Here is a 56,088-nt window from a genome sequence, read left to right as displayed (position 1 = left end):
CCCACACGGTCGCGCTGCTGAGCGGATAGGCGTTGCCGTCGGCCGCGGTGCCCTGGTGGGTGACACCGATGGTGAAGGTGGCCGACTGCCCCTCCTGCACGGCGGCGCTGGCGGCGCCGTTCACGCGCTTGTCGAGCCCGAGCGGCACGGTGGGGGCCAGCGAGAGGTCGACCTCGTCGCGCGCCGCGCGCACCGTTCCCTCGCTGCTCACGTAGCGGAGCTTGGCGAGATTTCCGGTGATGTCGATGTCGTCGCCGGCACCGGGAACCGCCGTGACCCTGGCGAGGATGTCGATGACGGAGACCCCGCCCCCGGGCACGTAGCGCGAGCCGTCCGGGTTGGGGGTGCCGAGCAGCCACCGCGCGCCCGTGGTGACGCGCTCGGCGTCGGCGGTGTTGCCGGGACCCTCCGCCCACGCGACGAACTCCGTTCCCGGCGGGAGGAAGTCGGCCAGGATCGGGTTGCGGGTGGAGGCGCCGCTGGTGAAGTCGATCCGGATGCGGAAGCAGGCGAGGTCGCCGAGCTGCAGACGCGGGCCGTCGCTCGCGACGTACTCCCCCGCGGGTGCCGTCGCGCACGTCACGCCGCCCACGCCGCCCGCGCCGGTGATCGCCTGCCGGTCGGGGTTGCTCCACACCGTCTTCGACATCGACAGGTCGGAGGTGGCCAGCGAGGCCGAGGAGCCGTTGCTCGACTCGACGTCGCCCGTGTCGACGGTGTTGCCGGCGGCGGGGCTGGTGGTCCCCTCCACCTCCACCTCGTTCGTGACGACGTCACCGGTCGAGGTGGGCGACCCGTCCTGGTAGGCCGCCCGCATGTAGGCGGTGTAGACGATCGCGGTATCGGCATCCGCCGCCAGCGTGCCGCCGGGAACGGCGAAGGTCACGACGAACGTGCCGTCGGCGTTGGCGACGACGTTCGTCATCGTCCCTCCGACGACCGTGTCGGCAGTGCTCCCGGGCGCTGGGCACTCCGCGGGCCACGCTCCCGTGGTGGGGACACCGGCCGGCACGACGGGGCACAGTCCGTCGGACAGGGCGTCGGTGACGACGACGTCGCCGGTGGTGACGTACTGGCTGGTGCGGAGGGCGAGGGTGAATCTCGTCGTGCCGCCGGCGGTGAACTCACCGGCGGCGACGGACTTCACCACACCGACGTCGAGCAGTCGCACCGTCGCGTCGGCTGTCGCCGTGACCTCGGCGGACCCGCCCTCGACGACGGAGCCGCCGTAGGTTCCGGTGACCTGCGCCGTGTTCTCGATGCTCGTGCCGGTGGGGCCGGGGCGCGTGGGCGCGCCGTCGGCGACGCCGTCAGGCGCGGTGATCTCCTGCAGTCCGACGAACGCCCGGTATTCCAGTCGGACGGTGGTTTCGGCGGGGATGGCGCCGAGATCCCATGTGAGGCGGGTGAAGGTCTCGCCGTCGATCTCGACGATCTCCGAGGTGCACGCGACGTCGCCCAGCGCACAGTCGGTCACCTGGAACTGCGCCGGCACGAGGTCGGTGACGACCGCACCCTGTGTGCCGGCTTCGTCGGCGGTGACCACGGTGAGCTCGTAGCGGGTGGCGTTGGCCGGCCCGCGGTAGACCTCGGCTTCGGCCTCGAGGTTGCGCTTCGTCAGCCGGATGGCGCTGATCGTCAGCGTCTCCGTGTCGTCGCCGCCGTGCGTCGCGCGCGTGACGACGGGCGGCGTTCCGTCGGTGGGGATCGTCACCACCGGAACGATCCGCTCGTTCGTGTTCGCATAGACGCCCACGTCGACCGTGAAGCTCGCGCCGACCGGGTAGAGGGCGTTGTCGGCGACGAGGTCGAAGGAGAGAGTCAGGTCCGCACCCACCGGCAGGTCGGCGACGTTCGCCCACTGCAGCAGCTGGGCCGTCACCGTCGGCTCGGCCGGGTCAGGAATGTAGGTGCGGATGAGCGGGTCGCCGACGGCGTTCGGAGCCCCGGGCAGCGACGAGCCGGGCACATAGGTGACGCCGACGGGCAGGATCGCGACCGCGGTGGCGTTGTACAGCTCCACGCCGGCGACGTTGGACGCGTCGATGCTGACCTGGCCGTTGCCCGAGGCGAGCACATTGGATGCTCCGGCCGACACGTCGATGCCGGTGAAGCCGCCGCCGTCCGACGCGACAGGCGGTGCCGCGACCGCCGTCAGCGGAAGGGCCACGGCCATGCCGACGGCGAGCACCGCCACGGTCGCAGCCGCGGTCAGCCGGCGGAATCGGCCGGCACGGGTATCACGGGCTGCTGCGGGGTGGTGCGTCATCTGCGTCCTGTTTCGTCGCCGAACGTGCCGAGGCTTGCCGACGAAGGCCCACGGCGCGCGCGAGCGAGCGCCGTCCGGCCTTCATCGGGCAGCCGCGGGCGAGCGCAGCCGAGTATGTCCACTGCCGCGCGGCTGGGACGCGCAGCATCCGTCACTCGGAGAGCACAGTCGGGACATCAGATTTCGGGTCCCCCGACCTGCATTCCCCCGAATGCAGAGCACTTCCAGGAAGTGCACAGTGCTCCTTACCGTACTGAATATTGGTGATCGCGCCAACAAAAACCCTCCGCGCTCCCTCAGTTTTTGCACAGCTCCGTGCCCGCACGACCGTCACAGCCCGGTGGTACGTTCACGACGTGCCCCGTGACCCCACTCCACCCGCCGACGACACCCGCCTCGGGATCGCGCTCAGCGGTGGCGGCGCGTTCGGCGCGGCGCACGTCGGGGTGCTGCAGGTGCTCGAGGAACGCGGCATCCGTCCCCACGTCGTGACGGGCACCAGCTCCGGCGCGCTCGTGGGCTGCGCCTTCGCCGCCGGCCTCGACGGTGCCGAGATCGAGCAGATCGCGCGCCGCTTCCGGTGGAGCCGCATCGCGGCCTGGACCTTCCAGCCGAGGTGGGGACTCCTCGATACGCGCGTCGTCACCGACGCCATCCACCGGCTGCTCGGCGAGGATCCCCGCATCGAAGACCTCCCCCGTCGGTTCGGCGCGGTCGCGACCGATCTGCGGACGCGCCAGGCCGTCACGATCGACCACGGTCCGCTGAGTGCGGCCCTGCGGGCGTCGATCGCCGTGCCGGGCCTGCTCCCGCCGGTGCGCCTCGGCGGCCGGCTGCTGGCCGACGGCGGGATGGTCGACAACGTGCCGCACTCGGCCGCCCGAAAGCTCGGCGCCGATCGCGTGATCGTCGTGCACCTGCACGCGAAGTGGGAGAACGTGCGGATGATGCGCACGAGCACGAAGATCTCCGAGCTCATCGCCGACCCGTCGACGGTGCTGATCCAGCCCGAGATGGAGCGCATGGCGCAATGGTCCATGCGGGACGTCCCCCGTCTCATCGCCGAAGGCCGTCGCGCGGCGACCGCGGCCCTCGGCACAATGGGCGCGCGGCTCGACGCGACGCACCCCGCTCCCCTCACGAAAGGCGACCGGTGAAACTCCTCCTCACATCCGGCGGCATCACCAACGCATCGATCCGCGAGGCACTCGTCGAGCTGCTCGGCAAGCCCATCGAGGAGTCCGACGCGCTCTTCGTCCCGACGGCGCAGTGGGGTCAGCCCGCGTGCTCGCCGCAGTCGGTCTGGAGGTCGACGGCGGCGGCCTGGCCCGGCGAGCAGAGCCTCGTCGGCCTCGGCTGGAAATCGGTCGGCGTCCTCGAGCTCACCGCGCTGGAGAGCATCGGCGAAGACCGCTGGGTTCCGTGGGTCCGCGACGCCGACGTACTGCTGGTCGACGGCGGCGAAGCCGTCTACCTCGCGCGATGGATGCGGCGATCCGGCCTGGCCGCGCTGCTCCCGTCGCTCCCCGACACGGTGTGGGTGGGCGTCAGCGCCGGCAGCATGGTGATGACTCCGCGCATCGGTCCGGAGTTCGTCGACCAGGAGCCCGGGGGCACCGACGAGACGCTCGGCGTCGTCGACTTCTCGATCTTCCCCCACCTCGACTACCCCGGGTGGACGTCGAACACGACGGAGGCCGCGCACCGCTGGGCGGCGAAGATCGGGCACCCGGCCTACGCCATCGACGAGCAGACGGCGATCGCCGTGGTGGACGGCAGCATCCGCGTCATCTCCGAGGGCACGTGGGAGCTCCTCAACGCCGAAGCATGACGCCCGGGGCATGAGTCCGGCGAGGCACCGGCAGAAAGGGTGAAGCGGTCCGGGAATCAGGGGGTGATCCGGACCGCTTCCCCTACCAGATCCGTCGCGCTGAAGAGTCGGGCGAGCGGGGGGCCGGCAGGTGTGAGGCTCTGGGGAAGCCTCGAGCAACACCGTATATGCGACAGAATGCACAACCCGTGCACGACACGACCAGCCTTTTTCGGCGTGGCGGGAACCCGCCACGCCGATTCCCGCCACCACGGACCACGGGATCGAGAGGTGCGGGAGCCCGGTGTGCGCAGCGAACGCCTCGACCAGGGTCAGCCGGGGAGGACCGCGTCGCCGACCCTCACGACGGCCGCGTCAGGCGATGCGGCGAGGTCGGGAACGAGCCACACGCCGAACCACGTCTTCCCGTCCCACCGCCGGTGCTTCGCGAGGGTCCGTATCGGCTCTTTGCCGCGGGCGAGCGTGTCGGGGTCGATCGTCGTCATGACGCACCGGTCGCACACGCCGCTCACGCGGAAGCGCACGGCGCCGAGCGTCACGAAGGGCCAGGCGTCCTCGGCGAACGGGTCATCGGGGTCGCCGTCGATGCTCACGTTCGGGCGGAAGCGCAGGATGTCGAGCTCGGCCGTCTCGTCGTCCGTCCAGCGGTTCAGCTGGGCCATCGACGACTCGCTCACCAGCAGCAGTGGGCCCACGTCCGCCAGCGACACGCGATCACCCGGCAGCCCGCCGTGCGCGGGGTTGACCGTGCGCACCCGCGGGTCGCTCTGCCACACCAGGCGCGCCGGACGGCCGATCCGCGCGCTCACCCAGTCGTCGGCGTCGGCACCGGCCGGCAGAGCCGAGCCCTGCCGGGAGTGACCGACCGAGACGGGCGCGGCATCCCTCGGCTCGCGGATGCGCAGCGCACCGCCGGCGCGGTCGCCGAGCATCAGCGCACCGTCGTCGCCGATCACCGCCGTCAGACCCAGCAGCGCGTTGGCCTCGCGGGCGGTGATGGGCTCCCCGTCGGGATCGACGACGCCCCAGCGACGGTCGCCGGCGAGCCCCCACGGCTGGACGGTCGCGGCGTCGACGTCGAACCCGGCCAACGACTTCACCGGATACGTGCGAACCCTGGTCACCTGCACGCGAGAACGCTACCGCCCGGATGTGCGCGGCATCCGCCCCTCGCCGCGAAGCGCGCGGTTCTCCGGAGATCTGCGGTTCTCCGGATCGCACAGCCCGATCTGGCCCGCGAAACCGCCGATCTCCTCAGAACTGCCGAGCGGATGCCGGGGCTCGGCCCTGCACAGACGGACTCCCAGAGGCTCAGGCGATGCGCGAGCCGCCGAGCATGCGGATGCCGCGGGTCAGAGCCCTTCGGCGATCTCCTTGATCGCCGCCAGGCGGCGGTCCCACTCGACGCCGACGGCATCGAGTCGGCGCGCGGTCGCACTCAACTGGGCACCGATGATGCGATAGCGCACCTCGCGGCCGACGCGCACGGACTCGACGAGTCCCACCTCCTGCAGCACGGCGAGGTGCTTCGCGATGGCCTGGCGCGTGACCGGGAGCCGCCCGGCGAGGGCGGACGCCGACGCGTCGCCCTCCCCGAGCGCAGCCAGGATGCTCCACCGGGTCTCGTCGCCGAGTGCGGCGAACACCGGAACCAGCGTCGCTGTCGTCACGAGCCGCTCTCGAGCAGGGCGACGAGCTTGTCGAGCTCGCCGTTCCAACCATCACGGTGGTCGACGAGGTTCGCCGCGGGGTCGGACGTGTTCTCGAAGCCCGTCTCGACGACCGTCAGCTCGGTGCCGCCTTCGACCTCGACGAGCGTGAAGGTGAAGACGGTCGAGCGGGCGTCGTCGAGTGTGTCGGGGACCACGCCGCTGGCGTCGTCGTTGCCCCATCGGTACGAGACGAGCCGCAGTTCGTCGATCGCCTCGATGCGGACCGGGATCGGGTCGCGATCGGGCCAGGTCAGGGTTCCGAGGGCACCGGCGTGCGTGCCCTCGAACGCTGCCTGCCCGAACCACCTCGAGATGTGCGCGGGTTCGGTGACCGCCTGCCACACCTTGTGCACCGGAGCGGCGATGCGGATCGTTCGCCGCACGGTGAAGGCGGAGTCGTCGACGACCGAGGACGGGTTGACTGTCATGCTCACGATGATCGTTCCTCTCTCCGCAGACATGCAACCTGTGTGTTGCACTTTATCTGCACCGCAAGGATGACACGAGTGGCGAAGAATAGCAACCCTATGGTTGCACTTCTGAGGTCGTCACGCGATGCGAGTGCCCGGAGGCAACCGGCGAGCCGGGGTGTTCGTGCGCGACCACGCCCACCACAGCAGTCCCGCCGCGAGGAGGAGCTGCAGGCTCAGGCCGACGAACCAGCTCGGGGTCGACTGCGCGATGATCTCCTCGGGCGTGGGCTGCTGATCCTCCAACGACTCGGGACTGCACTCGTCCCACGTCACCTCGGCCGCCGGCGGCTGCTGGGCAGCGCGGACGCCCAGCTTGATCTGCCCGAAGAGGTCGACCGGGTATCCGCTCGAGTCGAACGTCGTCGGGGTCGCGTCGGCGAGAATCACGAACGGATTCGCCGCGAGGACCCACCAGACGCGATCGAACCGCACCACCTCGTTCGTGTACGTGGTCCATTCGCCGCACTCCGGCGTCGGATCCTGCACGCACGGGTAGTCATCGGTCGGCGTCTCACCGGGCATGCACGGGAACTCGCCGTCCTCGTACGACTCCCAGTCGATCGACCGGTTGTTGTACGTCTGTTCGGTGCGCATGGTGGCTCCGACGAGCGCGAACGCGATCGGCGTGCCGATCACGAGCGCCGCGACCACGAGGTACGTCGTCGCGACCGAGAACAGCGGCCGCGCGATGATGCCGCTCAGCGCGACGCCGATGGCGGCGATGATGCCGACCTCGACGATCAGCACGAGCAGCGAGACCGCGATGGTCGCGGCATCCGCTCCCCCGGACAGGGTCGCGATCACGAGGAACGGGATCGAGACCGCGACGAACGCGAGGCCGGTGATCCACGCCGCGAGGAACTTGCCGACGAGGATGTCGGCGGTCGTCGCGAGCGTCACCTGCACCGGCGCGAGCGTCGCGGCGTCGCGATCGCCGTTGATCGAGTTGCCGCTGAGGGTCGGCGAGACCAGGACGACGAGCAGCAGGGTGATGTAGACGATCGTCGAGAAAATCGCCGATCCCTGCTCCCGCGACGACCAGCTGAAGGCCATGAACGACAGCGCCGTCACGATCACGAGCAGGAGCGCGAAGACACCGAGCAGGACGTACCAGGCGACGCTGCGCGTGCGCTGCGTCAATTCGAGGCGGACGATGGTGCCGAGGCGCTGAGCGTTCACGGGGCGACCTCCTCGTCGGCGTCGGGACGGTCGGCGGATGCCTCGGGAAGAGTCGTCGGCGGCAGGGCACCCGGCGGAGCGGCGTCCGGAGGAGCCGCGGGAGGCACCCCCTTGCCGAGATCGAGGAACGTGTGCTCGAGGCTGCCCTGCGCGGCCGCGAACTCCGCCACCGCGAGACCCGCGCTCACCAGCGCGTGCAGCGCACGCGCCGCCGCCTCGTCGGACTCGAAGTCGACGATGACGTCGCGACGGTCGACGCGGGCGACGGAGCCGAGGGCTTCTGCGATCTGCGGGGCGGCGGCGGATGCCTCGGCCCCGGCGATCCGCACGCGCCACGGGCGGGCCCGGCGTGCGGCCGCTTCCACACGGCGGGTGTCGACGGTCTCGCCCTCGAGCAGGAAGACCGCATCGTCGACGACCTCTTCGAGCTCGCTCAGGATGTGGCTCGACACGAGCACCGTGCGCCCTTCTGCCGCGAAGCGCCGCAGCAGCACCCGCAGATCGATGCGGGCCTGCGGGTCCAGACCGGACGCGGGCTCGTCGAGCAGCAGCACGCGCGGCTCGTGGACGAGTGCGCGGGCGAGGCCGAGACGCTGCTTCTGCCCGCGGGAGAGCACCTTCGCGGCTGAGTCGGCGAGCCCGGTCAGCCCCACCTCGGCGAGCAGGGCCTCGGCGCGTGCGGCGGCGACGGGCTTCGGCATCCCGTACAGCTGCCCCGTCACGACGAGCGTCTCGCGCGAGGTCAGCGATCCCCACGCGCCCAGCGCGTCGGGCATCCAGCCGATGAGCGCCCGCGCGGCGTGCGGGTCGGTGACGGGGTCGACGCCCTCGATCCGGATCGAGCCGGCGTCGGGCGCGAGGAGCGATGCGAGCATGAGGAGAAGAGTGGTCTTGCCCGAGCCGTTGGGTCCGACGAGCCCCGTCACACGGCCGGCGTGCGCCTGCAGCGTCACGCTGCGCACCGCCTGGATCTCACCGAACGAGCGACGGACTCCTTGCGCGACGATGCCGGGGGAAGTCATGGGACTCACCATCTCATACCGCTCTCGCGGGATCGTCAGGAACCGAAGAACGCCACGCCGAGGTCGGGATGGTCGACGAAGACGCCGTCGATTCCGGCATCCCTGATCACGGCCCACTCCGCCTGCCAGTCACCGAAGGCGGCCGGCTCGCCCCGCCGACGGAACTGCCCGATGAGGAAGCTGTTCTCGGGCCGGCACGTCCAGGTGAACACGCGAAGACCCCGTTCGTGCGCGTCCGCGACGACCGTCGAGCTGCCGAGGCGGCCCAGCTTGTCGGGTGCCAGGATCATGCGCTTGTCGACGCTGATGCCGTCGACACGACCGACGAGTCCGTCGAGCCCCTTCGGCGCGGCGGTCTGCTTGTAGGTGAGCGCCGCCCTGCCCTGCTGCGACAGGAGATCGAAAGGGCGGCCGGCGGCTTCGAGCAGATAGATGTAGGACGCTCGGATGCCGCGCTCCTGCAGCCGGAAGAGCACCGTGGACTCGAACGACTCGATGGTGAGCGGAAGGGCACCCGCGGCCCACCCGGCCGCGCGCAGCTCGGCGTCCACGAGCTCGGCGATGTCCCACCCGAGCGAGGCGAAGTAGGTGGCGTGCTTGATCTCGAGCACCACGCCGATCTCACGTCCCTGCGCGAGCGAGGCGTCGCGCACGAGGTCGAGGACGTCGCGCAGTCGCAGCACCGGCTGCAGGTCGTCGAACGTCGCGCTCGACGGGCGCAGCGCGGGCAGCCGTTCGCGGCATCCGAGCGTCGACAGCTCGTCCCACGTGAAGTCCTCGGTGAACCAGCCGGTCAGCTCGGCGCCGTCGACGGTCTTCGTGGTGCGGCGGTCCTTGTACTCCAGGCGGTCCGCGATGTCGGTCGTGCCCGAGATCTCGTTCTCGTGGCGCACCACGAGCACGCCGTCCGACGACACGACGATGTCGGGCTCCACGCCGTCGACGCCGAGCTCGAGGGCGAGGTCGTACGACGATCGCGAGTGCTCGGGGCGATACCCCGGGGCGCCGCGATGACCGATCACGAGCGGGGTCCGGCGCGGCATCGTTCCAGGGTACCCGCGGCGCTGCGACCCGGCCGGACGCGGCATCCGCTCAAAGCCGTCTCACAGCCCGCAGACTCCATCGACTTCGCGACGTCGGATAATGTTGATCAACAGCACCGTGCTGTGCAACCCGTGACTTGGAGTGTGAGAGCAGTGGCCCTCGACAACCCCGCGTTCAACAACCCGGCCTTCCAGGATTCGAAGGCCGCCAAGACCTACCCCGGTCGCCCCGGACTCCAGCCCCCCGCAGCGCAGACGCAGACCGCCTCGGCGCAGCACGCCGGAGTGGATGCCGCAGCCCAGGCTCAGCTCGAGGGAATGTACGCTGCCCCGTCGGCCGGCGCCATCGAGACCGACCGCATGACGATCGAGGACACGATCTGGAAGACGGTCGGACTCTTCGCCGTCCTCCTCGTGACCGCCGTCGCCGGCTGGGTCTGGACCATGTCCCCCGTCGCCGAGACCGGCCAGCCCACGCTGATGCCGTGGATCATCGGCCTGATGGGCGGCTTCGTGCTCTCGCTCGTCGTGATCTTCACCTCGCGCAAGAAGATCCGCCCGGCGCTCATCTTCGGCTACGCCGCCTTCGAGGGACTGTTCGTCGGCGGGATCTCGGCGTTCTTCGAGATCCAGTGGGAGGGCATCGTCCTGCAGGCGACGCTCGGCACCCTGTCGGTCGTCGGTGTGACGCTCGCCCTGTTCGCGAGCGGCAAGATCCGCGCCTCGAAGAAGGCCACCAAGGTCTTCATGATCGCGATGGTCGGCTACCTGGTCTTCTCGCTGCTGAACCTCGTCCTCGTGTGGACCGGTGTGAACTCCGACCCCTGGGGCCTGCTCGGCACCTCGATCGGCATCGGCGGCTTCAGCATCCCGCTGGGCCTCATCATCGGCGTCCTCGTCGTCATCATGGCCGCGTACTCGCTCGTGCTGGACTTCGATTCGATCCAGCAGGGTGTGCGCAACGGCGCTCCCCGTCAGTACGGCTGGCTCGGCGGCTTCGGCATCATGGTGACCGTCGTCTGGCTCTACATCGAGATCCTGCGCATCATCGCGATCGTCCGCGGCAGCAACTAGCCGCAGCGTCTTCTCGAACGGCCGTCCGGTTCTCCGGGCGGCCGTTTCGCATGCCCGGCACCACCGACACTCGAGTCGCCAAGACACGCCGGTGGCACGCGTCGGATGCCGGCCTGTCTTGGCAACTCGCCGACATCGAACGGCCGCGGCGGCCGTTCTGCTCTGAGCGGAACGGGGCGCCGGCTCGGCATCCGCGTTCTATCGTGACCGCATGGCCGAGATCATCCCGCTGCCGACGAAGCCCGCGCCGCGCTCGCCCCGCTCGCCGCGTGAGCCCGAACCGCTGTGGCGCGATGCGCTCGGCGACCAGCTGCGCCGCCTGCGGCACGAGCGCGGCGAGCGCCTGGCCGACACCGCCGAGCGGGCAGGCGTGTCGCCGCAGTATCTGTCCGAGATCGAGCGCGGACTCAAGGAGCCCTCGAGCGAGATGATCGCCGCCGTCGCCGGGGCGCTCGACGTCACCCTCGTCGAGCTGACCGCCGCCGTCGCCGACGAGCTGCGCGACCACGCCGCCGCCCGCGCCGCCGCGCACGCCGTCGTCGGCACTCGCGCGGCATACTCCCTCGCCGCCTGACCCGGGTTCGGGGCGGCATTCGTCCGTCGGGGCGGACGATATGCGCCCCAACGGACGAGATCCGCCCCACGCTCGACCTCTGGCCCGGCGCCCGGCCTCTGGCGCGGCCCGGGCCTGGCCCGCGTCGGCGGGCGGCGCTAGCGTGGGGCGGGTGAGCCCAGCCCGCAAGGAAGTCTTCCTCGACGTCGAGGGGCACGAGGTGCGGGTGTCGAGCCCCGACAAGATCGTCTTCCCGCAGCCGGGCATCACCAAGCTCGAGATCGTGCAGTACTACCTCGCCGTCGCCGAGGGCGCGCTGCGCGGGGCGGGCGGTCGGCCGATGGTGCTGAAGCGCTTCGTGAAGGGCATCGATCAGGAGGCGTTCTTCCAGAAGCGCGTGCCCGAGAACCATCCCGAGTTCGTCGACACCGCGACGCTCCAGTACGCACGCGGCACGTCCGCCGAAGAGGCGGTGATCCGGGATGCCGCAGGCCTGGCGTGGGTCGTGAACCTGGGGTGCCTCGACCTCAACCCGCACCCGGTGCGGGCCGAGGACCTCGACCACCCCGACGAGCTGCGCATCGACCTCGACCCCATGCCCGGCGTGGACTGGTCGCAGATCGTCGACGTCGCGATGGTGGCCCGGGAGGTGCTCGACGACGTCGGACTCGTGGGCTGGCCCAAGACGAGCGGTTCGCGCGGCCTGCACATCCTCGTGCGCATCGCACCGGAGTGGGACTACAAGCAGGTGCGCCTCGCGGCCGAGACCCTCGCCCGCGAAGTCGAGAACCGCGCACCGGGGCTCGCCACGGCCCGGTGGTGGAAGGAGGAGCGCGGCGAGAGCGTGTTCGTCGACTTCAACCAGAACGCGAAGGATCGCACGGTGGCATCTGCCTACTCGATCCGCCCACTGCCCGACGCGCGCGTCTCGACGCCGATGGAGTGGGACGAGGTCGGCGTCCGCCGGCCCGAGGAGTTCACGATCGCGTCGGTGAGGGAGCGCTTCGCCGCGATCGGCGACCCCCACCGCGGCATCGACGAGGCGGTCGGCAGCCTCGAGGGGCTGCTCGCCCTGGCCGAGCAGCTCGGCCCCGCCGAGAAGCCGCCGCGCGCCGGCGACGGCGAGGGCCGCCGGCAGTCCACGATGCCGCTCATCGAGATCGCGCGCACCAAGACCAAGCCGGAAGCGCTCGACGCACTCGAGGAGTGGCAGGCGAAGCATCCGTCCACCTCGGGCCTGCTCCACCCCGCCGACGTCCTCGTCGACGGCATGCGCGGATCGAGCTCGCTCTGGTATCGCGTGCGCGTCAACCTGCAGCACGTGCCCGAGTCCGAGCGCCCCGAGCAGGAGGCGCTGATCGCCGACTACGACCCCTGGGCCGGCAGGGTGTGGCCGGGTCGACCAGACGCGGGTTAGCGCGTCGCCGCGAGCCGAGCGAGCCCGTACTCGAAGGCTTCGTCCACGTCGCCGCCGAGGCGGAACGCGCCGGAGAGCTCCATGTTGACGAACCCGGTCGCCCAGGCGGTGAGCAGCCGCGCCTCCTCGAGCGCCCGCGCCTCGCCCACCGCTGCGCGGGCGCCGCGCAGCACGGGTTCACTGGCGCGCCGGAGGGCCTCGTCGCTCCCCGAGATCGAATACATGAGCCGGAAGGCCTCGGGGTTCGCGTGGGCGAAGGCGCGGTAGGCGCGCGCCAGCGCCGGGAGAGAGCCATCGGATGCTGCGAGCCGGCCACCCAGGTCGTCCACACCGGACTCTGCGACGAGGCGAAGGAGCGCATCGCGGTCGCGCACGCGCTTGTAGAGCGAAGGAGCACGCACGCCCACCCGCTCGGCGACGGCCTGCATGGTGACCCTGGAGGGGCCGCCGAGTTCGAGCAGCTGCCTGCCCGCCTCGACGATCGCGGCCAGGGATGTGCGGTCGGGTGTCGGCATCCGATCCTCCTTCATGGCTATTGACGTAAGCTATGATAGCTATGTACCATAGCCTACACGCAAGCTCGGAGGAATCTCATGCGACTCGGCCCACATCTTCACCGCATCGGCAATGACGTCGTCGCCGCCTACCTCGTGGTCACGCCGGAGGGGGTCACCCTGATCGACGCCGGGCTGCCCGGACACTGGGACGACCTGCAGACGGAGCTCGCCGCGATCGATCGCACCCCGGCCGACGTGAAGGGGCTGGTGCTGACCCACGGCGACAGCGACCACATCGGGTTCGCCGAGCGACTGCGTCGCGAGCACGGGGTTCCCGTCTACGTCCACACCGCCGATGCCGACCGCGCCCGCGGCGGCGACAAGCCGAAGACGTCGATGGGACCGATGCGCCTCGGACCGACGTTCGGCTTCTTCACCTATGCCCTGCGCAAGCGCGGCTGGCGCACCGAGTACCTCACCGAGGTGATCGAGGTCGGCGACGGCGACGTGCTCGACCTACCCGGCGCCCCACGCGTGATCGCGCTTCCCGGCCACTCCCCGGGAAGCATCGCGGTGCACGTCCCGGCCGCCGAGGCCGTGTTCGTCGGCGATGCCCTGACGACGCGGCACGTCCTCACCGGGGCGACCGGCCTGCAGCCGGCGCCGTTCACCGACGAGCCCGACCGCGCACTCGACTCGCTCGACCGCCTCGCCGGACTCGGTGCGACCTGGGTGCTGCCCGGTCACGGCGCGCCGTGGCAGGGCTCACCGGACGACGTCGCCGCCGCCGTCCGCGCCGCGCGGCCCTGACCGGCGGGGCTCCCCGCCTCACCCCCCCTGCCTCACCCGCGCGCGGCGTGCGCAACGTCGGCATTCCGCCCATGACGCGCCCAGACACGTGTCATCCCGCGCCCGGATCGGCCTCATCGCCGACGTTGTGCACGGCCGCCGCCGTCCGCGCCGCGCGGCCCTGACCGCCTCGGGCGGCCCGGCCGGTCCGCTCACCGCTCCTCGAGCACGCGGTCCGCGAGGCCGTACGCGACCGCGTCGACGGCGGTGAAGACGCGGTCGCGGTCGGTGTCGGACCGCAGCCGCGCGGCATCCTTCCCCGTGTGCCGCGCGAGGATCGCCTCGACGTCCCCGCGCACGCGGACCAGCTCGTCGGCCTGCAGGATGAGATCCGGAATCGCTCCCCTGCCCTGCCCGGCCGGCTGATGAAGCACCACACGAGCGTGCGGCAGCACCGCGCGCTTGCCGGCCGCGCCCGCCGCGAGCATCACCGCACCGACGCCGATCGCCTGACCGACGACGGTGGTCGCGACATCCGGCCGCACGTGCTGCATGGTGTCGTACACCGCGAGCATCGCGGCCGGGTCGCCGCCCTCGCAGTTGATGTACAGCTGGATGTCGCGCTCGGGACTGTCGGCATCGAGGTGGAGCAGCTGGGCGATCAGCGCGTTCGCGACACCCGCGTCGATGCCGGTGCCGAGGTACACCACGCGCTCTGACAGCAGGTGCGAGTAGACGTCCATGACGCGGTCGCCGCGGGGATGCTGCGCCACGACGTTCGGGATCGTGTACGAGCTCATGCCGCCACCTCCGCCGGGCCGAGACCGAGACCTGCGGGCCGGCGGCGCCGCGACACGACCTGCGCGAAGTCGTCGACGATGCCGTCGATGAATCCGTAGTCCAGCGCCTCAGCGGCCGTGTACCAGCGGTCGTGCAGCGAGTCCTCGAAGATGCGATCGAGGTCCTGCCCGGTGTCTTCAGAGATGAGCCCGAGCACCGTGTCGCGCATGTGGCGCAGGTCGTCGGCCTGCACCTCGACGTCGACGGTCGACCCCCCGATGCCCGACGATCCCTGGTGCATGAGGATCCTCGCGTGCGGGAGCGCCCGGCGCTTCCCGCGCGTGCCGGCGGAGAGCAGGAACTGCCCGGCGCTGCAGGCGAGCCCCAGCGCGAGGGTCGCGACATCGTTCGGGATCAGCCGCATGATGTCGCGGATCGCGAGCATCGACGGCACCGAACCACCGGGCGAGTGGATCCACAGTGCGATATCGGATGCCTCGTCCTCGGCGGCCAGCGCGAGCAGCTGCGTCGCGATGAGGGTGCCGTTGTCGTCGTCGAGCGGACCGTCCAGCACGAGCACGCGCTGATGGAACAGCTCGCGTCGCGCCTCGGCCCCGAACTGGGGGATCCTGCCTTCTTCAGCCATGGCCCCAGCCTGCGCGCGGCGGCGGGGCGCGGCATCCGATTCCGCCGTGGGCGGCTCCGCCCTCGGCGGATCGAGGGGGTCAGACCCGGCGCGACGGGGCGGCGAGCACGTCGGCCACGGCCTGGGCGAGGGCCTCCGTGACTCGGTCGGGATCGACCCGCCGTGCCATCTGCGCGGCCTCGCGCGACAGGCGAGCGTGCTCCTCGGGGTCGGCGATCACCCGCACGATCGCGGCGGCGAGGGCGGTCTCGTCGCCGTCGGGCACGAGCACCCCGCCGCCGTTCGCGAGATGGTCGCGTGGACCGTAGGGCACGTCGTACGCGACGACGGGGGTCCCGCGCACCATCGCCTCGACGATCGCGAGCGCCTGACCCTCGAACGCCGAGGTCGTGAGGAAGGCGGATGCCGCATCCAGCACGCGCTCGGGCTCTCCGGTGATCCCGCGCAGCACGACGTGAGCGGTCAGCCCGAGCTCCTCGATGAGCGCCTGCAGCGCGTCGTGCTCGGCGCCGCCGCCGTAGATGTCGAGCGTCGCGTGCGGGACGGCCTCGAGCACGCCGCGGAACGCGCGGATCGCGTGGTCCACGCGCTTGCCCGGTGCGAGCCGGTTGAGCATGACGACGCGGCCCGGCACGCGCTCGGACCCGGGGACGACGGTGGAGGCCGCGGGCACGCCGGCCGGGATCACGAGGTGCACGCCCTCCTCGCCGAAGCGCTGGATGACGTCGGATCGCTGCGCCTCGCTCAGCCAGAGCACGGCATCGAATCGCTCGGCGAGCGTGAACCAGCGGGTCCAGAGCGGGTTGAGCGGCGCGTCGGGCGTGTGCGGCGGCTCGAGGTGGATCGTGTGGATGGAGTGGATCAGCCGCACCCCGGGATCGCTCCACCCGGCGATGAGCTCGCCGAGCTGCCGGGATTCGCAGATCACGACGACGGGCGTGTCGCCGGATGCTGCGCGCAGCTGCGCCACGACGTCGGCGAGCCACGCACGGTACAGGGCGCCGAACCCGGCGACGACTCCCGCGACGGCGCCGTCCCGCCCGTACACGGCGACGGGTGCGGAGGTGATGTGCCAGTCGGGGTCGCCGTGGATCACCGGCAGCCCCACGATCGGACGCCCTTCGGCGTCGTCGACGCGCCGGTACTCGAGCGCCGGGTCGGGCCCGCCGGTCTCCGCGGCCTCGAGCAGCCACGCGGCCGCGCCGCCGGAGGGAGCGGATGCCTCGTCGAAGAGATTCCGCATGCGGTCGGGGCCGACGATCAGCTCTCGCTCGTCGAAGGCGCGGCGGTGGCGCGCATGGTCGGCCGGCGTCCCGGGGTCGAACGTGAGGATGAGCGGGCCGCGTCCGCCGTCGACACCCGCCGCCGCCATCTGGCGCGCCCGCGACAGGATGGCCATCGCGTACCCGCCGTCGTGGTCGGGGATCAGCCTGCTCGACAGGATCAGGTACGAGGCATCCGGAAACGTCGTCACACCCGGCTCACTCCCACTCGATGGTGCCCGGCGGCTTCGAGGTCACATCGAGCACGACGCGGTTCACCTCGCGCACCTCGTTCGTGATGCGATTCGAGATGCGGGCGAGCACGTCGTAGGGCAGGCGGGTCCAGTCGGCGGTCATCGCGTCTTCGGACGACACCGGGCGCAGCACGATCGGGTGGCCGTAGGTGCGGCCGTCGCCCTGCACGCCGACGGAGCGCACGTCAGCCAGCAGCACCACCGGGCACTGCCAGATCTCGCCGTCGAGCCCGGCGCGCGTCAGCTCCTCGCGGGCGATCGCGTCGGCGTCACGCAGAATCTCGAGGCGGTCAGCGGTGACTTCGCCCACGATCCGGATGCCGAGACCGGGGCCCGGAAACGGCTGGCGGCCCACGATCACCTCCGGAAGGCCGAGCTCGCGGCCGATCGCGCGGACCTCGTCCTTGAAGAGGGTGCGCAGCGGCTCGACGAGCTCGAACTGCAGGTCTTCGGGGAGACCGCCGACGTTGTGGTGCGACTTGATGTTCGCCGTGCCCGTGCCGCCGCCGGACTCGACGACGTCCGGATAGAGCGTGCCCTGCACGAGGAAGCGGATCGGCTCTCCGTCGGCGGCTGCCTCTGCCACGAGCGCCTTCTCGGCGGCCTCGAACGAGCGGATGAATTCGCGGCCGATGATCTTGCGCTTCTGCTCGGGATCACTCACTCCCGCCAGCGCGTTCAGGAACTGCTCGCGCGCGTCGATGGTGACCAGGCGCACACCGGTCGAGGCGACGTAGTCCTGTTCGACCTGCTCCCGTTCGTCCTTTCGCAGCAGACCGTGGTCGACGAAGATGCAGACGAGCTGGTCGCCGACCGCCTCGTGCACGATCGCCGCGGCGACGGCCGAATCGACGCCGCCCGACAGCCCGCAGATCACGCGGCCGGTGCCCACCTGCTCGCGGATGCGCTCCACCTGCTCGGCGATGACGTTGCCGCTGTTCCAGTCGGCCGGGAGCCCCGCCGCCTTGTGCAGGAAGTTCTCGATGACCTGCTGGCCGTGGTCGGAGTGCTTCACCTCGGGATGCCACTGCACCCCGTAGAACCGCTTCTCGTCGCTGCCGAACGCCGCGACCTTCGTCGCCGACGTCGACGCGAGCACATCGAAGCCCTCGGGGGCGCGCGAGACCTGGTCGCCGTGGCTCATCCACACGTTCTGATCGGCCGGCTGGCCGCCGAGCAGAACCCCGCCGTCGCCTGTGACCGCGGCATCCGTCGCTCCGTATTCGCGCAAGCCGGTGTTGGCCACCTCGCCACCGAGCGCCTGGGCCATGACCTGGAAGCCGTAGCAGATGCCGAGCGTCGGGATCCCGAGGTCGAAGACGCCGGTGTCGAGTGCCGGCGCGCCCTCCTCGTACACCGACGACGGCCCGCCGGACAGGATGATGCCCACCGGATTCTTGGCCGCGATGTCGGCCGCCGAAGCGGTGTGGGGCACGATCTCGCTGTACACGCCCGCCTCGCGCACGCGACGCGCGATCAGCTGCGCGTACTGCGCGCCGAAATCGACGACGAGGACGGGACGCTGGGAGGTTTCGGTCTGCTCGGTCAACGCTTGTTCTCCGTGGGGATCGCGTGGGTGAGGGTCGAGTGGCCGGCCTGCGAGTGCAGCTCGGCATCCTCGCGCGTCTTCAGGTACGAGGTGACCTCGCGACCGACCTTGGCCTCCATGAAGAACGACAGCAGCGGCACGATGCCGCCGAGCGCCAGGACGATGAACCGGCCGAACGGCCAGCGCATCAGGCTCCACACGCGGAAGCACGAGAAGAGGTAGACGACGTAGAACCAGCCGTGCGCCACGAGGATGAACAGCGACAGGTTGAACCCGTCACCCGTCGAGATCATCTCGCAGTCGTTGGTCATCGGCGCGAACAGCGACCACCACTCGCAGCCGGGCCCGGCGATGACGGGCGCGAACCACAGGAAGCCCCCGGATCCGCCGAGGAACAGCTCGACGTGGATCGGCGTGTACTTCAGGATCATCTCTGCCACGAGCAGCAGCAGCCCGATGCCGGTGATGATCGCGCAGACCTGGTAGAACTTCAGGGCTCCGCGGATGGCCGGGAAGGAGGCGAGCTTCGGGGCGCGGGGCATGGATCCAGTCTAGCCGCGGGATTCCGGCGTGTTTTCCGGAGCGGATGCCTCGTCCGCGGCCTCGTCGAGGAGATCCTCGACCTCCTTCTCCCAGGCGTCACGGGCCAGCCGGTACCAGAGGTAGAAGGCGAAGCCGGCGAAGATCGCCCACTCGGCCGCGTAGAAGATGTTCAGCCAGTTGATCGCCGATCCCTCGTCGGGCGCGGGCGAGGAGATGTCGACGAGCGGAGAGGGGGCCTCCGCAGACGCGACGTAGGGCCGGTAGACGTTGAGCCCCTCGACGTCGTCCCACTGGCCGAGCAGTGCCGCCGGCGACATCCGCGTCAGCGTCTGCGGATCTGCGCGGCGCGGAGGCGGCACGGGCCCTTCGTCGGAGATGAGCCTGCCGGTCACGGTGACCGGCGTCCGGACCGCGGCCGCTGCCCCGCCATCGAACTCTTCCGCGGCAGCCTGCGCCTCGTCGAGAGTCGGCGCCCATCCGAGCGCGACGGCCACCGACGTGGGCTCGTCGGTTCCGGCGATCCGCAGCTGCCCGGTGACCCAGTACCCCTCGACGTCGTCGTTGAATCGCGACGAGACGACGAGGAAGTCGCCGGGCATCCAGAAGCCCTCCACGGTGACCCGCTGCCCCACGACCGGTTCCGGGATGAGCTCCCCCGGCGCCGCGACATCCGCGAGAGGGCGCAGCTCCTCGGTCGCTCCCGGCGGCAGCGGGTCGGTGTCGACGGCGCGGCTCAGCTGCCACTGCCCGAGCCACGCGAAGACCCCGGCGACCAGCAGGCAGAGCAGCAGCATCCCGATCCACTGCGGGCGAAGCATCACCTCGCGCAGCGTCGGCGGGAAGACCGCGGGCACGTCGGCGGCCGCGGGGGACTCGGCGTCCGCAGGCGAAGGCGCCTCCGGTGCCGGCTGAGGATCGGACTCGGTCATCCCGCGCTGTAGGGCGCGACCACGACCTCGACCCGCTGGAACTCCTTGAGGTCGGAGTACCCGGTCGTGGCCATCGACTTGCGCAGGGCGCCGATGAGGTTCGCCGTGCCGTCCGCGACGGGCGCGGGGCCGTACAGGATCTCCTCGAGCGAGGCGACCTGGTCGACCCTCACGCGGCGGCCGCGCGGCAGCTTGGGGTGGTGGGCTTCGGGACCCCAGTGGAAGCCCCGACCCGGAGCATCCGTCGCCCGCGCCAGTGCGACACCGAGCATGACGGCGTCGGCGCCCATCGCGAGCGCCTTGACGATGTCACCCGAGGTGCCCACGCCGCCGTCGGCGATGACGTGCACGTAGCGGCCGCCCGATTCGTCGAGGTAGTCGCGACGCGCACCGGCGACGTCGGCCACGGCGGTGGCCATGGGCGCGTGGAGTCCGAGGGTGGCGCGAGTGGTGGATGCCGCTCCCCCGCCGAAGCCGACGAGAACGCCGGCCGCACCGGTGCGCATGAGGTGGAGGGCGGCGGTGTAGGTCGCGGCACCGCCGACGATGACAGGCACGTCGAGGTCGTAGATGAACTTCTTGAGGTTCAGCGGCTGGTCGACGGACGAGACATGCTCGGCCGACACGGTGGTGCCACGGATCACGAACAGGTCGACCCCCGCCGCGACGACGGTCTCGTAGAGCTCCTGCGTGCGCTGCGGAGTGAGCGCGCCGGCGACCGTGACGCCCGCGGCGCGGATCTCGGCCAGGCGGTCGCGGACGAGCTCGGGCTTGATCGGCTCGGTGTAGAGCTCCTGCATGCGGCGGGTCGCGGCGGCCTTCTCGAGGCCGGCGATCTCGGCGAGCAACGGCGCCGGGTCGTCATAGCGCGTCCACAGGCCCTCGAGGTCGAGCACGCCGAGGCCGCCGAGCTGTCCGAGCATGATCGCCGTCTGCGGACTGACGACGGAGTCCATGGGGGCGCCGAGCACCGGGATGTCGAAGCTGAACGCGTCGATCGTCCACGTGGTCGAGACGTCCTCCGGGTTGCGGGTGCGCCGCGAGGGCACGACCGCGATGTCGTCGAACGTGTACGCGCGGCGTGCGCGCTTGGCGCGGCCGAGTTCGATCTCCATGCTCACGCCCCCCAGCCTACCCGCCGGGCCGATGGGCGCCCGAGACACGAGCTGACGGATACCTCGGGCCGAGGCATCCGTCAGCGCTCGCGCGCGACGCGCGCCTCATCCCAGACCGGCGCGTCGGCCTCGTACACCCGCCCGTCGCCGCCGAAGACCACGAATCGGTCGAAGCTCTTGGCGAGCCAGCGATCGTGGGTCACGGCGAGGACGGTGCCCTCGAACCTCGCCAGGGCGTCCTGCAGCGCCTCGGCCGAGACGAGGTCCAGGTTGTCGGTCGGCTCGTCCAGCAGCAGCAGCGTCGCGCCGGAGAGCTCGAGGAGCAGGATCTGGAACCGCGCCTGCTGGCCGCCCGACAGACTGTCGAACGCCTGCTCCGCCTGGGAGACGAGGCCGTAGCGGTCGAGGGCCGAGCTCGCGGCATCCCTAGGCAGCCCGGCGCGGGCATCCTCGCCGCGGTGCAGGATGTCCAGCAGCGTCCGCCCGGCGAACTCGGGATGCCGATGGGTCTGCGCGAACCACCCCGGCACGACGCGGGCGCCCAGGATCGCGCGGCCCGCGTGGGCCACCGGGTCGAGCCCGGCACCCGTCGTCGTGACGTGGCCGAGCCGGGCGTCGGGGTCGGTGCCGCCGCGCGCGAGGAGCCTCAGGAAGTGCGACTTGCCCGATCCGTTGGATCCGAGCACCGCGACGCGGTCGCCGAACCACACCTCCAGGTCGAACGGCTGCATGAGCCCCGTGAGCTCGAGCCGCTCGGCGACGACCGCGCGCTTGCCCGTGCGGGCGCCCCTCAGCCTCAGCGCGAGGTCCTGCTCGGGCGGACGCTCCTGCGGCGGCCCGGCCTCCTCGAACTTGCGCAGCCGGGTCTGGGCGGCCCGGTACCTCGACGTGAAGGAGTCATTCGCGGTGGCCTTGACCTTGAGCGTCGCGACGAGCGCCTTCAACTTCGCGTGCTGCTCGTCCCACCGCCGGCGCAGCTCGTCGAGGCGCAGCATCCGCTCATCGCGTGCCCGATGGTAGGAGCGGAACCCGCCGCCGTGCACCCAGGCCGTGCTGCCCGCGCCGCCCGCCTCGAGCGTCACGATGCGATCCGCCGCGCGGGCGAGCAGCTCACGATCGTGCGACACGAGCAGCACGGTCTTCGGGGTCTCGCGCAGCCGCTCCTCGAGCCAGCGCTTGCCGGGCACGTCGAGGTAGTTGTCGGGTTCGTCGAGCAGCAGGACCTGGTCGGGCCCGCGCAGCAGCGCCTCGAGCGCGAGCCGCTTCTGCTCTCCCCCCCGACAGCGTCGTCAGCTCGCGGAACCGGGCACGCGGGAACGGGATGCCGAGCGCGGCGGTCGTGCAGGTGTCCCACACGGTCTCGTACTCGTACCCGCCGGCCTCGGCGTAGTCGGCGAGCGCTCCGGCGTACCTCATCTGCGTCTCGAGGTCGTCGCGTTCGATGATCGCGGCCTCGGAGTCCTCGAGCTCCCGCGCGGCGCGGCGGACGCGGTCGGGGGCGACCGCGATGAGAAGGTCGTGCACGGTCTGCCCGGCGACGCCGTGGCCGACGAACTGGTCCATGACTCCGAGCCCGCCGTCGATCGACACGACTCCCGAGTGCGGCGCGATCTCGCCGCGCACGATCCGCAGCAGCGTCGTCTTGCCGGCGCCGTTCTGGCCGATGAGGGCGGTGGTCGACCCCTCACCGACGCGGAACGACACCTCGTCCAGCAGTGGCCGGCCGTCCGGCAGCGCGTACGAGACGGCGGCGATGTCGATGTAGCCCACGGTCTTTCCCTGTCTGCTCCGCGCGGCACCGGCGCCGGAGGGGAGCCGACCAGACTACCTCAGCGGCTCAGGCGGCCGGCGCGGCGTAGCGGCCGGACTTGATCGCGCGCTCGCGCGCCTTGGCCGCCTCGGTCTCGCGGTTCTTCGGCGGCGCCACGGCGACGAGATCGTCGAGCAGGTGCTGCGTGATGTGGGAGATCTCGTGCACCGCGCGGTCGAAGGCTTCCTGGTTGGCCTTGGACGGCTTCGTCGTGCCCGCGATCTTGCGCACGTACTGGAGCGCCGCGGCGTGGACCTCGTCGGAGGATGCGGCGGGCTCGAAGTTGTGGAGTGTGTGGATGTTCCGGCACATGCCCCCGACCCTACGCCGGGGACGGTCTGCACGGAACGTCCGCGGACTCACCAGCGGTCGGCGCCGCGCGGGAGAACCTCGAGGATGTGGGGCAGCTCGGTGGGGAAGCATGACCGGAAGAGTTCGGTGATCTGCGGGTCCGATCCGTAGTCGTCGACGATGCGCAGCCCGATCATCGTGCTGATCAGCATCCCCTCGGCCATGAATGCGCGAGCCTCATCCGCATCGAGGCCCATCTCGTCGCGGAAGAAGCGCCACACGTTCGCGAAGCCCTTGCGCGCGGCCGCCCCGATCACGGGATGGCTGCCGAGCAGGTAGGCGTGCGCGAGCGTCTGGTGCAGACCGCGCACCGCCAGAAGGTCGACATATGCCTGGCCGATCCGCTGGGCGGCGGCCTTCTCCTCCGTGATGCCGGGCTCGCGTGCGGCGCCGGTGTCGGCGAGGGCCGCGCGGAAGCCCGCGAGCATACGGGCGAGGGCGTCCTCGATCGCCGCGAGGAACAGGTTCTCCTTCGAGCCGAAGAGCCGCACCACATAGGGCTGGCTGACGCCCGCGGCGCGCGCGACCTCGTCGGTCGTGGCTCCTTCGTACCCCCGCGCGCCGAAGACGGCGAGCGCGGCGACGAGGATCTGGCGGCGTCGCTCGACGGAGGACAGCCGCTTTCCCGCGTGTGTCTGGGCGACCGCCGCCTTGTCGTCCACGCTCGCTGAAGTCATCTCCACAGGTTATCAGCGAATGACTTGACTTTGTAATCATTCGATTACTACGTTAACTCTCGCAAGTAATCATCCAATTACTACCGGAGACTCCGATGACCACCGACACCTCTTCCTCGCCGGCGAAGACCGGCCGCAGGTCCCGGCCCTTCGCCCTCATCGTGGCCGCGGCATCGCTCCCGATGTTCATGGCCACGCTCGACAACCTCGTCATGACCAACGCTCTGCCGGTGCTGCACGCGCAGATGGGCGCCTCGGTCGAAGAGCTGCAGTGGTTCGTGAACGCCTACACGCTCGCGTTCGCCGGTGCGATCCTCATCGCGTCGGCTCTCGGCGACCGCTTCGGCCGTCGTACCGTCTTCGTGATCGGCATCGCCGTGTTCGGCATCGGATCGGTGCTCGCCGCGCTCAGCTCCGACCCCGAGCAGCTCATCGCCGCGCGCGCCTTCCAGGGCCTCGGCGCCGCCGGCGTGATGCCGCTGTCGCTGGCGCTCCTCAGCGGCGCGGTATCGCCCGCCCGGCGTCCGCTGGCGATCGGCATCTGGGGCGGCATCTCCGGGCTCGGCGTCGCGGTCGGTCCGCTCGTCGGCGGCGCGATCATGGAGGGCTGGGACTGGCAGGCCATCTTCTGGATCAACGTCCCCGTCGCGATCATCGCCATCCCCCTCGCGCTGATCGTGCTGCGCAACGACTTCGGCGCGCGCGCCCGCATCGACGTCCCCGGGGCGATCCTGGCGGCCGCCGGCGTGCTGGCGCTCGTGCACGCGATCGTGCGCGGCAACGACGACGGCTGGGGCTCGGCCGGCGTGATCGCCGAGCTGATCGTCGGCGCGCTGTTCGTGGTCGCGTTCGTGCTCTGGCAGGCCCGCACGGCCGCGCCGCTCGTGCCGCTGCGGCTGTTCCGCGACCGCTCGTTCTCTGTCACGAACGTGATCGGCTTCGCGTTCAGCTTCGGCACGTTCGGCTCGGTGTTCATCCTCATCCAGTACCTGCAGGTCGTTCAGGGCTCGACGCCCTTCGAGGCCGCGCTGCAGACGACCCCCTGGACCCTCGCGCCGATGTTCGTGGCGCCGATCGCCGGCATGATCGCGCCGCGGGTCGGCACGCGCGCGCTCATGGTCACAGGACTCGCACTGCAGGCCGTCGCGCTCGGCTGGATCGCCGCGATCATGACACCCGACACGCCGTACCCGAGCCTGATCGCACCCTTCCTGATGGCGGGGATCGGCATGGCCCTCGTGTTCGCCCCATCGGCGACGGCGCTGCTGGCGACCCTCGGACTCATCGACCACGCGAAGGCGTCCGGCGTGAACTCGACCGTTCGCGAACTGGGCGTCGCCCTGGGCACGGCCGTCATGACGGCGATCTTCGTCGGAGCCGGCGGAGCGCTCACCGCCGACCTCTACGTGGACGCGGCACGACCGGCGGTCTTCACCGGCGCAGCCGTGCTGCTGGCGGCGACGTTCGTGGCGCTGCTGCTTCCGGCGGGGCGGTCGGAGACGCAGACGGATGCCGCGGTCGCCGCCGCCGCCGAACCCGAGGCCGAGCTGCAGCCGATCGGCTGAACCGACGTGAGGGGCGGCGGCGCGGCATCCGCGACCGCCGCCTTCGCGCGTGCCCCCCGGTCAGTCGCCCCGGCCGTGGAGCACGCGGGTGAGCACGCCGTCCAGCAGGAACAGCAGGAACGCGGCGGAGCCGATCCACGGCGCGAGCACCACCACGGTCGCGGCGATGATCAGCGCGCTGAGCGATGAGCGACCGTAGGCCGCGGCATCGGCGGCTGTCAGATCGGGCAGCATGACGTCGCGCTTGCGCACCGCCCATTGCCACTGCAGCCAGCTGAACAGGATGGCGAGGAAGAAGGTGACCGGCATCGCCAGCCGCGCGGCCACGAACTCCGAATACTCGGTCGTGAGGTTGGTGGCGAACGGCACGAGGACGACGAACAGCAGACGGCCGTTGTTGAGCCAGACCATCGTCGAGTCGACACGGGCGACGTGCTCGAACTGCTGCACGTGCACCATCCACAGCAGGCACAGCAAGACGAAGCTCAGCGCGAAGTTGACGAAGAGATACCCCATGTCGCCGAGTGCGGACCACATCTGGACGTCGGTCGACACAGAACCCAAGTCGTGGGTGGTCAGGTCGAGGACGAGCAGGGTCGCCGCGATCGCGAAGACGCCGTCGGTGAACGCCTCGAGGCGCGTCGTGCGCAGGGTCGCGGCCGGGTGCGTGCGCTGCCGGATCATGAGCACAGAGTAACGACCGGCATCCGCTCCCGGATCAGCGCTTGTAGTTCGGCGCCTCGACCACGATCTGCACGTCGTGGGGGTGGGACTCCTTCAGCCCTGCCGCCGTGATGCGCACGAACTTGCCCTTGGCCTTGAGCTCCTCGATCGTGCGGGCGCCGACGTAGAACATCGACTGCCGCAGGCCGCCGACGAGCTGGTAGGCCACCGCTGACACGGGACCGCGGTAGGCGACCTGCCCCTCGATGCCCTCGGGGATGAGCTTGTCGTCGCTGGGCACGTCCGCCTGGAAGTAGCGGTCCTTCGAGTAGGACGTCTTCTTCCCGCGGGTCTGGAGCGCGCCGAGCGAGCCCATCCCGCGGTACTGCTTGAACTGCTTGCCGCCCTGGAAGACGATCTCGCCCGGAGACTCGTCGGTGCCGGCGAGGAGCGAGCCGAGCATGACGGTGTCGGCACCGGCGACGAGCGCCTTCGCGATGTCGCCCGAGTACTGCAGGCCGCCGTCGGCGATCACCGGGACTCCGGCCTCGCGTGCCGCGAGGTACGCCTCGTAGACGGCGGTGACCTGGGGAACGCCCACCCCCGCGACGACGCGTGTGGTGCAGATGGAGCCCGGGCCGACGCCCACCTTGACGGCGTCGACGCCGGCATCGATGAGAGCCTGGGCGCCCTCGCGCGTGGCGACGTTGCCGCCGATCACGTCGATGTGGTCGAACGTCGCGTCGGCCTTGATGCGGCGCACGATGTCGATCACCCCGGCCGACTGCCCGTTGGCGGTGTCGACCACGAGCACGTCCACACCGGCGTCGCGAAGCGCCTCGGCGCGCTGCCACGCGTCTCCGAAGAAGCCGATCGCGGCGCCGACGCGCAGACGGCCCTGCTCGTCCTTCGTGGCGAGCGGGTACTTCTCGCTCTTGTCGAAGTCCTTGATCGTGATGAGTCCGGCGAGCTTGCCCTCGGCATCGATGAGGGGAAGCTTCTCGACCCGGTGGTGCGCGAACAGCGAGATGACCTCGCCGGCGCTGACGCCCACACGGCCGGTGACGAGTCCTTCGCTGGTCATCACGTCGCGCACCTTCGTGCTCTGGCGCTCGAAGCCCGACACGAATCGCATGTCGCGGTTCGTGACGATGCCGACGAGGCGACCGTCGTCGTCGATGACGGGCAGTCCCGAGATGCGGTACGTCGCGCAGAGGTCGTCGACCTCTTCGATGGTCGCATCGGGCGTCGTCGTGATCGGGTCGGTGATCATGCCCGACTCGCTGCGCTTGACGCGGTCGACCATGGACGCCTGGTCCTCGATGGACAGATTGCGGTGGATGATGCCCAGCCCGCCCTCGCGTGCGACCGCGATCGCCATGCGCGACTCGGTGACGGTGTCCATGGCGCTGGAGATGAGCGGAGTCGCGACCGTGATGCGGCGCGTCACGCGCGAGGAGGTGTCCGCCTCACTCGGGATCACATCCGTGTGCCCCGGCAGCAGCAGCACGTCGTCGTACGTCAGTCCGACGAAACCGAAAGGGTCGTTGTGCTCCATGGGTTCTCCTGCGCTCGCGGCGCGTTTCTCGGGGTGGACGACGACGGCCGGTGCGTGGGGACGCTCCGTACTCGATTCTAAGCGCCGCGCGGCCCGGTTTGTTCCCGCCTGCAGCCCGCCGTGGAGCGGACACGTCGGCCTGCATCGGAACGTCTCCTCACATTGCGATTCGATAGAGGCGCATGTGGATAAGTAGTCGAAACACCGCGGACACATTACAGTCGTACCGTCGTTCATCACGGCCGATGCGACCCGACTGCTATCGGTGCGCGTGGTGCCGCCGACTGGAGGTTCTGTGGGTCCTACGACTGTGATCGCGAGGAGATACGCCCGATGGGCGGTCGTCCTCGTCGGAGTGCTGATGGCTGCAGCGATGGTGCTGATGGCTTCGCCGACCGGTGCACACGCGGCTGCGACCGCACCGGACACCCCCGGGGGTGATCAAGAACAGACCGACTTCTACTTCGGTGGCGTCATCCAGAACGAGGGCGAGCCTGTTCCGGACGTCGTCATCATGGTCGAGGGCAACGGCTTCGACGCCGAGACGGTGACGGGTGCCGACGGCAAGTGGCGTCTGTACGTGCCCGAGAAGGAGGAGTACGTCCTCATCGTGGACGAGTCCACGCTGCCCGACGGAGTCATCGTCGACCCCGCGCAGCTGCCCGAGGGCATCCAGCCCAAGCAGGGGACGACCGCTTCCTTCGATGTCGCCTTCGGCGCGACCGGCACCAAGATCGTCAATCTCTTCCTCGGCGAGGGCGAGCGCGTGACGACGTCGTTCTGGGACCAGTTCGCCGAACGCCTCATCAACGGCATCAACTTCGGTCTGCTGCTGGCGCTCGCCGCGGTCGGCGTCTCGCTGATCTTCGGCACGACGGGCCTCACCAACTTCGCGCATGCGGAGATGCTGACCTTCGGCGCCATCGTCGCGCTGATCTTCAGCGTGAACTTCGCACTGCCGATGTGGATCGTGATCCCGATCGTCATCCTGTTCGGCGCGGCGTTCGGGTGGTCGCTCGACGCCGGACTGTGGAAACCCCTGCGCCGAAGAGGGCTCGGTCTGGTCCAGCTCATGATCGTGAGCATCGGCCTGTCGCTGGCGATCCGGTACACGTACCAGTTCTTCATCGGCGGGGCCACGTACCAGCTGCCCGGCGCCGGAGCATCTCGCGACATCGTCATCGGACCGATCGCGGTCTCGTGGATCGACCTCGTGTCGATGGGGATCTCGATCGTGCTGCTGCTCGCCGTCGCCTACTGGCTCCTGCGCACTCGCATCGGCAAGGCGACCCGAGCCATCTCCGACAACCCCGGCCTGGCCGCGGCATCCGGCATCAACGTCGACCGCGTGATCCGCATCGTGTGGATCCTCTCGGCGTCGCTCGCCGCCGTGGCCGGCGTGCTGTGGGCCTACTTCCGCCCCGGCGTGAAATGGGACATGGGCGTGCAGGTGCTGCTGCTGATCTTCGCCGCGGTCACCCTCGGTGGCCTCGGCACGGCGTTCGGCGCGCTCATCGGCTCGCTGATCGTCGGAATCCTGGTCGAGCTCTCGACCCTGCTGGGCATCCCGCCGGACATGAAGTACGTCGGCGCGCTCGCGGTGCTCATCATCATCCTCCTGGTGAGGCCACAAGGCCTGCTGGGTCGCAAAGAGAGGCTGGGCTAGGCCATGGATTGGGGACAGATTCTCAACAACACGGCTTACTGGCTGTTCAGTCCCGAGACGATCGCGTACGCCCTTGCGGCGACCGGTCTCGCGGTGCACTTCGGCTACGCGGGCCTGCTCAACTTCGGTATGGCGGGCTTCATGGCGCTCGGCGCCTACGGCTACGCGATCTCGATCCTCACCTTCGGGTGGCCGTGGTGGGTGGGCATCATCGTCGGATGCCTCGCCTCTGTGGTCTTCGCGATCATCCTCGGTATCCCGACACTGCGTCTGCGCGCCGACTATCTCGCCATCGTCACCATCGCGGCGGCCGAGATCATCCGCCTGGCGCTGACGACGCAGCTGTTCGACGAGTGGACGAACTCGGCGGACGGTCTGGGCGGATACCACGCGGGATTCCGGGCAGCCAATCCATTCCCGGAGGGGACGTACGGCTTCGGCCCGTGGACGTGGACGGCCGACCAGCTGTGGGTGCGCGTGTTCGGCATCATCCTGCTGGCGATCGCGGTCTACCTCGTGTGGGCGCTCATGCGCAGCCCGTGGGGTCGCGTGCTCAAGGGCATCCGCGAGGACGAGGACGCCGTGCGCTCGCTCGGCAAGAACGTCTTCGCCTACAAGATGCAGGCGCTGATCATCGGTGGCGTCTTCGGTGCGCTGGGCGGCGTGGTCTTCGCGCTCCCGTCGGCCGTGGTGCCCGCCACCTATACGACCTCGCTCACGTTCTTCATCTGGACGATCCTGCTGCTCGGCGGTGCGGCGACCGTGTTCGGTCCCGTCGTCGGCTCGGTGATCTTCTGGGTGATCATGGGCTTCCTCGGAAACGTCCTCCCGGCGCTGGCGAACTCGGGCGTCCTGCCCATCTCGTCCGTGCAGGCGGGCACGCTCCGCTTCATCCTCGTGGGTGTCGCGCTCATGCTGATCGTGATCTTCCGCCCGCAGGGCATCTTCGGCAACAAGAGGGAGCTGACCTTTGTCAAGTAACAGCACTCCCGAGCCCGGGGCCGGCGGCGCAACGCCGCCGGCAGCCGGCTCGACGCCCACCGGCGCGGTCACGACCGCGACCGGCAGCATCCGACGCCCCAAGACGACCGGGCTCGCGAAGGGTGATTCCGTACCCGGCGTCGCCAAGAACGACCCGATCATGGTGATCGACAACATCACGCGGCGTTTCGGCGGCCTCACGGCCGTCGATGTGGAGCACCTCGAGATTCCCCGCGGCGCGATCACGGCCCTCATCGGCCCGAACGGCGCGGGGAAGACGACGCTGTTCAACCTGCTGTGCGGCTTCGACAAGCCCAACTCGGGCACGTGGTCGTTCGACGGGAAGAACCTGTCGGGGATCCCGTCGTTCAAGGTCGCCCGCATGGGCCAGGTCCGCACGTTCCAGCTCACCAAGGCGCTCTCGCTCCTCACGGTTCTCGAGAACATGAAGCTGGGCGCGACGCAGCAGAAGGGCGAGCGCCTCTGGTCGAGCATCATCCCGGCCGTGTGGCGCAAGCAGGACGACGCGAACGAAGACAAGGCCATGGACCTGCTCGCGCGGTTCAAGCTCGACGCGAAGGCCGACGACTACGCCGCCTCGCTCTCGGGTGGGCAGCGCAAGCTGCTCGAGATGGCCCGTGCCCTCATGAGCGACCCGACCCTCGTCATGCTCGACGAGCCCATGGCCGGTGTGAACCCGGCTCTCACCGAGTCGCTCCTCGACCACATCCTCGATCTGAAGGACCTCGGGATGACCGTGCTCTTCGTCGAGCACGACATGCACATGGTCCGCCACATCGCTGACTGGGTGGTCGTGATGGCCGAGGGTCGCGTCGTCGCAGAGGGTCCGCCCGAGACGGTGATGCAGGACAAGGCCGTGATCGACGCCTATCTCGGCAGTCACCAGGACGTCGACCTCGGCGTGGTGACCGGCCGCGTGGCGGGCGAGCTCGACACCGCCGCCGTCGAACTGCTGGAGGAGATCAAAGAGGCCGAAGAGGCTGCGATCGCCGAGGCCGAGGAGGAGAACAAGTGACCGACGCTTCGAACGCCGCGGCCGTTCCGGCGGACGCGGGTGCGCCGTCGGGCAGCGCCCGCACGCCCGGTTCCGCCGTTCCCGCCGCCGACGCCGCTCGCGTGGAGGGGATGAGGACCGACGAGGTCGTCGTCGAGGTCAATGACCTCTACGCCGGTTACCTTCCGGGCATCAACATCATCAACGGCGCCAACCTGGTCGCACACAAGGGCGAGCTGATCGGCATCATCGGGCCCAACGGCGCCGGGAAGTCCACGCTGCTGAAGTCGATCTTCGGCATGGTGAAGGTGCGCTCCGGCGAGATCAACGTCAACGGCGACAGCGTCATCGGACTCAAGTCCGACAAGCTCGTCAGCAAAGGCGTCGGGTTCGTCCCGCAGACGAACAACGTGTTCCCCTCGCTCACCATCGAGGAGAACCTGCAGATGGGCCTCTACCAGGCTCCCAAGCAGTACGCCGAGCGCCTCGACTTCGTGACGAGCATCTTCGCCGAGCTGGGCAAGCGCCTCAAGCAGCGCGCGGGCTCGCTCTCGGGCGGTGAGCGCCAGATGGTGGCGATGTCGCGGGCGCTCATGATGGACCCGGCCGTGCTGCTCCTCGACGAGCCGTCGGCCGGCCTGTCGCCCGTCCGTCAGGACGACGCGTTCATCCGCGTCTCCGACATCAACAAGGCCGGCGTCACGACGATCATGGTCGAGCAGAACGCCCGTCGCTGCCTGCAGATCTGCGATCGCGGCTACGTGCTCGACCAGGGGCGCGACGCGTACCACGGCAGCGGCCGCGACCTGCTCAACGATCCGAAGGTCATCGGCCTCTACCTGGGCTCGCTCGGCTCCGAGACCAACTGATCACGCGACAGGAAAGAGGAGAGCGGATGCTGCGGCATCCGCTCTCCTCTTTCGTTCACCGGCTTTCGCTCAGCGCGAACCCGCGGCTGATCTGGGCCGCGATGGCGCACACTGAAGCCATGTGGAGCTTCGTGAGGGCGGTCAAGGACCGCGAGCATCGGCTGGCGCCGACGACCTGGGTCGCGGGGGCCGCGGCGATCGTCTACGCCGTGGCACCGATCGACCTGATCCCGGAGCTGTTCTTCGGCCCGCTCGGACTCGCCGACGACGTCGGCGTCTGGGGGATCCTCGCCGTGCTCTTCGCGCGCGAGCACGCGCGCTGGCGCGCCGGGCTCACCGCGACATAGGCGACCGCGGACACATGGAAAGGGCCCCGGATCGCTCCGGGGCCCTTCCTTGCGAATCAGATCAGCTGACGCGCGTGTTCATGTTGTCGGGTCCGTAGACGAAGACACCGATGGTGGCCTCCGTCGGGTCGCCGTTCTCGTCGAACGTGACCGGGCCCGAGTGACCGTCGTAGTCAGCGACGCCGCCACCGAGGATGATGTCGGCGCAGTCCGCGTACGTGTCGCACTTCTCACCCTCGCCCGAGCCGCCGGAGACTTCCTGCAGCTTGCCGGCCACGTCGGCCGCGTCGGTCGAGTTGGCCGCGAGCGAAGCGAGCGCGAGCAGGATGACCGCGTCGTAGGACTCGTTGGCGTACGAGAAGTCGGTCAGCTCGGAGTTGCCCTCGCCGGTCCACCACTCGTTGAGCTCGTCCTGGAAGCCGGAGTCGGCCTCGAGCGGGCCGGCGGGCGTGGTGCCCTTGGCGCCTTCCATGCTCGAACCAGCGGGCCACTTCTCGTCGGCGCCGAAGTTCTTCAGGTTGCCGTCGACGAGGTACAGCTGGTCGGCGGGGTAGCCCGCGGCCAGCAGCGCCGGTCCGATCGTGTAGATCTCATCGAACGTGATGAGCACGATGGCGTCGGGGTTCGAGGCCATCAGCGCGCTGATCTGCGCGTCGAACGAGGTGTCGCCCGTGTTGTAGGACTGCTCCTCGACGATCGTGCCGCCGGCGCCCGTGAAGGTCTCCTGGAAGACCTCGTTGAGGCCGGTGCCGTACGAGTCGTTGAGGTACAGGACCGCGACATTCTCGTGTCCGTCTTCGGCGACCAGGTTGCCGAGGACCTCGCCCTGGAGGGTGTCGGACGGGGCGGTGCGCCAGTACAGGCCGTCGTCGTCCCACGACGTGAAGTCGAGCGACGTGTTGGCCGGCGAGAACACGATGATGCCCGCGGCGACGGCGTCATCGAGGAACAGCTTCGTCACACCGGAGGACGCGGCGCCGATGGCAGCCGTGACACCCTCGGAGATCAGGGTCTGGATGGTCGTCGCGTACGCCTTGTTGTCGGTGTCACCCGAGTCGCCCCAGACGATGTCGTCGATCGTGAGGCCCGTGTCGGCCGCCGAGTCGTTGACGTGCTGTGCGGCGAGGCCGACACCGGCCTCCTCGGGCGGTCCGAGGAACGACAGGTTGCCGGTCTGCGGCAGGATCGTGCCGATCTTGAGGGTGAGGTCGCGCTCCTCGGTGGGAGGTGCGCTGGTCTCGCCGCCCGATCCTCCGCCGGCGCAGCCGGCGAGGACGAGGGCACTGGCGCCGGCGAGCGCAACGACGCCTGCGAGGGCGGACTTGCGCGAGCGGGTGAAGACGCTCATGTTGCTCCTTGCTGTGATGAAAAATCGGGTACGGCGTCGGGAGCCGACCCAGTGTCCCTAACCTAACCATGCGGAGCGCCGCGCAATGTTGCCTTTCGTTAACGATGTGTAACGCATTGAGCTCGGTTTTCACGGGCCCCGAACGCGCTTTGTCGCGCACCTCGGATCGGGAATACCCCTGCAGGGTATAAAGTTGATCATTCGTACCCCTTGGGGGTATCCCCTCGATCCCACGTGAAAGGCACGACGATGACGCAGACGACCGAGTACAAGGTGACGGGCATGAGCTGCGGGCACTGCGAAGCGTCTGTGCGCGGCGAAGTCTCGAAGATCTCGGGCGTCGAGGCGATCAGCGTCGACGCGAAGACCGGCTCCCTCGTCGTCGGGTCGGTGCACCCGATCGCCGATGCCGACGTGCTCGCAGCCGTCGACGAGGCGGGCTACGAGGCGGTCCGCGTCTGATGGACGGCGCGGCACTGCCGGGCGACCGCATCGAGCTCGAGATCGGCGGAATGACGTGCGCGTCCTGCGCCGTGCGGATCGAGAAGCGCCTCAACCGGATCGACGGGGTCGAGGCATCCGTCAACTACGCCACCGAGAAGGCGACCATCACCGCCACTGCGGGCGTCGACGCGAGCGACCTGATCGCCGAGGTCGAGAAGACGGGGTACACGGCGGCACTCCCCCAGCCTCCCGCACCGGCACAGGACGCACACGATCACGGGTCCGGCGACAGCGAGCTCGACGGACTTCGCCGGCGCCTGATCGGCTCGATCGTGCTGTCTGTTCCCGTGATCCTCCTCGCCATGATCCCGGCGCTGCAGTTCACGTACTGGCAGTGGGCGTCATTGGCCCTGGCCGCACCTGTGGTCGTCTGGGGTGCGTGGCCCTTCCATCGCGCGGCGTGGATCAACCTGCGCCACGGTGCCGCGACGATGGACACCCTCATCTCGCTCGGTGTCTCGGCGGCGTTCCTCTGGTCGCTCTACGCCCTGTTCTTCGGTCACGCCGGCATGCCGGGCATGACCCACACGTTCGAGTGGACGACGCAGCCGAGCGACGGCGCCGGCGACATCTACCTCGAGGTCGCCGCCGGAGTCACGATGTTCGTGCTCGCGGGTCGGTACTTCGAGGTGCGCTCCAAGCGGCGCGCCGGGGCCGCCCTGCGCGCCCTGCTCGAGATCGGGGCGAAGGATGCCGCGGTCCTGCGTCGGGGCACGGGCGGCGAGGATGTCGAGGTCCGCGTCTCGATCGCCGAGCTGCGCGCGGGCGACCGATTCGTCGTACGCCCGGGCGAGAAGATCGCGACCGACGGCGTCGTCGTCTCGGGCACGTCGGCGGTGGACGCGTCGATGGTCACGGGCGAGTCCGTGCCGGTCGAGGTAGGCCCCGAAGACGCCGTGATCGGCGCCACCGTCAACGCGGGCGGCCGCCTCGTCGTGCGCGCCACCCGCGTGGGCGAGGACACGCAGCTTGCCCAGATGGCTCGGCTCGTCGAGCGCGCGCAGTCCGGCAAGGCAGACGTGCAGCGCCTCGCGGACCGCATCTCTGGCATCTTCGTGCCCATCGTGCTGTTGATCTCGCTAGGCACCCTCGTCACCTGGCTCGCGCTGGGGTACGACCCCGCGATGGCGTTCACGGCCGCTGTCGCCGTGCTGATCATCGCGTGCCCGTGCGCGCTGGGTCTCGCGACCCCGACGGCTCTGCTGGTCGGCACCGGCCGGGGCGCGCAGCTCGGCATCCTCATCAAGGGGCCCGAGGTGCTGGAGTCCACGCGCGCGGTCGACACCGTCGTGCTGGACAAGACCGGCACGGTCACGACCGGACGCATGGCCCTCGCCGACGTGGTGGCCGCTGCGGGCACCGACCGCGGCGAGCTGCTGCGGCTCGCGGGCGCGCTGGAGCATGCGTCCGAGCATCCGATCGCGCAGGCGGTCGCCCGCGCGGCCGCGGCCGAGGTGGGCGCTCTCCCCGTCCCCGAGTCCTTCGAGAGCCTCCCCGGGCGCGGCGTCTCGGGCGTCGTGGACGGTCACGCCGTGATCGTCGGGCGCGCGTCGCTCCTCGCCGACTGGGCTCTGCGCCTGCCTGCCGAGCTGGTGGCGGTCACGCGCGACGCCGAACGGGCCGGCAGCACGGCGGTGCTCGCCGCGTGGGACGGCGAGGTGCGCGGCGTGCTCGTGGTGGCCGATCAGGTCAAGCCGACCAGTGCCGCGGCGGTCGCTCAGCTGCGCAGCCTCGGTCTGCGCACCATCCTGCTCACCGGCGACGCCGAAGCAGTCGCGCACACGGTCGCCGCCGCCGTCGGGATCGAGGAGGTCGTCGCCGAGGTGCTCCCGCAGGACAAGGTGGCAGTGGTCACCCGTCTGCAGAGCGAGGGTCGCGTCGTGGCGATGGTCGGCGACGGCGTCAACGACGCCGCCGCTCTCGCGCAAGCGGATCTCGGCATCGCGATGGGAACGGGGACGGATGCCGCGATCGAGGCATCCGACATCACCCTGGTGCGCGGCGACCTCCGCAGCGCGGCCGACGCGATCCGGCTGTCGCGGGCCACGCTCGGCACGATCAAGGTCAACCTCTTCTGGGCCTTCGCCTACAACGTGGCGGCGATCCCGCTCGCCGCCCTGGGCCTGCTCAACCCGATGATCGCGGGAGCGGCGATGGCGCTCTCGAGCGTCTTCGTGGTGGGCAACAGCCTCCGGCTGCGGTCGTTCCGCAGCCGCGCAGGCGCCGAGGCCCCCGCGCCCGCGCGGCCGGAACGCCGGACCCGTGCCCTCCCGGTACATAATGAACACACTTCACAATGAGGACACCACGATGAGCGACACGATGAGCGACACGATGGTCGAGACCGGTCACAGCCACCACGGGTACATCACCGACAAGGACAAGTACCTCAACCGCCTCAAGCGGATCGAGGGCCAGGCTCGCGGCATCCACAAGATGGTCGAGGACGAGAAGTACTGCATCGACATCCTCACGCAGATCAGCGCGCTGACCAGCGCACTCGAGGCCGTGGCGGTGGGTCTGCTCGACGACCACCTTCGTCACTGCGTGGTGGACGCGGCGCGTCTGGGCGGTCCCGAGGCCGACGCGAAGATCAGCGAGGCGACCCGGGCGATCGCGCGCCTGGTGCGCTGACCCGGGCCGGCCGCCGGGCAGATCCTGAATTTCAGGAGATCTGCCGAGAACAGGACGGGTCACCGAGAAATCGTCCTGTGTTCGGCAGATCTCCTGTCCTGGGGAGGTGACCCGGGCCGCCAGCCCCGGCGCACAGCTGCGGGCGCCCGGCGCCCGGGCACCGGGGCCGGCGCCCGGCGCTCAGGCTGCGGCGCGTACGCGGCGGGCGTGGACGACGGAGTCCACGGTCAGGATGATCAGCGCGACCCACACCAGGCCGAATCCGATCCACCTCTCCAGGGGCATCGGCTCCTGGAGCAGCCACACGCCGATGATGAACTGCAGGACCGGCGCGACGAATTGCAGCAGACCGATCACGGTCAGTGACGTGCGGCGGGCGCCGGCGGCGAAGAAGAGGAGCGGGATCGCCGTCACCACGCCGACGAGGCTCAGCAGCACGGTGTGCAGGGTCCCCTCCGAGCCGAAGACGATTCCCGTCGTCGCGTTCACCACGATGAGGATCACCGTGGCGACCGGTACCAGCCACATCGACTCGAGCGTCAGGCCGCTCACGGCATCGACCGAGGGGCCGACGCGTTTCTTGACCAGGCCGTACACGCTGAATGACGCCGCGAGCGTGAGAGCGATCCACGGGACCGAGCCGTAGCCGACGATGATCACGATCACGGCCAGCGCGGCGATGCCGATCGCCACCCATTGCGTGACGCGAAGGCGCTCGTGCAGGACGAGGACCGCGAGGAGCACGGTTGCGATCGGGTTGATGAAGTACCCCAGGCTCGTCTCGATCACGTGGCCGGTGAGGGCGCCCAGGATGAAGACCTGCCAGTTGATGTAGATGAGCCCGCCGGCGAGGGCGGTGAGGCCGAGGAGTCGCGGCTGGCGGAAGATCGCACCGATGCGGGACCACGAGCGGGTGACCGCGATCAGCAGAACGCAGAAGACCAGCGAGAGCAGGATCCGCCACGCGACGAGCTCGAAGGGCCCGATCGGCATCAGCAGCAGGAAGTACAGCGGGAGGAAGCCCCACAGGAGGTATGCCGTGAAGGCGTAGACGCCGCCGAGCGTGCGCTCGCGAGCCGAGTCCTGGCCGGCCGCGGCCCCCGGAATGACGCCGATTCCGGCGGTGGCCGTGGCGCATGCTCCGAGCTCCGTCAGATCCTCGCTCTGCTGGGGGACCGATGACGCTTCAGGACTCACCGTCCCAGCCTAGGACCGGTCGTTCGGTGCCGGGCGCGGAGCAACGATCGGCCGGCTGCCGTCGTGCGCGCGATCCCTGCCAACTCGAACGCGGAGAGGGCCGGATGCCGAGGCATCCGACCCTCTCGGTACGCAGTGTGCGCGGGACTCAGCGGACGACGACCGCCAGGACGTCGCGAGCCGACAGCACGAGGAACTCGTCTGCGCCGAACTTCACCTCGGTGCCGCCGTACTTGCTGTACAGCACGCGGTCGCCGACGGCGACGTCGAGCGGCACGCGGTTGCCGTTGTCGTCGATGCGGCCGGGGCCGACGGCGACGACTTCGCCCTCCTGGGGCTTCTCCTTGGCGGTGTCGGGGATGACGAGGCCACTCGCGGTGGTCTGCTCGGCCTCGACCTGCTTGATGACGATGCGGTCCTCGAGCGGCTTGATGGAAACCGACACGGTCTACCTCTTCTTTCCTTGAGACTGAAGACTCGTTAGCACTCTGGTGTCGAGAGTGCTGATCCAAGTCTAGAGATGCGCTGGCACTCACGCAACGTGAGTGCCAGCCGCGTGACGTCGTGTGGCGGTCGTAGGCTGGGCCGGTGGAGATGGCCGAGCTGACCGCGCTGCTGACGCCCGAGGGCCTGCGGCTGCTCGATGCGCTCCCGCCGATCGAATCGGCCGACGATGTCGCCCGCACGGTCTCGCGGCTGCGCAAGGACGGCCACTCCCCCGATCTCGTGTCGGCGGTGGTGACCCAGTCGCGGCTGCGCGCGCGCGCCGGGACGAAGTTCGGCCCCTTCGCCCAGCGGATGCTGTTCACGCGGGCGGGTCTGGAACAGGCGACGCGCCTCGCGATCGCCGCCCGCCACGCGGCGCGCTTCCGTGACGCCGGGCTCCGTCGGGTCGCCGACCTCGGATGCGGAATCGGCGGCGACGCGCTCGGCTTCGCCGGGCTGGGCCTCGCCGTGACCGCGGTCGATGCCGACGAGGTGACCGCGGCGATCGCGGCGTACAACCTCGCACCGTTCGGCGACGCGGCCCGCGTGCGGCACGGCACGGCCGAGACGACCGACCTGGCAGACGTCGACGGCGTGTGGCTCGATCCCGCCCGGCGCACCGCCGGGCACACCGAGACGACGCGCACACGGCCCGAGGACTGGTCGCCCTCGCTCGAGTGGACGTTCGAGCTCGCGCGGCGTGTGCCCGCGGGCACCAAGCTCGGGCCGGGCCTGGACCGCGAGCTCATCCCGGACGGGTTCGAGGCGCAGTGGGTGAGCGCCGACGGCTCGACCGTCGAACTGGTGCTGTGGTCGGGGTCGCTCGCGCGCGACGGCGTGCGGCGTGCGGCGCTCGTGATCCGCGGCGACGCGGCCCACGAGATCACCGCGCCGACCGACACCGCAGACGAGCCGGTCCGCGAGCTCGGCGAGTACCTCCACGAGCCCGACGGGGCGGTGATCCGCGCCCGGCTCATCGGCGATGTCGCCCGCTCGCTCGACGCCGGCATGCTCGACGAGCACATCGCCTACCTCACCTCCGACGCCGCGGTGACGAGCCCGTTCGTGTCGTCCTTCCGCGTGCGCGAGTCGATGCCGGCGAAGGTGCCGTCGATCAATGCGGCGCTGCGCAGTCACGGGATCGGGCGCCTCGAGATCAAGAAGCGCGGGGTGGATGTCGATCCGGCGCAGTTCCGCCGCAAGCTCCAGCTGCGCGGAGACGCCGAGGCGACGCTGGTGCTCACGCGTATCGGCTCACGCAGGATCGCGGTGCTCGCCGACCGGGTCAGCCGCCGACCGTGATGCGCCCGGCGGCGTAGAGGAGCCACCCCGCGCTGTAGAGGATCGAGACGACCCCGATCACGAGCGCCCACACGGCGACCGCCCGGCTCTCGAGGGGCCGTCGCAGCGCGAGGATGGCCGAGACGACCCCCACGAGGCCGATCGGGAAACCCCATCCGACGAACAGCGACACGAGCAGGCCACCGATCGAGAACGCCAGCGCCCAGCCCGCGAGTCCGCGGGGCTGTGGCTCGGGATCAGGAAGCGACCACTGCGCCACGACCGGTGGGACATCCTCTCCGGTGCCGGGCTCGACGGGCGCGAACTGCTTCGTCACGGCCACGGGCGCGGTCGGCAGGCGCAGGTATCCTCCGCGGTGCACGCCGGGGAGCGCGGATGCCGCGTCCGCGGCCTCGACGTCAGGTGAACGCGGCTCCACGACCGGGCGCGGGGCCACCGGTACGGTCGGCTCGGGCGCGGGCGGCCTGGTCACCTCGGGCGCGGACGATGCCTCGGTCCCGTCGTCCGCAGAGGCCGGCATCCGCTCCTCCTCGCTCATGCGACGTCCTCCGCGACCTGGATCTCCGTCACCGGAAGCGTGGAGTCCGCCCCGAATCCGAGGGTCGACGGCGGGCGCCCCGACATCACGAGCTCGGCCGCGAGCGCCGCGATCATCGCGCCGTTGTCGGTGCACAGCGACAGCGGCGGGATGCGCACGGTCACGCCCTCCGCGGCGGCCCGCTCGAGCGCGGCCTCGCGCAGCCGCCGGTTGGCGATGACGCCCCCGCCGAGGAGCAGCCGCGGCACCTCGTGGTCGCGGCACGCGGCGAGCGCTTTGGTGACGAGCACGTCGACGACCGCTTCGCGGAACCCCGCGGCGACGTCCGCGACGGGGACCGGCTCGCCCGCGGCTTCGCGCTGCTCGACCCACCGCGCGACAGCCGTCTTCAGTCCCGAGAAGGAGAAGTCGTACCGGTGCGCGGCCATGTCACTCGCACGCGAGAGGCCGCGCGGGAACCGGATCGCGTCGGGGTCGCCGGATGCCGCGGCCCGGTCGATCTCGGGACCGCCGGGGTACGGCAGCCCGAGCAGGCGCGCGACCTTGTCGAAGGCCTCGCCGGCGGCGTCGTCCATCGTCTCGCCCAGCAGCTCGACGTCGCTCGTGAGATCGCGGACGAGGAGCAGGGACGTGTGCCCGCCCGACACCAGGAGCGCGACCGTCGGGTACTCCAGCGGCGGCGCGTCGCCGTCCAGGATGTCGGCCGCGATGTGCCCCACGAGATGGTTCACGGCGTAGAGCGGCTTCTCCAGCGACACGGCCAGCGCCTTCGCCGCGCCCACGCCCACCATCAGGGCGCCCGCGAGCCCGGGCCCGGACGTCACCGCGACCGCGTCGAGGTCGGCGAGCGCGACGTGCGCTTCGGCGAGCGCGGCGCGGATCGCGGGCTCCAGCGCCTCGAGGTGGGCACGGGCGGCGACCTCGGGCACCACGCCGCCGTAGCGGGCGTGCTCGTCCATCGAGCTCGCGATCGTGTTCGATAGCAGCGTCCGCCCGCGCACGATGCCGATACCGGTCTCGTCGCAGCTCGTCTCGATCCCGAGGATCAGCGGCTCGGCGCGATTCACGTGCACACTCCCGCGTCGTCGGCGGTGGAGGTGCGGGCGGCCGACCAGGCGCGCGCGTCGAGCTTCATCACCACGGCGTCCACATCGTCGGGCTGGTAGTACCTCGGACGTCGCCCGACTTCGAGGAATCCCTCCGAGGCGTACAGCGCCTGCGCGGCGGGGTTGTCGGCACGCACGTCGAGGAAGACGTCGTGCACTCCGCGGCGCGCGGCCTCCGTGAGCAGCGACTGCAGGAGCGCGCGACCGCGACCGCGCCCGCGGGAGGCCTCGGCGATCGCGATGGTCTGCACGTCGGCGTCCTTCGCACCGCGCACCGCCCGCAGACCGGCGTACCCGGCCACGAGGCCCGCGACCTCGTCCACGACGTACCAGCCGTGCGGGGACGACAGCTCCTCGCGCATCATCGCGTCCGACCAGGCGTCGGTGGGGAACGACGCGCGCTCGAGGGTCATGATGGCCGCGAGGTCCCCGGGCACGGCCGGCCGGAGCGTCATGTGCCGACCTTCTTCGGTCCCGCGGGGAGCGTCACATCGGGCGAGCGGAGGTAAAGGGCGTCGGCGGGGCCGATCTCGCGCCCGGCGGCGAGCGCGCGTGCGGCGCACACCGCGAGCAGGCCGGACGGGATGCGGTCGGCGTCGCGCCGGAGCGCACCGAGCTCGGCGAGACGTGCGTCGAGCCCGTCCCGCGGGATGAGGGCCGGCTCGGCCACGCGCCAGGGCAGACCGTCGTCGTCGATCCCCCGGTAGACGGTGTACGCGAACTCGCGACGCCGGGCATCGGTCACGATCGCGAGCGTGTCGGCGGCGGATTCCTCGAAGCCGCCGGTGAGCGCGTCGTGCAGCAGGAGTTCGAGCGCGACGGCGTCGTGGCTCGTGACCGGCACGACGGGGATGCCGCAGCCGAGCGCGAACGTCCGGGCCGCCGCGATGCCCACGCGCAGCCCCGTGAAGGGTCCGGGGCCCATTCCGGCCGCGACATATGCGATGTCCGAGGGCCGGACGGATGCTTCGTCCAGCGCCTGCGCGATGAGGGTGCCGATCACCTCGGCATGCCCGCGCGGGTCGGCGCTCTCGACCTGGGAGCGCACGACGCCGTCGGACTCGACGACCGCGACCGTCGATCCGAGCGACGTGTCGATGCCGAGGATCACCCCTCCAGGGTAGTCGGCGCAGACGCGACGACTCCCTTACGGTCGTCGCGAGAGGGTGACGACCCGCGGCGTATCCGCGTCGAGCTCCTCGGTCGCGCGGGAGTACGTGCCGCACGCGGTGTCGACGCCCCGGCCGTGCCACCCGCGGTCGAGCTCGATCTCCCACCAGTGCTCGCGCAGGCCCTCCACCATGCCGCGGCCCCATTCGACGATGACCGCCGAGGCGTCGTAGTCGATGTCGAGGTCATCGAGTTCCGCAGGCGATCCGAGCCGATAGGCATCGACATGCACGAGCGGCGCGGCGCCGACCAGCGAGGGATGGGTGCGCGCGATCACGAACGTCGGGCTCTGCACCGGGCCTCGCACCCCCAGACCGGCGGCGACACCGCGGGTGAGGGTCGTCTTCCCGGCGCCGAGCGGGCCGGTCAGCACGATGAGGTCGCCGGGGCGCAGCATCCGTCCGATCTGCTCGCCGAGCGCCTCCATCTCGGCCGGAGATGCGACCTCGCGGGGGCCGACGAGGGCGTCGAGCGGGTGATCCGCGTCGAGGTCGACGCCCTCAGCCTCAGCAGGCTGCCCGCTCACGCGGTCACCTGCCGACGGGGAACGCGCGGGCCGATCCGCGTGACGATCTCGTAGTTGATGGTCCCCGCAGCACTCGCCCAGTCGTCGGCGGCCGGCGCGCCGAGCGTGGGGTCGCCGAACAGCACGACCTCGTCACCGATGGACACCGGCGCATCGCCGACGTCCACGACGAACTGGTCCATCGCGATGCGCCCCGCGACAGCCAGGCGGCGGCCGCCGATCGTGACCGGGCCTGCGCCGGAGGCCTGCCGCGGCACCCCATCGGCGTACCCGACCGGCACGAGCGCGAGCGTGGTGTCGTGCGGGGTGCGGTAGTCGTAGCCGTACGACACGCCCTGACCGGCAGGCACGCGGCGGACCGCCGCCACCGCCGCACGCAGCGTCATGGCCGGGCGCAGGCCGAGCTCTGCCGACGAGCGACCCTCGAACGGCGAGAGTCCGTACAGGCCGATCCCGAGGCGGACGCAGCCGAGGCGGGTCTGCGGGAGCGCGATCGCCGCGTGCGTGGCCGCCAGGTGGCGCAGCCGGGGCGCGACCCCGAGCGAGCCGGCGAGCGCGACCCCCTCTTCGAACGTGCGCAGCGCCGCGAGGTCGTCGTCGGCGGAGGCGTTGGAGAGGTGGCTGAACAGCGCCACGATGCGCAGCTTGCCGATGCGCTCGAGACGCGCGGCCTCGGCGAAGACGACGGGCTGGTCGGCCGGAGCGATGCCGTTGCGCGAGAGCCCGGTCTCGAGCTTGAGGTGCACACCCACGGGACGGTCGGCGGATGCTGCGGCCGCCGCCTGCAGGAGCTGCGCGAAGCTCGAGATGCCCAGCTCGATGCCCAGCGATGCGGCCTCGACGAACGAGGTTCCCGGTGCGTGGAGCCACGCGACGATCGGAGCATCGATCCCCGCGCGACGCAGCGCGATCGCCTCGGCGATGTCGGACACCCCGAGCCGCGTCGCGCCGCCCTTCAGCGCCGCGACGGCCGAGCGGACGGCGCCGTGCCCGTACCCGTCGGCCTTCACCACCGCGATGACCTCGGACTCGGTGAGTCGGCGCAGGTGCCGCACGTTGTCCTCGATCGCGCCGACGTCGATGATCGCCTCGCGCAGCACCCCGTCGGGGAGCCGGCTCATCGCTCGCCCCCGGCCTCTGCGATCACGTACGCGGTCGCGAAGCCCGCGTCGTGCGACATGGACAGGTGCAGCGTGGTGATCCCGCGCTCGGCGACGACGTCGGCCGTGCTCCCGGTGAGGGTGAACCACGGGCGACCGGATGCCTCGGGGGTGATCTCGATCTCGGTCCAGTGGACGCCGTCCGAGCCGCCGAGCGCTTTGATGAGCGCTTCCTTGGCGGCGTAGCGCGCCGCGAGGGAGCGGGGCTTGAGCTCGCGCTCCGCCGGCGAGAACAGCCGTTCGGCGAGCCGCGGAGTCCGCTCCAGCGTGCGCTCGAAGCGGGAGATGTCGACCAGGTCGACGCCGATCCCGACGATCACGAAAAGTCTCCCGTCATGCCGCGGTCGCGGCATCCGTCAGCCTATCCGCGGTCTACTCGACCGTGACCGACTTGGCCAGGTTGCGCGGCTGGTCGACGTCGAGCCCCTTGGCAGTGGCCAGGCCCATCGCGAAGATGTGGAGCGGCACGACGGCCAGCAGGGGCTCGAACAGCGGTCCGGCCAACGGGATGCGCAGCACCTCATCGGCCTTGGGGAGCACGGCGACGTCCCCCTCCTCGGCGATCGCGATGACGCGGGCGCCGCGGGCCCGGATCTCCTCGATGCTGGAGACGACCTTCTTGTGCATCTCGGCCGACTTGCGCGGCGACGGCACGATGACGAACACGGGCTGGCCCGGCTCGATCAGTGCGATCGGGCCGTGCTTGAGCTCGCCGGCGGCGAAGCCCTCGGCGTGGATGTACGCGAGCTCCTTGAGCTTGAGCGCACCCTCGAGCGCGATCGGGTAGCCGACGTGGCGACCGAGGAACAGCACCGAGCGGGTGTCGGCCATCCAGTGCGCGAACTGCTCGATGCGCGGCTGCTCGCGCTCGAGGATCTGCGCGATCTTGCCGGGGATCGCCTCGAGTTCGGCGACGTGCGCTGCCGCATCGGAGGCGGACACGGTGCCGCGGATGCGAGCGATGTGCAGCCCCATGAGGTACAGCGCGGTGACCTGGGCGACGAACGCCTTGGTCGATGCGACCGCGACCTCCGGGCCGGCGTGCGTGTAGACGATCGCGTCGGACTCGCGCGGGATGGTCGCGCCCTGCGTGTTGCAGATCGACAGCGTGCGGGCACCGCGCTCGCGCGCGTACTTGACCGCCATGAGAGTGTCCATGGTCTCGCCCGACTGGCTGATCGACACGACGAGAGTGTCGGAGCCGATGACGGGGTCGCGGTAGCGGAACTCGTGGGCGAGTTCGACGTCGACGGGCACGCGCGTCCACTGCTCGATCGCGTACTTGCCGACCTGCCCGGCGTAGGCGGCCGTGCCGCACGCGATCACGATGATGCGCGAGATGTCGGCGAAGAGCTCGTCGAGTCCGTCGAGCTCGGGGATCACGACCTCACCGCCGTGGAGGCGGCCCCGCAGCGTGTTGGCGACGGCCTCGGGCTCCTCGGAGACCTCCTTGGCCATGAACGACGACCAGCCGCCCTTGTCGGCGGCCGAGGCATCCCACGTCACCTCGAAGGGCTCGACCTCGACGGGATTGCCGGAGAAGTCGGTGACCTCGACGCCCTCGGGCGTGATCGCGACGATCTGGTCCTGCCCGATCGCGAGCGCGTTGCGCGTGTGCTCGACGAAAGCGGCGACGTCGGAGCCGAGGAAGTTCTCGCCCTCGCCGAGGCCGATCACCAGCGGCGAGTTCCGGCGGGCGCCGACGACGAGTCCGGGCTGCTCCTCGTGCATCGCGAGGAGCGTGAAGGCGCCCTCGAGTCGCGACACGACATTGCGGAACGCCACGGAGAGGTCGCCGCTCGCGCGGTACTCGCGGCCGAGGAGCACTGCGGCGACCTCGGTGTCGGTCTCGCTGCGGAAGGTGTAGCCCTCCGCGAGCAGCTCTTCCTTCAGCTCGGAGAAGTTCTCGATGATGCCGTTGTGGATGACGGCGAGCTTGTCGTCGTCAGCCAGGTGCGGGTGGGCGTTGTCGTCGGTCGGGCCGCCATGCGTCGCCCAGCGGGTGTGGCCGATGCCGGTCGTGCCGTCGGCGAGCGGCGTGGACGTCAGGTCGTCGCGGAGGACGACGAGCTTGCCGGCGCGCTTGCGCATGCCGAGGTCGCCGTCGGCGTCGATCACTGCGATGCCCGCCGAGTCGTAGCCGCGGTACTCGAGGCGCGCGAGCCCGGCGAGGAGGATGGCCTGGCTCTGCCGCGGGCCCACGTATCCGACGATTCCACACATGCCATCAATCGTAGGCGGGCACTTATGCGAGGAGCCTGAACGAAAGGAGAATGGCTGGTCAGTCAGCGAAGCGGATGCCGCGGCACCGTCGCGTCAGAGCTTGCGCAGGAGCACCCGCTCGACGGTGTGGTCGGCGGCTTTGCGCAGCACGAGGCTCGCACGATGGCGCGTGGGCAGCACGTTCTCGACCAGGTTCGGGAGGTTGATCTCGTTCCAGTAGCGCATCGCCCGCTCGACCGCCTCGTCGTCGCTCAGCTGTGCGAACACGTTGAAGAACGAGTTCGGGTTGCTGAAGGCGGCTCGGCGGAGGGCGAGGAATCGCTCGACGTACCACTGCGCGATGTGGTCGGAGTCGGCATCCACGAAGATCGAGAAGTCGAACAGCTCGCTCACGGCGACATCATTGGGCGACGGCGGCGGCTGGAGGACGTTGAGACCCTCGACGATGACGACGTCGGGCCGGCGCACCGTGACGACGGCGTCCGGAACGATGTCGTAGCGCATGTGCGAGTAGAACGGCGCGCGCACCTCGGGCGCCCCGCTCTTGACCTCGGACAGGAACGACAGGAGCGCTCGACGGTCGTAGGACTCGGGGAAGCCCTTGCGTTCCATGAGACCGCGCCGTTCGAGCTCGGCGTTCGGATAGAGGAATCCGTCGGTCGTGACCAGCTCGACGCGGGGCGTGCCCGGCCACCGGCTCGTGAGCTCGCGCAGCAGGCGCGCGATCGTGGACTTGCCGACGGCGACGGATCCCGCGACACCGATGATGAACGGCGTCGTCGAGTCGTCCTCCCCCAGGAAGTCGGCGGTCTCGGCGCCGAGTCGCTTGGTGGACTGGGCGTACAGCGAGAGCAGGCGCGACAGCGGTACGTGCACTTGCGCCACTTCGGCCATGTCGAGACGGTCGCCGAGGCCGCGGATCTGCACGATCTCGGTCTCGGACAGCGGCTGCGTCAGCCCGGAGGCGAGGCGAGCCCAATCATCGCGGGAGATCTCGCGGTAGAGCGAGTGCACGGGCGCGACGGCCGTCGCTTCGTCAGCGGACATCGGGGCAATAGTACTGGGTGCCCGGTCACGACCAGCATCCGCTGATCACGTCTTTGTCACGACGGATTGACACAAACTGTGTTCTGTATACAGAATACTGACGAACAGAGCAGTTCCAGATCGAGAGAGGTACGTCCATGCCCCGCCCGAATTCAGTGTCGAAGATCGTCGTGGTCACCGCAGCCGCAGCCGCCCTCGCGGTGTCGCTCGGCGCCTGCAGCGGAGGAGGTGGCGGATCGGACGAGAACACCGTGGTCTGGTCCACGTGGGGTACCGCGGAAGAGCTCGAGCGATTCGACGACTTCAACCAGGCATTCATGGATCGCCACCCCGACATCACCGTCAAGATGCAGCCCGTCGCCGGCTACGGCGAGTACCACCCCAAGCTTCTCGCCCAGCTCGCCAGCAACACCGCGCCCGACGTGTTCTTCGTCGGCGACGACAAGATCGGCGAGTTCGTCGACTCGGGGCGCCTGATGGGTCTCACAGAGCTCATGGAGTCGCCCGAGAGCCAGACGAAGCCGGACGACTTCTTCCCCGGCCTGTTCGGCGCCGCCGAGAAGGACGGAGAGTTCTACGGAGCCCCCAACGACTCGAACCCCGACCTGCTGTGGTACGACCGCTCCACCCTCGAAGCGGCCGGTATCACCGAGGACCCCGCGACGCTCGCCGCAGACGGGGAGTGGACGACCGAGAAGTTCCTCGAGATGAACGACAAGCTCGCCGACGCAGGCATCGGCGGCACGATGTTCTGGAACTACTGGGCGACGCACTGGAGCTGGCTCGCCTCGCAGGGCGCGGCCGCGCCGTACGACGCCTCCGGCGCCTTCGTCGCGAACGAGGACCCGGAGTCGGTCGAGCTCACCGAGACCCTGGGCGAATACTTCCAGGACGGCAAGTTCATCGTCGCCGACACCCTGCCCGAAGGCTCCGGCGCCGACAGCCTCTTCGTGACCGGCAAGGCCGGATTCTTCTCGCAGGGGCGCTACACCATCGGACTGGTGAAGGATGCCGGGACCGCGGACAACGTCGACGTGGTGCGCTGGCCCACGCCCGACGGCGAAGCGGCGCCGACCGGTGTGGCCGTGTCCTACCTCGCCATCAACAAGGACACTGACGCGAGCGAGGCCGCGTTCACGTTCTGGACGGAGTTCCTCAGCGCCGAGGGCCAGATCGAGCGCCTGTCGGGAGACGGAAACGCCGTCCCGTCGATCGCCGGCGCCGACGAGGTCGTCCTCGAGGACGGCTACCCGCTCAACGCTCAGGCGATGCTCGACGCACGCGACATCGGGTTCGTGAACTACGCCGCCGAGTCTGCGGTGCCCGGTCTTCCCACCGATATCGCCGACATCTTCCTGAAGCTCTACGAAGGCAAGCAGGACGCGCAGGCGACGCTCGATGAGATCGCCGCCGTCGTCGCGGAGAAGTCGGGCCAGTAAGCGTGAGCGGCATCGCCGCGGGCGAGCGGGCGCTGCAGGAACTTCCTGCAGCGCCCCCTCCCGCCCGCAAGGAGTCAGCCTGGCGCCGACGCGACCGGTGGTGGGGATACCTCTTCGTCGGCCCGCAGCTGCTGGGCATGGGGATCTTCGTCATCCTCCCGTTCGCCGCGAGCATGGTGCTCGCCTTCACACGGTGGAACGGCCTGTCCGAGCTCGAGTGGGTCGGGTTCGAGAACTTCACCGCGCAGTTCCAGGACGAGCTGCTGTGGCGTTCGATCGCCAACACCCTCATCATCGCGCTGGTCACCGTCCCGATCGGGCTGAGCCTCGCGGTCGTCATCGCGGTCGCGCTCGAGAAGCTCAAGACGCGCACGCTCTACCTGATGCTCTTCTTCGCACCGGTGGTGACGAGCACCGTCGCGGTCGCCATGATCTGGCAGCAGATGTTCCGCTCCGACGGCGTGCTGTCCACGACGATCGCGAACGTCTTCGGAGTCGATCCGCCGGATTGGCTCGGCGATCCGCGGCTCGCCCTGCTCGCCGTGTGCATCGTCACGATCTGGGCATCGCTCGGCCTGAACGTCGTGATCTTCCTGGCCGGTCTGCAGAACATCTCGCCGTCGGTCATCGAGGCGGCGCGCATCGACGGCGCCGGTGCCGTGCGCATCTTCTGGAACGTGCGCCTGCCGCTGCTGTCGCCGATCATCTTCTTCTCGTCGGTCGTCGCGTTCATCTCCTCGCTGCAGACGTTCGACACCGTGTACGTGCTGGTCTCCAACGCCGGCCCCGACAACGCCACCCGCACGATCGTCTACCACATCTACGACCTCGGCTTCGGGCGCTTCGAGTTCGGTCCGTCCAGCGCGGCATCCGTCATTCTCCTGGTCCTCACCCTGATCATCACCGCGGTCCAGTTCGGCGCTCAGAAGAAGTTCGTCCACTACGAGGAGGACGCGGCATGAGCCCGGTCACTTCCCGCCTCACCGACGACACGCGCGAGCCGGTCACCGACTCCACGATCACACTCGCCGCCCCGGGGCGCCGCGCGCGGCCGGCGCCGGTCCAGGCCCGATCGAAGCGGCGGTTCGGCTCGATCGCACTGCACGTCGCGCTCGTCGTGGCGGGCATCGCGATGGTGTTCCCGTTCGTGTGGATGCTGCTCACGTCGTTCAAGACGCTGCCGCAGCTGCTGCAGGACCCGCTGAAGTTCCTTCCCGACCCGTGGACCCTCGACAACTACACCGAGGCGTGGACGGCCGTGCCGTTCGGGCAGGCCTACCTCAACAGCATCTACATCGCCGTGCTCGTGGTGATCGGCACACTCATCACCGCCGCCATGGCGGGATACGCGTTCGCCCGCATCCCGTTCCGCGGCAGTCGCGTGCTGTTCATCGTGTTCCTGGCGACGCAGATGATCCCGGCGCAGGTGACGCTCATCCCCTTCTACCTGCTCATGTCGCAGTTCGGGTGGGTGGACTCCCACCTGGCCCTCATCGTGCCGGGCATGCTGGCGAACCCTTTCGCGGTGTTCCTCATGCGTCAGTTCGTCCTGTCGCTGCCGAAGGAACTCGAGGAGGCCGCGATCATCGACGGGGCGGGGCGTTGGCGGATCTTCTGGAGCGTCGTGCTGCCCAATCTCAAACCGGGGCTGGCGGCGCTGAGCATCATCGTCTCGCTGAGCGTGTGGAACGCCTTCCTCTTCCCCCTCGTGCTGCTCAACACGCCCGATCTGTTCACCGTGCCCCTGCTGCTCACCTCTTTCCAAGGGCAGTTCGGCTCGGTCAACTACGGACTCGTCATGGCCGCATCGGCCATCGCGACGATCCCGATGCTCATCGTCTTCGTCATCGGGCAGCGTCGGATCCTCAACAGCATGGCCGCGTCGGGCCTCGGGGGCCGCTGATGGCGGACCGCATCACTCCAGAAGCCCTCGCAGCGTTCGCGGGCCGGCACCTCGACCTCGTGCGCGCACCGTTCACCCTGCCCTCGTCGAGAATCCTCGTGCTCCGCGGCGAGGCAGGCGTGCGCGTGCACACGTCCGAGTACGAGCGGCCGCTGGAGGACTGCCGCGTGCTGGACTCGCTGACGGTGACGGTCGCCGGGCCCACCCCCGGTGCGTTCCGCCCCGCCACGATCACGGCGGTCCTCCCCGATCGCGTCGAGTTCGAGGGCGGATCCGTCACTCTCGTGTTCGCCGGTCCGGATGCGCTGTCGCTGGGCGCGTCGTCGCCCGGATTCTCGGCGAGCTGGACGACACCGGACGGCCTCACGCGAGCGGCGCCGCTCTCCCCCGCGCTGCGCTTCGACGTCGCCGCAGACCGTCGCGTGCAGGTCGCGGCATCCGTCAGCCACCGCGCCGACGCCGATGCGGCACGGAGCCAGTGGCTGGAGTGGTTCGCACGGTGCCCGGTGGTGCGCGGCGACCTCCAGGAGATGACCGCACTGTGCTGGTGGGTTCTCGGCGCGAACATCGTCTCGCTGCCTCGCCTGCGGCCCCAGCTGGGCGATGTGCGCGCCGTGGTGCCCTCCAAGATCGGCTACGTGGGCCTGTGGCAGTGGGACGCCTATTTCATCGCGATGGGGCTGCGTCACGGGGCGCCCGACCTCGCGCGCGAGCAGCTGGATCTCGCGTTCGCCTTCCCCTCGGCCAACGGGCAGCTGCCCGATGTGGTGCACGAGGAGGGCGTCCTCGCGACGAGCGACGACCTGCCGGCCGCCGACCGCGATCGCCTGAGGCGCGCCGGTTCGCAGATCGCCGATCCGAATGCCCCTGTCCCGCTCACCAAGCCGCCGCTTGCGGCGTGGGCGCTGCGGGCCGTGCTCGACGCTCTTCCTCCCACACCCGACACCGAGGCGTGGGCTCGACGGCATCTCGCGACGATTCGCCGCTCGCAGGACTGGTGGTTCGCGGACTCCGACCTCGACGGCGATGGGATGCCGGAATACGGGCACCCCTACTCGTCGGGTCTGGACGACAGTCCGATCTTCGACGGTCCTCTCCCGACCACGGCGCCGGACCTCGGGGCGTATCTCGTGGTGCAGGACCTCGAGCTCGCGCGATTCGCCGAACAGTTCGGCGATTCCGACCCCGCCGCGCATCGCGCGCGGGCGCAGCGCACGATGGCGCGGCTGCTCGAGCTGTGGGATGCCTCGACCGGGGTCTTCCGCGCTCGCGCGGCAGGTCAGCCGGTGACCTCCGACACCATCGTCGGCCTCATGCCGCTGCTGACCGGCTGCCTCCCGGATCCCATCGCACGCACGCTCGTGGCTGCGCTGAGCGATCCGTCGCGCTACGGCACGCCGTGGGGCCTGCCGACGGTGGCTGCAGGCGACCCCGACTTCTCACCGGAGCGGATGTGGCGCGGACCGGTCTGGGTGAACACCAACGTCCTCGTCGCACGCGGGCTCGCGGCCTCGGGCCACGCGGATGCGGCCCGGCTGCTCGAGGAGCGCACGGCGGCGCTGGTGATCCACGGCGGAGGTCCGCACGAGTACTTCCATCCGTTCACCGGCGAGAAGGCTCGGACGGCGACCACGTCGTTCGGGTGGTCCGCCGCACTCTTCGTGGACCTCGCCGTGCGACTGTCCGCCGCCCGTTGACCGGCGCGGACGCGAGCCCTCGGGTCTCAGGCCACGAAGTAGGAGCTCGACGAGTTGTCGAGGATGCGGCGCATGCCGTGGATCCAGTTGTCGCGCAGCGCAGCGGTGGCGCCCGGGATGTCGCCGTCGGCGAGGTGCCGGGCGATCAGTGCATGCTCGGCCGCGACCCGCTCGACCATCACGTCGTCGGGTACCAGCAGCGACTCGTAGCGGTGGAACGCGCCGCGCACGCTCTCGATCTGGGCGAGCAGCCGCTCGTTGCGGCACGCCGACAGCATGAGCGCGTGCCACTCATCGTCCTTGGAGATGACGAGCGCGTGCTCGACCACCTCCTGGTCGAACTCGGCGGCGATCTCGCCCAGGCGCACCCCCAGCGCGCGCAGCTCGTCGCGGGGGCTGAGCTCCAGGGCGAGCCCCTCCAGTGCGGCCATGATGGGCGCGAGCTCCTCGAACTCGCGAGCGCTCAGCGGCACGAAGCGGAACCCCTTGCCGTTCTCGCTCTCGATCTGCCCCTCGCTCTCGAGTGCGATGAGGGCCTCGCGGAGCGGGGTGCGACTCACGCCGAGCTCGGCGGCGAGCTGCACCTCGTTGATGCCTTCTCCGGGGAAGACCTCGCCCGAACGCATACGCGCGAGCAGCTCGTCGCGGACCTGGGAGCGCAAGTTCTTGCGTTCGATCGCCATGATGTGTCCTTCGATGCCTGCGGAAAGCCTAGAGCTTGACCGACCCGGTGATCGGTTCTACGCTTGTGTATACAGAATACAGTGCGCAGGCCGTATGGGCCAGATCCCGTTCGCGACACACCGTATCCGTGCAGAGAGGAACCCGATGACGCCCGACCTCGCCCGCCCGCTCCGGCTGGAGTCCCTCGCCTACGGCGGCGACTACAACCCGGATCAGTGGTCCGAGGACGTGTGGGACGACGACATCCGCCTCATGCAGGAGGCGGGCGTCAACCTCGTGAGTCTGCCGATCTTCAGCTGGCCGCAGCTCGAGCCGGAACCGGGCGTGTTCGACTGGGGCTGGCTCGACCGCATCCTCGCGAAGCTGTGGGATGCCGGCATCCGCATCGACCTCGCCACGGCGACGGCGACTCCCCCGTCGTGGCTGCTGCGCGGGCATCCCGAGATGATGCCGATGGATGCCGATGGCTGCCGACTGGAGTTCGGGTCGCGACAGACCTACTGCCCGAGCTCGCCGGTGTGGCGCGAGAACGTCGCGCGCATGACCCGCGCGATGGCCGAGCGCTACGGCGATCACCCGGGCGTCGTGCTCTGGCACATCTCCAACGAGTACGGCGACCACACGTCTCGGTGCTGGTGCCCGGAGTCGGCACGGCACTTCCGGCGCTGGCTGCAGGGCCGCTACGGCGATCTCGACGGGCTCAACGAGGCGTGGGGCGTCAACGTGTGGGGCCAGCGCTACACCTCGTGGGATCACATCGAGACGCCGCGCCGAGCGCCGGGACCGATCAACCCGACGAAACTCCTCGACTTCGAGCGCTTCTCGTCCGACGCACTGCTGGAGCTGTTCCGCATCGAGGTCGACATCCTCCACGAGGTCACTCCCGGCATCCCGGTGACGACGAACTTCATGAGCATGTTCCGCGACCTCGACTACTGGGACTTCGCGGCGGCGGAGGACATCGTCACCGACGACGCCTACCCGGACCCCGCCGATCCGATCGCCCACGTGGGCGCGGCGCTCAACTACGGCCTCATGCGCGGCCTCAAGGAGGGCCGGCCCTGGCTCCTGCTCGAGTCGTCGGCCAGCGCGACCAGCTGGCGCGACGTGAACGTGCCCAAGCCCCCGGGGAAGATGCGCGTCGACAGCCTCCAGGCGGTGGCCCACGGCTCGGACGCGGTCATGTTCTTCCAGTGGCGCCAGGCCAAGTACGGCCAGGAGAAGTTCCACTCCTCGATGCTCGGTCATCGGGGCGAGGCGTCCCGGACCTATCAGGAGACCAAGGCCCTCGGCCTCGAGCTGCGACGCCTGGAGGAGGTGCGCGGAACTCGCGTGCGATCCCGGGTCGCACTCGTCGTGGACTGGGACTCCTGGTGGGGCTCGAGCGCGACCGAGTCGCTCCCGTCGCAGCGCCTCAACTGGGCGGGGCAGGCGCGGGCCTGGCATCGTGCGATGCATCTCATCGGCCACCCCGTGGACGCCGTTCGGGCGACCGGTCCGTTCGACGCGTACGACGTCGTGCTCGTGCCCAACCTGTACATCGCCGACGCCGCGCAGGCGGCGGCGCTCACGGCCTTCGCCGAGGCCGGCGGCCACGTCGTCGTCGGGCCGTTCTCCGGCGTCGTGGACGACACCGAGAAGGTGCACGACGGCGGCGCGCCCGGCCCGCTGCGGGCACTGCTCGGCATCGAGGTCGACGAGCAGTGGCCCCACGTAGACGACGCCCGCGAGCGCATCACGTTCGCCGGCGTCGAGTATGCCAATCCGACGTGGGCGGAGTGGATCGAGACGGATGCCGCCACCGAGGTCCGCGGCCGCTACACGACCGGCGAGCTGGCAGGACGACCCGCGGTGACGCGCCGCGGCGCCGGCGCGGGCACGGCCTGGTACGTGTCGGCGATCCTCGAAGACGACGGACTGGTCGCGGTGTTCCGTGACGTCCTCGCGGGCGCCGGACTGCCCGTGCGCGAGGTCCTCCATGTCGACTTCGAGAGCGTGACCCGATCGAGCAGCGACACCGACTACACCTTCGTCCTCAATCACGGACGCGATCCGCTCGCGGTCGTCGTGCCCGAGGGGGCGCGGGACCTCGTGACCGGTGCGACGACGCGGACGACGATGACGCTCGACCGTTACGGCGTGGCGGTGCTCGCCACACCGCGCGCTGCGGAGCCCCCCTTCCTCACCCTCTCCCCGCAACCCACCGATCGCCCGATCCAGAAAGCAGGATGACGTGACCGACGCGTTCGTGCACCCCTACATCCCGAACACCGCACCCGCCACGAAGGCCGAGATGCTCGCGACGGTGGGCGCCGCATCCGTGGACGAGTTCTACGCCGACGTGCCCGAGGGTCTCCGGGTCCCGGGACTCCTCGACCTGCCTGCGCCGCTCGCCGCGGAGCAGGACCTCGTTCGCCATGTCCGCAGCCTCCTTGCGAAGAACCGGTCGACCGACGACGTGCTCAGCTTCCTGGGCGGCGGCACGTACCAGCACCACGTGCCCGCCGTCGTGGACGAGGTGATCCGCCGCAGCGAGTTCCTCACCGGCTACGCCGGGGAGCCCTACGAGGATCATGGCCGCTTCCAGGCGCTGTTCGAGTACCAGTCGCTGATGGCCGAGCTTCTCGCGATGGATGTCGTCAACGTCCCGACGTACGACGGATTCCAGGCGACGGCGACCGGCCT

54 protein-coding genes and 1 pseudogene (2 of these 55 cut by a window edge) are annotated in these 56,088 nt (G+C 70.2%); 22 read left to right on the top strand and 33 right to left on the bottom strand.

Annotated elements, in window-relative coordinates:
- A protein-coding gene (locus ASD93_RS01320; RefSeq protein ID WP_157536833.1) for a DUF11 domain-containing protein crosses the window boundary here: on the bottom strand, window positions 1–2,269 show its beginning. The gene continues 7,136 nt to the left of window position 1, outside the view; 2,269 of the gene's 9,405 nt are visible here — the first part of the coding sequence; it begins with the start codon at window positions 2,267–2,269; the stop codon falls past the left edge of the window.
- 356 nt (window positions 2,270–2,625) lie between these two features.
- Between ASD93_RS01320 and ASD93_RS01315 the strand changes: the two genes are divergently transcribed.
- Together ASD93_RS01315 and ASD93_RS01310 are read left to right on the top strand one after the other, a co-directional pair.
- Window positions 2,626–3,426: a patatin-like phospholipase family protein gene (locus ASD93_RS01315; protein ID WP_056117837.1), complete on the top strand. Its 801-nt coding sequence runs from the start codon at window positions 2,626–2,628 to the stop codon at window positions 3,424–3,426.
- Window positions 3,423–4,100, top strand: a complete 678-nt coding sequence (locus ASD93_RS01310) for a Type 1 glutamine amidotransferase-like domain-containing protein (RefSeq protein ID WP_056117835.1) — start codon at window positions 3,423–3,425, stop codon at window positions 4,098–4,100. The genes ASD93_RS01315 and ASD93_RS01310 overlap by 4 nt, the downstream gene beginning before the upstream one ends.
- Before the next feature lie 311 nt (window positions 4,101–4,411).
- Here the strand turns inward: ASD93_RS01310 and ASD93_RS01305 are convergent, their stop codons facing one another.
- The 6 genes from ASD93_RS01305 to ASD93_RS01280 form a co-directional block, all read right to left on the bottom strand.
- Entirely contained in the window at window positions 4,412–5,230 is an 819-nt protein-coding gene (locus tag ASD93_RS01305) for an MOSC domain-containing protein (protein WP_056117833.1), read from the bottom strand.
- A 222-nt stretch (window positions 5,231–5,452) separates the two neighbouring features.
- The gene (locus ASD93_RS01300; RefSeq protein ID WP_056117831.1) at window positions 5,453–5,770 is read right to left on the bottom strand and encodes an ArsR/SmtB family transcription factor; all 318 of its coding nucleotides are present in this window, start codon (window positions 5,768–5,770) and stop codon (window positions 5,453–5,455) included.
- Window positions 5,767–6,240 carry an SRPBCC domain-containing protein gene (locus tag ASD93_RS01295; RefSeq protein WP_235566872.1) on the bottom strand — a complete coding sequence of 158 codons (474 nt, stop codon included), beginning with the start codon at window positions 6,238–6,240 and terminating at the stop codon, window positions 5,767–5,769. Before ASD93_RS01295 ends, ASD93_RS01300 begins: the two co-directional genes overlap by 4 nt.
- Before the next feature lie 120 nt (window positions 6,241–6,360).
- Window positions 6,361–7,464, bottom strand: coding sequence for an ABC transporter permease (locus tag ASD93_RS01290; RefSeq protein WP_056117827.1), 1,104 nt, complete (start codon window positions 7,462–7,464; stop codon window positions 6,361–6,363).
- Window positions 7,461–8,486, bottom strand: coding sequence for an ABC transporter ATP-binding protein (locus ASD93_RS01285; RefSeq protein ID WP_056117824.1), 1,026 nt, complete (start codon window positions 8,484–8,486; stop codon window positions 7,461–7,463). Before ASD93_RS01285 ends, ASD93_RS01290 begins: the two co-directional genes overlap by 4 nt.
- A gap of 35 nt (window positions 8,487–8,521) precedes the next feature.
- Window positions 8,522–9,529 carry a glycerophosphodiester phosphodiesterase family protein gene (locus ASD93_RS01280; protein ID WP_056117817.1) on the bottom strand — a complete coding sequence of 336 codons (1,008 nt, stop codon included), beginning with the start codon at window positions 9,527–9,529 and terminating at the stop codon, window positions 8,522–8,524.
- Between the two features lie 153 nt (window positions 9,530–9,682).
- On the opposite strand from ASD93_RS01280, the gene ASD93_RS01275 reads away from it, so the two are divergent.
- The 3 genes from ASD93_RS01275 (at window position 9,683) to ligD (ending at window position 12,573) form a co-directional block, all read left to right on the top strand.
- On the top strand, window positions 9,683–10,603 hold the full coding sequence (locus ASD93_RS01275; RefSeq protein WP_056117816.1) for a Bax inhibitor-1/YccA family membrane protein: 921 nt from the start codon (window positions 9,683–9,685) through the stop codon (window positions 10,601–10,603).
- Window positions 10,604–10,814: 211 nt separating this feature from the next.
- Window positions 10,815–11,177, top strand: a complete 363-nt coding sequence (locus ASD93_RS01270; protein WP_056117813.1) for a helix-turn-helix domain-containing protein — start codon at window positions 10,815–10,817, stop codon at window positions 11,175–11,177.
- A gap of 151 nt (window positions 11,178–11,328) precedes the next feature.
- Window positions 11,329–12,573, top strand: a complete 1,245-nt coding sequence (gene ligD, locus ASD93_RS01265) for a non-homologous end-joining DNA ligase (RefSeq protein WP_056117811.1) — start codon at window positions 11,329–11,331, stop codon at window positions 12,571–12,573.
- Here the strand turns inward: ligD and ASD93_RS01260 are convergent.
- Window positions 12,570–13,088, bottom strand: coding sequence for a TetR/AcrR family transcriptional regulator (locus ASD93_RS01260; protein WP_056117808.1), 519 nt, complete (start codon window positions 13,086–13,088; stop codon window positions 12,570–12,572). The genes ligD and ASD93_RS01260 overlap by 4 nt on opposite strands.
- A gap of 78 nt (window positions 13,089–13,166) precedes the next feature.
- Here ASD93_RS01260 and ASD93_RS01255 point away from each other — a divergent pair, with 78 nt between their 5' ends.
- The gene (locus ASD93_RS01255; protein ID WP_056117806.1) at window positions 13,167–13,880 is read left to right on the top strand and encodes an MBL fold metallo-hydrolase; all 714 of its coding nucleotides are present in this window, start codon (window positions 13,167–13,169) and stop codon (window positions 13,878–13,880) included.
- Window positions 13,881–14,071: 191 nt separating this feature from the next.
- Here ASD93_RS01255 and ASD93_RS01250 read toward each other — a convergent pair whose 3' ends face one another.
- From ASD93_RS01250 to ASD93_RS01205, 10 genes and pseudogenes are all read right to left on the bottom strand, one after another.
- Window positions 14,072–14,659 carry a ClpP family protease gene (locus tag ASD93_RS01250; protein WP_056117804.1) on the bottom strand — a complete coding sequence of 196 codons (588 nt, stop codon included), beginning with the start codon at window positions 14,657–14,659 and terminating at the stop codon, window positions 14,072–14,074.
- Window positions 14,656–15,285 carry a ClpP family protease gene (locus tag ASD93_RS01245; RefSeq protein WP_056117802.1) on the bottom strand — a complete coding sequence of 210 codons (630 nt, stop codon included), beginning with the start codon at window positions 15,283–15,285 and terminating at the stop codon, window positions 14,656–14,658. Before ASD93_RS01245 ends, ASD93_RS01250 begins: the two co-directional genes overlap by 4 nt.
- A 79-nt stretch (window positions 15,286–15,364) precedes the next feature.
- Window positions 15,365–16,759, bottom strand: a complete 1,395-nt coding sequence (locus tag ASD93_RS01240; protein ID WP_056117800.1) for a glycosyltransferase — start codon at window positions 16,757–16,759, stop codon at window positions 15,365–15,367.
- A 7-nt stretch (window positions 16,760–16,766) separates the two neighbouring features.
- Window positions 16,767–18,350, bottom strand: coding sequence for a glutamine-hydrolyzing GMP synthase (gene guaA, locus ASD93_RS01235; protein WP_056117798.1), 1,584 nt, complete (start codon window positions 18,348–18,350; stop codon window positions 16,767–16,769).
- Window positions 18,347–18,892, bottom strand: a complete 546-nt coding sequence (locus ASD93_RS01230; RefSeq protein WP_056117796.1) for a DUF3817 domain-containing protein — start codon at window positions 18,890–18,892, stop codon at window positions 18,347–18,349. The genes guaA and ASD93_RS01230 overlap by 4 nt, the downstream gene beginning before the upstream one ends.
- Window positions 18,893–18,901: 9 nt before the next feature.
- Entirely contained in the window at window positions 18,902–19,711 is an 810-nt protein-coding gene (locus ASD93_RS01225; RefSeq protein WP_082569151.1) for an SURF1 family protein, read from the bottom strand.
- A gap of 107 nt (window positions 19,712–19,818) precedes the next feature.
- Window positions 19,819–20,937, bottom strand: coding sequence for a GuaB3 family IMP dehydrogenase-related protein (locus tag ASD93_RS01220; protein WP_056119027.1), 1,119 nt, complete (start codon window positions 20,935–20,937; stop codon window positions 19,819–19,821).
- A gap of 80 nt (window positions 20,938–21,017) precedes the next feature.
- Window positions 21,018–22,707, bottom strand: a pseudogene (locus ASD93_RS01215) (ABC-F family ATP-binding cassette domain-containing protein).
- A gap of 67 nt (window positions 22,708–22,774) precedes the next feature.
- Window positions 22,775–23,059: a DUF2277 domain-containing protein gene (locus tag ASD93_RS01210; protein ID WP_056117792.1), complete on the bottom strand. Its 285-nt coding sequence runs from the start codon at window positions 23,057–23,059 to the stop codon at window positions 22,775–22,777.
- 47 nt (window positions 23,060–23,106) lie between these two features.
- Window positions 23,107–23,775: a TetR/AcrR family transcriptional regulator gene (locus ASD93_RS01205; protein WP_157536831.1), complete on the bottom strand. Its 669-nt coding sequence runs from the start codon at window positions 23,773–23,775 to the stop codon at window positions 23,107–23,109.
- Between the two features lie 95 nt (window positions 23,776–23,870).
- Here ASD93_RS01205 and ASD93_RS01200 point away from each other — a divergent pair, with 95 nt between their 5' ends.
- The gene (locus ASD93_RS01200; RefSeq protein WP_056117788.1) at window positions 23,871–25,340 is read left to right on the top strand and encodes a DHA2 family efflux MFS transporter permease subunit; all 1,470 of its coding nucleotides are present in this window, start codon (window positions 23,871–23,873) and stop codon (window positions 25,338–25,340) included.
- Window positions 25,341–25,400: 60 nt separating this feature from the next.
- Here the strand turns inward: ASD93_RS01200 and ASD93_RS01195 are convergent, their stop codons facing one another.
- Complete coding sequence (locus ASD93_RS01195; RefSeq protein ID WP_056117786.1) at window positions 25,401–26,024, bottom strand: TMEM175 family protein; 624 nt, start codon at window positions 26,022–26,024, stop codon at window positions 25,401–25,403.
- Window positions 26,025–26,058: 34 nt separating this feature from the next.
- Window positions 26,059–27,561 (bottom strand): IMP dehydrogenase, encoded by a 1,503-nt coding sequence (gene guaB / locus ASD93_RS01190; protein ID WP_056117784.1) that lies wholly within the window; start codon window positions 27,559–27,561, stop codon window positions 26,059–26,061.
- A 361-nt stretch (window positions 27,562–27,922) separates the two neighbouring features.
- Here guaB and ASD93_RS01185 point away from each other — a divergent pair, with 361 nt between their 5' ends.
- The 5 genes from ASD93_RS01185 to ASD93_RS01165 all read left to right on the top strand — a co-directional run bounded on the left by ASD93_RS01185 (window position 27,923) and on the right by ASD93_RS01165 (window position 32,439).
- Entirely contained in the window at window positions 27,923–29,227 is a 1,305-nt protein-coding gene (locus ASD93_RS01185) for a branched-chain amino acid ABC transporter permease (RefSeq protein WP_056117782.1), read from the top strand.
- Window positions 29,228–29,230: 3 nt separating this feature from the next.
- Window positions 29,231–30,208: a branched-chain amino acid ABC transporter permease gene (locus tag ASD93_RS01180; protein ID WP_056117780.1), complete on the top strand. Its 978-nt coding sequence runs from the start codon at window positions 29,231–29,233 to the stop codon at window positions 30,206–30,208.
- 160 nt (window positions 30,209–30,368) lie between these two features.
- Entirely contained in the window at window positions 30,369–31,244 is an 876-nt protein-coding gene (locus ASD93_RS01175; protein WP_235566871.1) for an ABC transporter ATP-binding protein, read from the top strand.
- A gap of 110 nt (window positions 31,245–31,354) precedes the next feature.
- Window positions 31,355–32,092 carry an ABC transporter ATP-binding protein gene (locus ASD93_RS01170; protein ID WP_056119020.1) on the top strand — a complete coding sequence of 246 codons (738 nt, stop codon included), beginning with the start codon at window positions 31,355–31,357 and terminating at the stop codon, window positions 32,090–32,092.
- Between the two features lie 26 nt (window positions 32,093–32,118).
- Window positions 32,119–32,439 (top strand): DUF1232 domain-containing protein, encoded by a 321-nt coding sequence (locus ASD93_RS01165; protein ID WP_056117778.1) that lies wholly within the window; start codon window positions 32,119–32,121, stop codon window positions 32,437–32,439.
- Between the two features lie 61 nt (window positions 32,440–32,500).
- Here ASD93_RS01165 and ASD93_RS01160 read toward each other — a convergent pair whose 3' ends face one another.
- The gene (locus tag ASD93_RS01160) at window positions 32,501–33,787 is read right to left on the bottom strand and encodes an ABC transporter substrate-binding protein (protein ID WP_056117776.1); all 1,287 of its coding nucleotides are present in this window, start codon (window positions 33,785–33,787) and stop codon (window positions 32,501–32,503) included.
- A gap of 249 nt (window positions 33,788–34,036) precedes the next feature.
- Between ASD93_RS01160 and ASD93_RS01155 the strand changes: the two genes are divergently transcribed.
- From ASD93_RS01155 to ASD93_RS01145, 3 genes are read left to right on the top strand one after another with little or no spacing between them, the layout of a single operon-like run.
- The gene (locus ASD93_RS01155; RefSeq protein WP_056117774.1) at window positions 34,037–34,249 is read left to right on the top strand and encodes a heavy-metal-associated domain-containing protein; all 213 of its coding nucleotides are present in this window, start codon (window positions 34,037–34,039) and stop codon (window positions 34,247–34,249) included.
- Window positions 34,249–36,591, top strand: coding sequence for a heavy metal translocating P-type ATPase (locus ASD93_RS01150; RefSeq protein WP_056117772.1), 2,343 nt, complete (start codon window positions 34,249–34,251; stop codon window positions 36,589–36,591). The genes ASD93_RS01155 and ASD93_RS01150 overlap by 1 nt, the downstream gene beginning before the upstream one ends.
- 10 nt (window positions 36,592–36,601) lie before the next feature.
- On the top strand, window positions 36,602–36,925 hold the full coding sequence (locus ASD93_RS01145; protein ID WP_056117770.1) for a metal-sensitive transcriptional regulator: 324 nt from the start codon (window positions 36,602–36,604) through the stop codon (window positions 36,923–36,925).
- A gap of 180 nt (window positions 36,926–37,105) precedes the next feature.
- Here the strand turns inward: ASD93_RS01145 and rarD are convergent, their stop codons facing one another.
- Window positions 37,106–38,122, bottom strand: a complete 1,017-nt coding sequence (gene rarD / locus ASD93_RS01140; protein ID WP_082569099.1) for an EamA family transporter RarD — start codon at window positions 38,120–38,122, stop codon at window positions 37,106–37,108.
- 148 nt (window positions 38,123–38,270) lie between these two features.
- The gene (groES, locus tag ASD93_RS01135; RefSeq protein WP_017203655.1) at window positions 38,271–38,567 is read right to left on the bottom strand and encodes a co-chaperone GroES; all 297 of its coding nucleotides are present in this window, start codon (window positions 38,565–38,567) and stop codon (window positions 38,271–38,273) included.
- A 143-nt stretch (window positions 38,568–38,710) separates the two neighbouring features.
- Between groES and ASD93_RS01130 the strand changes: the two genes are divergently transcribed.
- A complete protein-coding gene (locus ASD93_RS01130) occupies window positions 38,711–39,910 on the top strand; it encodes a THUMP-like domain-containing protein (protein ID WP_056117767.1) in 1,200 nt (399 codons plus the stop codon).
- On the opposite strand, the gene ASD93_RS01125 is transcribed toward ASD93_RS01130, so the two are convergent.
- The 9 genes from ASD93_RS01125 to coaA all read right to left on the bottom strand — a co-directional run bounded on the left by ASD93_RS01125 (window position 39,894) and on the right by coaA (window position 47,680).
- Window positions 39,894–40,448, bottom strand: coding sequence for a hypothetical protein (locus tag ASD93_RS01125; RefSeq protein WP_157536830.1), 555 nt, complete (start codon window positions 40,446–40,448; stop codon window positions 39,894–39,896). The two genes, ASD93_RS01130 and ASD93_RS01125, sit on opposite strands and share 17 nt — an antisense overlap.
- On the bottom strand, window positions 40,445–41,515 hold the full coding sequence (gene tsaD, locus ASD93_RS01120; protein WP_157536829.1) for a tRNA (adenosine(37)-N6)-threonylcarbamoyltransferase complex transferase subunit TsaD: 1,071 nt from the start codon (window positions 41,513–41,515) through the stop codon (window positions 40,445–40,447). The genes ASD93_RS01125 and tsaD overlap by 4 nt, the downstream gene beginning before the upstream one ends.
- Window positions 41,512–42,009, bottom strand: coding sequence for a ribosomal protein S18-alanine N-acetyltransferase (rimI, locus tag ASD93_RS01115; RefSeq protein ID WP_056117761.1), 498 nt, complete (start codon window positions 42,007–42,009; stop codon window positions 41,512–41,514). The genes tsaD and rimI overlap by 4 nt, the downstream gene beginning before the upstream one ends.
- Window positions 42,006–42,665, bottom strand: a complete 660-nt coding sequence (gene tsaB / locus ASD93_RS01110; RefSeq protein WP_056117759.1) for a tRNA (adenosine(37)-N6)-threonylcarbamoyltransferase complex dimerization subunit type 1 TsaB — start codon at window positions 42,663–42,665, stop codon at window positions 42,006–42,008. The genes rimI and tsaB overlap by 4 nt, the downstream gene beginning before the upstream one ends.
- Window positions 42,666–42,701: 36 nt before the next feature.
- Window positions 42,702–43,151, bottom strand: coding sequence for a tRNA (adenosine(37)-N6)-threonylcarbamoyltransferase complex ATPase subunit type 1 TsaE (gene tsaE, locus ASD93_RS01105; RefSeq protein ID WP_056119015.1), 450 nt, complete (start codon window positions 43,149–43,151; stop codon window positions 42,702–42,704).
- A gap of 95 nt (window positions 43,152–43,246) precedes the next feature.
- The gene (alr, locus tag ASD93_RS01100; protein WP_056117758.1) at window positions 43,247–44,371 is read right to left on the bottom strand and encodes an alanine racemase; all 1,125 of its coding nucleotides are present in this window, start codon (window positions 44,369–44,371) and stop codon (window positions 43,247–43,249) included.
- Window positions 44,368–44,730, bottom strand: coding sequence for a holo-ACP synthase (locus ASD93_RS01095; RefSeq protein ID WP_056117755.1), 363 nt, complete (start codon window positions 44,728–44,730; stop codon window positions 44,368–44,370). The genes alr and ASD93_RS01095 overlap by 4 nt, the downstream gene beginning before the upstream one ends.
- Before the next feature lie 52 nt (window positions 44,731–44,782).
- The gene (gene glmS / locus ASD93_RS01090) at window positions 44,783–46,633 is read right to left on the bottom strand and encodes a glutamine--fructose-6-phosphate transaminase (isomerizing) (protein ID WP_056117753.1); all 1,851 of its coding nucleotides are present in this window, start codon (window positions 46,631–46,633) and stop codon (window positions 44,783–44,785) included.
- A 93-nt stretch (window positions 46,634–46,726) separates the two neighbouring features.
- The gene (coaA, locus tag ASD93_RS01085) at window positions 46,727–47,680 is read right to left on the bottom strand and encodes a type I pantothenate kinase (protein WP_056117751.1); all 954 of its coding nucleotides are present in this window, start codon (window positions 47,678–47,680) and stop codon (window positions 46,727–46,729) included.
- A gap of 137 nt (window positions 47,681–47,817) precedes the next feature.
- Here coaA and ASD93_RS01080 point away from each other — a divergent pair, with 137 nt between their 5' ends.
- The 4 genes from ASD93_RS01080 to ASD93_RS01065 are packed head-to-tail and all read left to right on the top strand — an operon-like array spanning window position 47,818 to window position 52,719.
- Window positions 47,818–49,119, top strand: a complete 1,302-nt coding sequence (locus tag ASD93_RS01080) for an extracellular solute-binding protein (protein ID WP_056117750.1) — start codon at window positions 47,818–47,820, stop codon at window positions 49,117–49,119.
- Between the two features lie 2 nt (window positions 49,120–49,121).
- Window positions 49,122–50,081, top strand: coding sequence for a carbohydrate ABC transporter permease (locus tag ASD93_RS01075; RefSeq protein WP_056117748.1), 960 nt, complete (start codon window positions 49,122–49,124; stop codon window positions 50,079–50,081).
- Window positions 50,078–51,022 (top strand): carbohydrate ABC transporter permease, encoded by a 945-nt coding sequence (locus ASD93_RS01070; protein ID WP_082569098.1) that lies wholly within the window; start codon window positions 50,078–50,080, stop codon window positions 51,020–51,022. Before ASD93_RS01075 ends, ASD93_RS01070 begins: the two co-directional genes overlap by 4 nt.
- Complete coding sequence (locus ASD93_RS01065; RefSeq protein WP_056117746.1) at window positions 51,022–52,719, top strand: amylo-alpha-1,6-glucosidase; 1,698 nt, start codon at window positions 51,022–51,024, stop codon at window positions 52,717–52,719. The genes ASD93_RS01070 and ASD93_RS01065 overlap by 1 nt, the downstream gene beginning before the upstream one ends.
- A 26-nt stretch (window positions 52,720–52,745) precedes the next feature.
- On the opposite strand, the gene ASD93_RS01060 is transcribed toward ASD93_RS01065, so the two are convergent.
- Window positions 52,746–53,402 carry a GntR family transcriptional regulator gene (locus ASD93_RS01060; RefSeq protein ID WP_056117744.1) on the bottom strand — a complete coding sequence of 219 codons (657 nt, stop codon included), beginning with the start codon at window positions 53,400–53,402 and terminating at the stop codon, window positions 52,746–52,748.
- A gap of 145 nt (window positions 53,403–53,547) precedes the next feature.
- Here ASD93_RS01060 and ASD93_RS01055 point away from each other — a divergent pair, with 145 nt between their 5' ends.
- Both ASD93_RS01055 and gcvPA read left to right on the top strand, forming a co-directional pair.
- On the top strand, window positions 53,548–55,635 hold the full coding sequence (locus ASD93_RS01055) for a beta-galactosidase (RefSeq protein WP_056117742.1): 2,088 nt from the start codon (window positions 53,548–53,550) through the stop codon (window positions 55,633–55,635).
- A 1-nt stretch (window position 55,636) separates the two neighbouring features.
- Window positions 55,637–56,088: the 5' end (the start) of an aminomethyl-transferring glycine dehydrogenase subunit GcvPA gene (gene gcvPA / locus ASD93_RS01050; protein WP_082569097.1), read on the top strand. 955 nt of this gene lie beyond the right edge of the window; 452 of the gene's 1,407 nt are visible here — the first part of the coding sequence; it begins with the start codon at window positions 55,637–55,639; its stop codon lies off the right edge, out of view.

The sequence above is a fragment of the Microbacterium sp. Root180 genome (assembly GCF_001428485.1).
GTDB lineage: Bacteria > Actinomycetota > Actinomycetes > Actinomycetales > Microbacteriaceae > Microbacterium.
This window is presented reverse-complemented; position numbering and strand designations above follow the sequence as displayed.

What these genes read in the sequence shown, in the direction of transcription:
- coaA (WP_056117751.1), bottom strand. Translation starts at nt 47,680, where the DNA reads ATGTCCGCTGACGAAGCGACGGCCGTCGCGCCCGTGCACTCGCTCTAC.
- ASD93_RS01205 (WP_157536831.1), bottom strand. Translation starts at nt 23,775, where the DNA reads ATGACTTCAGCGAGCGTGGACGACAAGGCGGCGGTCGCCCAGACACAC.
- ASD93_RS01225 (WP_082569151.1), bottom strand. Translation starts at nt 19,711, where the DNA reads ATGCTTCGCCCGCAGTGGATCGGGATGCTGCTGCTCTGCCTGCTGGTC.
- ASD93_RS01125 (WP_157536830.1), bottom strand. Translation starts at nt 40,448, where the DNA reads ATGAGCGAGGAGGAGCGGATGCCGGCCTCTGCGGACGACGGGACCGAG.
- ASD93_RS01245 (WP_056117802.1), bottom strand. Translation starts at nt 15,285, where the DNA reads ATGGCTGAAGAAGGCAGGATCCCCCAGTTCGGGGCCGAGGCGCGACGC.
- ASD93_RS01255 (WP_056117806.1), top strand. Translation starts at nt 13,167, where the DNA reads ATGCGACTCGGCCCACATCTTCACCGCATCGGCAATGACGTCGTCGCC.
- ASD93_RS01165 (WP_056117778.1), top strand. Translation starts at nt 32,119, where the DNA reads ATGCTGCGGCATCCGCTCTCCTCTTTCGTTCACCGGCTTTCGCTCAGC.
- ASD93_RS01195 (WP_056117786.1), bottom strand. Translation starts at nt 26,024, where the DNA reads ATGATCCGGCAGCGCACGCACCCGGCCGCGACCCTGCGCACGACGCGC.
- ASD93_RS01065 (WP_056117746.1), top strand. Translation starts at nt 51,022, where the DNA reads ATGGCGGACCGCATCACTCCAGAAGCCCTCGCAGCGTTCGCGGGCCGG.
- ASD93_RS01250 (WP_056117804.1), bottom strand. Translation starts at nt 14,659, where the DNA reads ATGAGCTCGTACACGATCCCGAACGTCGTGGCGCAGCATCCCCGCGGC.
- ASD93_RS01150 (WP_056117772.1), top strand. Translation starts at nt 34,249, where the DNA reads ATGGACGGCGCGGCACTGCCGGGCGACCGCATCGAGCTCGAGATCGGC.
- ASD93_RS01180 (WP_056117780.1), top strand. Translation starts at nt 29,231, where the DNA reads ATGGATTGGGGACAGATTCTCAACAACACGGCTTACTGGCTGTTCAGT.
- guaB (WP_056117784.1), bottom strand. Translation starts at nt 27,561, where the DNA reads ATGGAGCACAACGACCCTTTCGGTTTCGTCGGACTGACGTACGACGAC.
- ASD93_RS01070 (WP_082569098.1), top strand. Translation starts at nt 50,078, where the DNA reads ATGAGCCCGGTCACTTCCCGCCTCACCGACGACACGCGCGAGCCGGTC.
- glmS (WP_056117753.1), bottom strand. Translation starts at nt 46,633, where the DNA reads ATGTGTGGAATCGTCGGATACGTGGGCCCGCGGCAGAGCCAGGCCATC.
- ASD93_RS01260 (WP_056117808.1), bottom strand. Translation starts at nt 13,088, where the DNA reads ATGCCGACACCCGACCGCACATCCCTGGCCGCGATCGTCGAGGCGGGC.
- ASD93_RS01200 (WP_056117788.1), top strand. Translation starts at nt 23,871, where the DNA reads ATGACCACCGACACCTCTTCCTCGCCGGCGAAGACCGGCCGCAGGTCC.
- ASD93_RS01270 (WP_056117813.1), top strand. Translation starts at nt 10,815, where the DNA reads ATGGCCGAGATCATCCCGCTGCCGACGAAGCCCGCGCCGCGCTCGCCC.
- ASD93_RS01060 (WP_056117744.1), bottom strand. Translation starts at nt 53,402, where the DNA reads ATGGCGATCGAACGCAAGAACTTGCGCTCCCAGGTCCGCGACGAGCTG.
- ASD93_RS01145 (WP_056117770.1), top strand. Translation starts at nt 36,602, where the DNA reads ATGAGCGACACGATGAGCGACACGATGGTCGAGACCGGTCACAGCCAC.
- ASD93_RS01170 (WP_056119020.1), top strand. Translation starts at nt 31,355, where the DNA reads ATGAGGACCGACGAGGTCGTCGTCGAGGTCAATGACCTCTACGCCGGT.
- tsaE (WP_056119015.1), bottom strand. Translation starts at nt 43,151, where the DNA reads ATGGAGGCGCTCGGCGAGCAGATCGGACGGATGCTGCGCCCCGGCGAC.
- ASD93_RS01295 (WP_235566872.1), bottom strand. Translation starts at nt 6,240, where the DNA reads ATGACAGTCAACCCGTCCTCGGTCGTCGACGACTCCGCCTTCACCGTG.
- ASD93_RS01220 (WP_056119027.1), bottom strand. Translation starts at nt 20,937, where the DNA reads ATGGAGATCGAACTCGGCCGCGCCAAGCGCGCACGCCGCGCGTACACG.
- ASD93_RS01155 (WP_056117774.1), top strand. Translation starts at nt 34,037, where the DNA reads ATGACGCAGACGACCGAGTACAAGGTGACGGGCATGAGCTGCGGGCAC.
- ASD93_RS01160 (WP_056117776.1), bottom strand. Translation starts at nt 33,787, where the DNA reads ATGAGCGTCTTCACCCGCTCGCGCAAGTCCGCCCTCGCAGGCGTCGTT.
- ASD93_RS01210 (WP_056117792.1), bottom strand. Translation starts at nt 23,059, where the DNA reads ATGTGCCGGAACATCCACACACTCCACAACTTCGAGCCCGCCGCATCC.
- alr (WP_056117758.1), bottom strand. Translation starts at nt 44,371, where the DNA reads ATGAGCCGGCTCCCCGACGGGGTGCTGCGCGAGGCGATCATCGACGTC.
- ASD93_RS01175 (WP_235566871.1), top strand. Translation starts at nt 30,369, where the DNA reads ATGGTGATCGACAACATCACGCGGCGTTTCGGCGGCCTCACGGCCGTC.
- ASD93_RS01185 (WP_056117782.1), top strand. Translation starts at nt 27,923, where the DNA reads ATGGCTGCAGCGATGGTGCTGATGGCTTCGCCGACCGGTGCACACGCG.
- ASD93_RS01280 (WP_056117817.1), bottom strand. Translation starts at nt 9,529, where the DNA reads ATGCCGCGCCGGACCCCGCTCGTGATCGGTCATCGCGGCGCCCCGGGG.
- ASD93_RS01080 (WP_056117750.1), top strand. Translation starts at nt 47,818, where the DNA reads ATGCCCCGCCCGAATTCAGTGTCGAAGATCGTCGTGGTCACCGCAGCC.
- ASD93_RS01230 (WP_056117796.1), bottom strand. Translation starts at nt 18,892, where the DNA reads ATGCCCCGCGCCCCGAAGCTCGCCTCCTTCCCGGCCATCCGCGGAGCC.
- rimI (WP_056117761.1), bottom strand. Translation starts at nt 42,009, where the DNA reads ATGACGCTCCGGCCGGCCGTGCCCGGGGACCTCGCGGCCATCATGACC.
- ASD93_RS01055 (WP_056117742.1), top strand. Translation starts at nt 53,548, where the DNA reads ATGACGCCCGACCTCGCCCGCCCGCTCCGGCTGGAGTCCCTCGCCTAC.
- ASD93_RS01285 (WP_056117824.1), bottom strand. Translation starts at nt 8,486, where the DNA reads ATGACTTCCCCCGGCATCGTCGCGCAAGGAGTCCGTCGCTCGTTCGGT.